At 45.0% G+C, this 57,671-nt stretch carries 49 protein-coding genes and 1 pseudogene (2 of these 50 cut by a window edge); 27 read left to right on the top strand and 23 right to left on the bottom strand.

Features of this window, described 5'->3' with window-relative positions; all coding sequences use genetic code 11:
• Positions 1-1,382, top strand: partial view of a complex I subunit 4 family protein gene (locus tag G6047_RS11700; protein WP_169527797.1) — the 3' portion only. Its footprint begins 70 nt before the window's first position; 1,382 of the gene's 1,452 nt are visible here — the last part of the coding sequence; the start codon falls outside the window, past its left edge; its stop codon occupies positions 1,380-1,382.
• Positions 1,383-2,750, top strand: a complete 1,368-nt coding sequence (locus tag G6047_RS11695; RefSeq protein WP_169527796.1) for an NADH-quinone oxidoreductase subunit N — start codon at positions 1,383-1,385, stop codon at positions 2,748-2,750.
• Between the two features lie 222 nt (positions 2,751-2,972).
• On the opposite strand, the gene G6047_RS11690 is transcribed toward G6047_RS11695, so the two are convergent.
• Positions 2,973-3,725 carry an SDR family NAD(P)-dependent oxidoreductase gene (locus G6047_RS11690; protein WP_169527795.1) on the bottom strand — a complete coding sequence of 251 codons (753 nt, stop codon included), beginning with the start codon at positions 3,723-3,725 and terminating at the stop codon, positions 2,973-2,975.
• Between the two features lie 159 nt (positions 3,726-3,884).
• On the opposite strand from G6047_RS11690, the gene G6047_RS11685 reads away from it, so the two are divergent.
• Complete coding sequence (locus tag G6047_RS11685) at positions 3,885-4,862, top strand: TlpA family protein disulfide reductase (RefSeq protein WP_169527794.1); 978 nt, start codon at positions 3,885-3,887, stop codon at positions 4,860-4,862.
• A 176-nt stretch (positions 4,863-5,038) separates the two neighbouring features.
• The gene (locus tag G6047_RS11680) at positions 5,039-5,383 is read left to right on the top strand and encodes a toxin-antitoxin system YwqK family antitoxin (RefSeq protein WP_211165434.1); all 345 of its coding nucleotides are present in this window, start codon (positions 5,039-5,041) and stop codon (positions 5,381-5,383) included.
• Between the two features lie 60 nt (positions 5,384-5,443).
• On the opposite strand, the gene G6047_RS11675 is transcribed toward G6047_RS11680, so the two are convergent.
• The 8 genes from G6047_RS11675 to G6047_RS11640 form a co-directional block, all read right to left on the bottom strand.
• Entirely contained in the window at positions 5,444-7,006 is a 1,563-nt protein-coding gene (locus G6047_RS11675) for a PepSY-associated TM helix domain-containing protein (protein WP_169527793.1), read from the bottom strand.
• 2 nt (positions 7,007-7,008) lie between these two features.
• Entirely contained in the window at positions 7,009-7,302 is a 294-nt protein-coding gene (locus tag G6047_RS11670) for a hypothetical protein (RefSeq protein ID WP_169527792.1), read from the bottom strand.
• Position 7,303: 1 nt separating this feature from the next.
• Positions 7,304-7,636: a hypothetical protein gene (locus G6047_RS11665; RefSeq protein ID WP_169527791.1), complete on the bottom strand. Its 333-nt coding sequence runs from the start codon at positions 7,634-7,636 to the stop codon at positions 7,304-7,306.
• Positions 7,637-7,720: 84 nt separating this feature from the next.
• On the bottom strand, positions 7,721-10,207 hold the full coding sequence (locus tag G6047_RS11660; RefSeq protein WP_169527790.1) for a TonB-dependent receptor: 2,487 nt from the start codon (positions 10,205-10,207) through the stop codon (positions 7,721-7,723).
• A 209-nt stretch (positions 10,208-10,416) separates the two neighbouring features.
• A complete protein-coding gene (locus G6047_RS11655) occupies positions 10,417-13,602 on the bottom strand; it encodes an efflux RND transporter permease subunit (RefSeq protein ID WP_169527789.1) in 3,186 nt (1,061 codons plus the stop codon).
• Between the two features lie 15 nt (positions 13,603-13,617).
• The gene (locus tag G6047_RS11650) at positions 13,618-14,679 is read right to left on the bottom strand and encodes an efflux RND transporter periplasmic adaptor subunit (protein WP_169527788.1); all 1,062 of its coding nucleotides are present in this window, start codon (positions 14,677-14,679) and stop codon (positions 13,618-13,620) included.
• 3 nt (positions 14,680-14,682) lie between these two features.
• The gene (locus G6047_RS11645) at positions 14,683-16,020 is read right to left on the bottom strand and encodes a TolC family protein (protein ID WP_169527787.1); all 1,338 of its coding nucleotides are present in this window, start codon (positions 16,018-16,020) and stop codon (positions 14,683-14,685) included.
• 11 nt (positions 16,021-16,031) lie between these two features.
• Positions 16,032-16,688: a TetR/AcrR family transcriptional regulator gene (locus G6047_RS11640; protein WP_317168286.1), complete on the bottom strand. Its 657-nt coding sequence runs from the start codon at positions 16,686-16,688 to the stop codon at positions 16,032-16,034.
• Between the two features lie 77 nt (positions 16,689-16,765).
• Between G6047_RS11640 and G6047_RS11635 the strand changes: the two genes are divergently transcribed.
• Positions 16,766-17,740, top strand: a complete 975-nt coding sequence (locus tag G6047_RS11635; protein WP_169527786.1) for a polyprenyl synthetase family protein — start codon at positions 16,766-16,768, stop codon at positions 17,738-17,740.
• Positions 17,740-18,090 (top strand): hypothetical protein, encoded by a 351-nt coding sequence (locus G6047_RS11630; RefSeq protein WP_169527823.1) that lies wholly within the window; start codon positions 17,740-17,742, stop codon positions 18,088-18,090. Before G6047_RS11635 ends, G6047_RS11630 begins: the two co-directional genes overlap by 1 nt.
• Before the next feature lie 13 nt (positions 18,091-18,103).
• On the opposite strand, the gene G6047_RS11625 is transcribed toward G6047_RS11630, so the two are convergent.
• The 4 genes from G6047_RS11625 to G6047_RS11610 form a co-directional block, all read right to left on the bottom strand.
• A complete protein-coding gene (locus tag G6047_RS11625; RefSeq protein ID WP_169527785.1) occupies positions 18,104-18,607 on the bottom strand; it encodes a hypothetical protein in 504 nt (167 codons plus the stop codon).
• Positions 18,608-18,670: 63 nt separating this feature from the next.
• The gene (locus G6047_RS11620) at positions 18,671-19,066 is read right to left on the bottom strand and encodes a hypothetical protein (protein ID WP_169527784.1); all 396 of its coding nucleotides are present in this window, start codon (positions 19,064-19,066) and stop codon (positions 18,671-18,673) included.
• 182 nt (positions 19,067-19,248) lie between these two features.
• Positions 19,249-20,040 carry a glucose 1-dehydrogenase gene (locus G6047_RS11615; RefSeq protein WP_169527783.1) on the bottom strand — a complete coding sequence of 264 codons (792 nt, stop codon included), beginning with the start codon at positions 20,038-20,040 and terminating at the stop codon, positions 19,249-19,251.
• A 160-nt stretch (positions 20,041-20,200) separates the two neighbouring features.
• Positions 20,201-20,767: a hypothetical protein gene (locus tag G6047_RS11610; RefSeq protein ID WP_169527782.1), complete on the bottom strand. Its 567-nt coding sequence runs from the start codon at positions 20,765-20,767 to the stop codon at positions 20,201-20,203.
• A gap of 116 nt (positions 20,768-20,883) precedes the next feature.
• On the opposite strand from G6047_RS11610, the gene G6047_RS11605 reads away from it, so the two are divergent.
• The gene (locus G6047_RS11605; protein ID WP_169527781.1) at positions 20,884-23,661 is read left to right on the top strand and encodes a 2-oxoglutarate dehydrogenase E1 component; all 2,778 of its coding nucleotides are present in this window, start codon (positions 20,884-20,886) and stop codon (positions 23,659-23,661) included.
• Between the two features lie 190 nt (positions 23,662-23,851).
• Positions 23,852-25,093 carry a 2-oxoglutarate dehydrogenase complex dihydrolipoyllysine-residue succinyltransferase gene (odhB, locus tag G6047_RS11600; RefSeq protein ID WP_169527780.1) on the top strand — a complete coding sequence of 414 codons (1,242 nt, stop codon included), beginning with the start codon at positions 23,852-23,854 and terminating at the stop codon, positions 25,091-25,093.
• A gap of 89 nt (positions 25,094-25,182) precedes the next feature.
• Here odhB and G6047_RS11595 read toward each other — a convergent pair whose 3' ends face one another.
• The 6 genes from G6047_RS11595 to G6047_RS11570 all read right to left on the bottom strand — a co-directional run bounded on the left by G6047_RS11595 (position 25,183) and on the right by G6047_RS11570 (position 31,224).
• Complete coding sequence (locus tag G6047_RS11595; RefSeq protein WP_169527779.1) at positions 25,183-26,193, bottom strand: hypothetical protein; 1,011 nt, start codon at positions 26,191-26,193, stop codon at positions 25,183-25,185.
• Between the two features lie 76 nt (positions 26,194-26,269).
• Positions 26,270-27,160, bottom strand: coding sequence for a DUF4476 domain-containing protein (locus tag G6047_RS11590; protein WP_169527778.1), 891 nt, complete (start codon positions 27,158-27,160; stop codon positions 26,270-26,272).
• Positions 27,161-27,292: 132 nt separating this feature from the next.
• Entirely contained in the window at positions 27,293-29,587 is a 2,295-nt protein-coding gene (locus G6047_RS11585) for a T9SS type A sorting domain-containing protein (protein WP_169527777.1), read from the bottom strand.
• Between the two features lie 104 nt (positions 29,588-29,691).
• Positions 29,692-30,150: a hypothetical protein gene (locus tag G6047_RS11580; protein WP_169527776.1), complete on the bottom strand. Its 459-nt coding sequence runs from the start codon at positions 30,148-30,150 to the stop codon at positions 29,692-29,694.
• A gap of 121 nt (positions 30,151-30,271) precedes the next feature.
• Positions 30,272-30,733 (bottom strand): hypothetical protein, encoded by a 462-nt coding sequence (locus G6047_RS11575; protein ID WP_169527775.1) that lies wholly within the window; start codon positions 30,731-30,733, stop codon positions 30,272-30,274.
• Positions 30,734-30,774: 41 nt separating this feature from the next.
• The gene (locus tag G6047_RS11570; RefSeq protein WP_169527774.1) at positions 30,775-31,224 is read right to left on the bottom strand and encodes a retropepsin-like aspartic protease; all 450 of its coding nucleotides are present in this window, start codon (positions 31,222-31,224) and stop codon (positions 30,775-30,777) included.
• A gap of 70 nt (positions 31,225-31,294) precedes the next feature.
• Between G6047_RS11570 and G6047_RS11565 the strand changes: the two genes are divergently transcribed.
• From G6047_RS11565 to G6047_RS11525, 9 genes are all read left to right on the top strand, one after another.
• Positions 31,295-32,065, top strand: coding sequence for a TatD family hydrolase (locus G6047_RS11565; RefSeq protein ID WP_169527773.1), 771 nt, complete (start codon positions 31,295-31,297; stop codon positions 32,063-32,065).
• Between the two features lie 59 nt (positions 32,066-32,124).
• The gene (locus tag G6047_RS11560; protein ID WP_169527772.1) at positions 32,125-33,261 is read left to right on the top strand and encodes a 1-acyl-sn-glycerol-3-phosphate acyltransferase; all 1,137 of its coding nucleotides are present in this window, start codon (positions 32,125-32,127) and stop codon (positions 33,259-33,261) included.
• Positions 33,245-34,279, top strand: a complete 1,035-nt coding sequence (locus G6047_RS11555; RefSeq protein WP_169527771.1) for an asparaginase — start codon at positions 33,245-33,247, stop codon at positions 34,277-34,279. Before G6047_RS11560 ends, G6047_RS11555 begins: the two co-directional genes overlap by 17 nt.
• A gap of 293 nt (positions 34,280-34,572) precedes the next feature.
• On the top strand, positions 34,573-35,250 hold the full coding sequence (locus G6047_RS11550) for a response regulator transcription factor (protein ID WP_169527770.1): 678 nt from the start codon (positions 34,573-34,575) through the stop codon (positions 35,248-35,250).
• Positions 35,243-36,508 (top strand): sensor histidine kinase, encoded by a 1,266-nt coding sequence (locus tag G6047_RS11545; protein WP_169527769.1) that lies wholly within the window; start codon positions 35,243-35,245, stop codon positions 36,506-36,508. The genes G6047_RS11550 and G6047_RS11545 overlap by 8 nt, the downstream gene beginning before the upstream one ends.
• A gap of 63 nt (positions 36,509-36,571) precedes the next feature.
• A complete protein-coding gene (locus tag G6047_RS11540) occupies positions 36,572-37,000 on the top strand; it encodes a PepSY-like domain-containing protein (RefSeq protein WP_169527768.1) in 429 nt (142 codons plus the stop codon).
• A gap of 5 nt (positions 37,001-37,005) precedes the next feature.
• Positions 37,006-39,411 (top strand): TonB-dependent receptor domain-containing protein, encoded by a 2,406-nt coding sequence (locus G6047_RS11535; protein ID WP_169527767.1) that lies wholly within the window; start codon positions 37,006-37,008, stop codon positions 39,409-39,411.
• An 81-nt stretch (positions 39,412-39,492) separates the two neighbouring features.
• Complete coding sequence (locus G6047_RS11530; protein ID WP_169527766.1) at positions 39,493-41,451, top strand: LTA synthase family protein; 1,959 nt, start codon at positions 39,493-39,495, stop codon at positions 41,449-41,451.
• Positions 41,451-42,329 carry a diacylglycerol/lipid kinase family protein gene (locus G6047_RS11525; protein ID WP_169527765.1) on the top strand — a complete coding sequence of 293 codons (879 nt, stop codon included), beginning with the start codon at positions 41,451-41,453 and terminating at the stop codon, positions 42,327-42,329. The genes G6047_RS11530 and G6047_RS11525 overlap by 1 nt, the downstream gene beginning before the upstream one ends.
• On the opposite strand, the gene G6047_RS11520 is transcribed toward G6047_RS11525, so the two are convergent.
• On the bottom strand, positions 42,326-42,784 hold the full coding sequence (locus G6047_RS11520) for a hypothetical protein (protein WP_169527764.1): 459 nt from the start codon (positions 42,782-42,784) through the stop codon (positions 42,326-42,328). The genes G6047_RS11525 and G6047_RS11520 overlap by 4 nt on opposite strands.
• Before the next feature lie 10 nt (positions 42,785-42,794).
• Positions 42,795-43,565 (bottom strand): phosphatase PAP2 family protein, encoded by a 771-nt coding sequence (locus G6047_RS11515; protein ID WP_169527763.1) that lies wholly within the window; start codon positions 43,563-43,565, stop codon positions 42,795-42,797.
• Positions 43,566-43,933: 368 nt separating this feature from the next.
• Here G6047_RS11515 and G6047_RS11510 point away from each other — a divergent pair, with 368 nt between their 5' ends.
• Genes G6047_RS11510 through G6047_RS11500 form a run of 3 tightly spaced genes read left to right on the top strand, consistent with a single transcriptional unit; the run spans position 43,934 to position 48,162 of the window.
• Positions 43,934-45,130: a glycoside hydrolase family 88 protein gene (locus G6047_RS11510; protein ID WP_169527762.1), complete on the top strand. Its 1,197-nt coding sequence runs from the start codon at positions 43,934-43,936 to the stop codon at positions 45,128-45,130.
• 1 nt (position 45,131) lies between these two features.
• Positions 45,132-46,991, top strand: a complete 1,860-nt coding sequence (locus G6047_RS11505; RefSeq protein WP_169527761.1) for a glycoside hydrolase family 2 protein — start codon at positions 45,132-45,134, stop codon at positions 46,989-46,991.
• Between the two features lie 31 nt (positions 46,992-47,022).
• Complete coding sequence (locus G6047_RS11500; protein ID WP_169527760.1) at positions 47,023-48,162, top strand: DUF4861 family protein; 1,140 nt, start codon at positions 47,023-47,025, stop codon at positions 48,160-48,162.
• Between the two features lie 3 nt (positions 48,163-48,165).
• Here G6047_RS11500 and G6047_RS11495 read toward each other — a convergent pair whose 3' ends face one another.
• On the bottom strand, positions 48,166-49,062 hold the full coding sequence (locus G6047_RS11495) for a helix-turn-helix domain-containing protein (RefSeq protein ID WP_169527759.1): 897 nt from the start codon (positions 49,060-49,062) through the stop codon (positions 48,166-48,168).
• A 158-nt stretch (positions 49,063-49,220) separates the two neighbouring features.
• On the opposite strand from G6047_RS11495, the gene G6047_RS11490 reads away from it, so the two are divergent.
• From G6047_RS11490 to G6047_RS11460, 7 genes and pseudogenes are all read left to right on the top strand, one after another.
• On the top strand, positions 49,221-50,204 hold the full coding sequence (locus G6047_RS11490; RefSeq protein WP_169527758.1) for an aldo/keto reductase: 984 nt from the start codon (positions 49,221-49,223) through the stop codon (positions 50,202-50,204).
• Positions 50,205-50,372: 168 nt separating this feature from the next.
• Entirely contained in the window at positions 50,373-50,945 is a 573-nt protein-coding gene (locus G6047_RS11485; RefSeq protein WP_169527757.1) for an NAD(P)H-binding protein, read from the top strand.
• A gap of 18 nt (positions 50,946-50,963) precedes the next feature.
• Positions 50,964-51,731, top strand: a complete 768-nt coding sequence (locus tag G6047_RS11480; RefSeq protein WP_211165433.1) for an NADPH-dependent F420 reductase — start codon at positions 50,964-50,966, stop codon at positions 51,729-51,731.
• 5 nt (positions 51,732-51,736) lie between these two features.
• Positions 51,737-53,062, top strand: coding sequence for an NTP/NDP exchange transporter (locus G6047_RS11475; RefSeq protein ID WP_169527756.1), 1,326 nt, complete (start codon positions 51,737-51,739; stop codon positions 53,060-53,062).
• Positions 53,059-54,189, top strand: coding sequence for an NAD(P)-dependent alcohol dehydrogenase (locus G6047_RS11470; RefSeq protein WP_169527755.1), 1,131 nt, complete (start codon positions 53,059-53,061; stop codon positions 54,187-54,189). Before G6047_RS11475 ends, G6047_RS11470 begins: the two co-directional genes overlap by 4 nt.
• 114 nt (positions 54,190-54,303) lie before the next feature.
• Positions 54,304-55,467 (top strand): cupin domain-containing carboxymuconolactone decarboxylase family protein, encoded by a 1,164-nt coding sequence (locus G6047_RS11465; protein ID WP_169527754.1) that lies wholly within the window; start codon positions 54,304-54,306, stop codon positions 55,465-55,467.
• Positions 55,468-55,469: 2 nt separating this feature from the next.
• Positions 55,470-56,524, top strand: a pseudogene (locus G6047_RS11460) (NAD(P)-dependent alcohol dehydrogenase).
• 60 nt (positions 56,525-56,584) lie between these two features.
• Here the strand turns inward: G6047_RS11460 and G6047_RS11455 are convergent.
• On the bottom strand, positions 56,585-57,671 hold the 3' portion of the coding sequence (locus tag G6047_RS11455) for a T9SS type B sorting domain-containing protein (protein WP_169527753.1). Its footprint extends 1,937 nt past the window's final position; the window shows 1,087 of its 3,024 coding nt (coding positions 1,938-3,024); its start codon lies beyond the right edge, outside the window; it ends in the stop codon at positions 56,585-56,587.

Below are 57,671 nucleotides of genomic sequence, written 5' to 3'. Positions count from 1 at the left end.
GGGCTTCCAAAACCGCGTTGCTGACTTCGGTTGTCGCTTTGGGCGCTTCGTGGTTGGTTTTGTGCAAACACAACGCAAAAGAAGTTGTCGGCGTAAGTTATCTGTGGAGCCAAAAACCGAATATACATGTTGCTTTGAGCGGTGACGGATTGTCTCTTGCCATGCTGATGCTGACTACCGCATTACTGCCACTTATCATATTGTCTACGTTCGGAAGGAATATCCAGAATGCCAAATCGTTCTATTCGCTCATTATGTTCATGGGATTTGCGATGGCCGGAACTTTTCTCGCCCTTGACGGATTCGTGTATTACATTTTCTGGGAATTGGCACTTATACCAATTTATTTCATTGCATTACTTTGGGGAAGCGGGGAACACAAAGACCGTCAGCGGGCCGTTGTCAAATTCTTTATTTACACGTTTGCCGGTTCTCTTTTCATGCTGGCTGCTTTTGCGTATTTGTATACCAAGGCCGGTTCTTTTATGTGGACCGATCTTGCAAAATTAGACTTATCCAAAACGGAACAAATCTGGATTTTCCTGGCTTTCTTTGCGGCGTACGCCATTAAGATTCCATTGATTCCTTTCCATACGTGGCAGGCTGCCGTTTATGAAAAAGCACCGACTGCGGGAACCATGTTGCTGTCAGGCATCATGCTTAAAATGGGGCTTTACAGTATTCTGCGTTGGCAATTGCCGATTGCTCCTTTGGCGGCAAAATCATTCATGGTTATCTTTATCTGGTTCGGATTGGCTGGCGTTCTTTACGGATCTGTCGTGGCTTTGCGTCAGAAGAACCTCAAAAAATTACTTGCCTATTCCTCATTGGCCCACGTCGGATTGATTGCGGCCGGTGCTTACACCTTGAATAAAGACGGTCTTAGTGGTGCCGTATTGCAAATGATTTCGCACGGATTCGCCATCGTCGGATTGTTCCTTGCTGCAGATATCATAATCGACAGGCTCCAAACCCGTGAAATATCAGAAATGGGAGGCATACGTTCACAGGCGCCAAAATTCACCTCGATGTTTATGATTATGGTATTGGCATCCGTAGCCTTGCCTACCACATTCAACTTTGTCGGGGAATTTACCGTGTTGTATTCGTTGTTCTTCAAGAAAGTATGGTTTGCCATAATTGGAGGACTGACCATCATACTCGGGGCTTACTATATGCTTAAGATGTTCCAGAATGTGATGCTGGGGGAAACGAATAAAAAGCCATTCCGCGATGTTTCCTGGTCAGAAGGATTGACTTTTTCAATCATAATCGCAGTTACATTTTTCTTCGGTTTATATCCGAAACCCATAAACGACCTGATTGCACCGAGCATTCACCAAATCATGTTTTTAATACACTCTGGACCTAGACTTCTATAAATGAATACATTACTTATCATAACGGGATTAGGTGTATTGTGCCTGTTGCTTGAAATTCTCAACTTCCGCAAAGGCATCGTGCCATTTACGGTTGTCGGACTGCTGGTTGCCCTGGGCGTGACCATGAATGATTACGGATTGCAGAAAGGTTTTTACGGCAACATGATTGTCGTCAATAATTTCTCTGTGGCTTTTTCGTCCATTTTCATTGTCCTGGCCATTCTGCTTATTTCAATGTCCGATGATTTCTATCGACGCGAACACGCCAAGATTTCAGATTTTGTCGCCATAAAAGTCTTTATGCTCGCCGGAGCTGTCGCCATGGTGTCTTTCGGAAACCTGTCGATGTTTTTCCTCGGGATCGAAGTGCTTTCCATTTCGCTGTATATCCTGGCTGCCAGTAACCGCATGAACGTCCGCAGCAATGAAGCCGGGATGAAATATTTCCTGTTGGGTTCATTTGCTTCAGGTATTATCCTCTTTGGGATCTGCCTGATTTACGGAGCCATGGGAACTTTCGATATCGCTGAGATTTCAGAACTTTCGAGTTCCGCGGAATTACCGGATTGGTTCTTTATCGGAATCGTATTATTGACTATCGGAATGCTGTTCAAGATCGCTGCCGTTCCGTTCCATTTCTGGGCGCCCGATGTCTATGAAGGTTCACCTGCACTGACGACTTCCATCATGAGTACGTTGGCTAAGATTGTCGCTATCGCAACTTTTTACAAACTTCTGACTGGAATGAACGCCCAACTTTCCGTGGCCTATGAATGGGTTTTGCTTTCTGTTTCCATAGCATCCATGACACTCGGGAATATCATGGCTTTGCGTCAGGAAAATGTAAAACGTATGCTCGCTTTTTCCGGAATCGCACATGCGGGTTATATGCTTATGGCGTTCCTTAACCTTGCGAATTCTGCCAGTGTACTTTGGTATTATGCAGCAGCGTATGCCTTGGCCGGTGTTGCAGCGTTTGCCGTTGTATTGAACGTTTGCCGCGACAAACAAGATGAAAATATCTATAACTTCAACGGCTTCGGAAAAAAACATCCGGTAATGGCGGCGTTGCTTACAGGAGCTTTGCTTTCTATGGCCGGAATTCCTGTTTTTGCAGGTTTCTTTGCCAAGTTTGGTTTGTTCATGCACGCCATCAATGCCGGTTATCTGGTTGTTGTAATCGCAGCTGTCATCAACTCGATAATCAGCGTCGGTTATTATTTCAAGCTGATTCTCGCTATGTACACCAAAGATGCGCTTGATCCTGTCGAAAATCCAAAACCGATCTATGTTGTGGTTGCTGCCATTGCTTTATTGCTCAATCTCGCTATGGGCTTGTTCCCGTCGTTGGTAAACAATCTTATTTAAGAAACATCTTTCTGAATATAAACACTCTGGTTCCAGGGTGTTTTTTTTTTGGAGCTGATCCATCGTCCGCTTCAAGTTGCCTTCCGCGCTTTTGCTTTTACAGCCGTTTCACAGGAGCTTCTAAAGTCGCTCTGTGAAACGGGTAAAAACAAAAAGCCCGGTTCGGCAAGGTTTACACTTCCTCCGGGCTAGATGCATATCTGTTGAAACAATAGGGCTGAATTACACCGCAGTGTATCCTCCATCTGAAATAAAATAACTTCCGGTGGTAAACGACGATTTATCGGAACTCAAGAAAACCACTAAATCTGCAATTTCTTCCGGCGTTCCCAATCGGTTCATAGAAGCTTTCGCGGCAATTCCATCCATCGCGGCTTTGTCAAGGTTGGCATCGAGCAATGGCGTTTTGATATATCCCGGGCCAACGGCGTTACATCTAATATTCTTCTGGCCGTATTCCGCAGCGATATTCTTGGTAAGACCTACGACACCGTGTTTGGTCGCCGTGTAAGCCGAAGACATTGGAGCAGCAACCGTTCCGTGGATCGAAGCCATATTCACGATCACGCCTCCGCCTTGCTTGTCCATTTGTTCGAGTTGGTAGCGACAGGCATAAAACACGCCGCTTAGGTTCAATGCGACCACTTTGTCCCAATCTGCCGGCTCTACTTCTCCTGTAAGTGCAGGCTTTCCGCCAATTCCGGCATTGTTGAAAGCCACATCGAGGCGTCCGTATTTTTCAACGATAGCAGCTACAAGGTTTTTGTTATCTTCTGCTTTTGAAGCATCGGCCTTGATGAAAAGAGCCTCGCCTCCTGAATTTTTGATTTCAGAAGCAACTTGTTCTCCGTGTTCTGCGTTGACATCAGATACCACAACTTTGGCACCTTCGCGGGCATAAGCGACTGCAGTGGCTTTACCAATTCCAGATCCACCGCCTGAAACAAAAGCCACCTTATCTTTTAATAATGACATAATTTGAAAATTTTTAATGTTGCCTGAAGTTACTTTGATTATGGATCAAAAAATAGCACAAATCGGGCTTTAGCTTAGTATTAACAAGACCTTGGCAGATTTTTTTAGGCGACTTCACAGAATTATTTCTTTATCTTTATGCTCCTTAAAAAACACAACATGAAAAAATTAGCTTATGCTCTTTTGTTCGCAACGGCAGGACTTTTTGCCCAGGACAAAGTGAAGTTCACGGCAAAAATCGAAAACCGCAATAGTGACACAATCCGGATTGTAGGCCAGAACTTCAATAAAATAATCGTCGGTAAGAACGGTTCCTTTACAGATACGTTTGATGCACCAAAAGGATTTTATCAACTGGGAGATGGTACCGAGGTCACAAGCCTCTTCCTGGCACCTGGGTTTGATGTCAACCTGAAGATGGATGCAAAAATGTTCGATGAATCAATCGCTTACACGGGAAAAGGCTCCAAAGAAAACAATATCCTTGCCTGGCTCGGACTCCAACGTGAAGGATTGGACAATGCTATGGAAAAAGGTGATGAAGCAGCTTTGAATTCTTTGGTAGATAATATGATCAAAGGAGCCAATGAGAAAGTTGCCGATAAGGAAGTAGATGAATTGTTTCGTCAGCAAATCTCCGGCGGAATGCAGCAATTAAAGGGGCAATTGGCCCAAATGGCGGCAAGCAAATCTGCCATCTCTAAATTAAACGGTGCGGATTCCCCGACTTTCGATTATGAAAACCACAAAGGCGGTAAAACAAAACTGTCCGATTTCAAAGGAAAATATGTTTATATTGACAATTGGGCTACATGGTGCGGGCCTTGCCGAGGTGAAATTCCGCATCTTCAAAAAATAGAAGAGGCCTATCATGGAAAGAACATCGAATTTGTGAGTATTTCAATCGATGCCCAAAAGGATCATGACAAATGGAAGAAATTCGTGGACGACAAAAAACTCGGTGGCGTGCAGTTAATGGCCGATAACGATTGGAATTCCGAATTCATCAAAGCATATGGAATCACAGGAATTCCGCGTTTCATCCTGATCGGACCAGATGGAAAAGTCATCAATGCCGATGCACCTCGTCCATCTGACCCGGCTTTGAAAGCTGTTCTTGACAAATTGGTCAAGTAAAAAAGCACCTATTTTTTATGAAAACCCGGCTAATTGCTGGGTTTTTTCATGGCTTAAATTTTCCCAATGTTAAGTTTTATTCAATGTTACGTAATTGTTAAGCGAAAGTTTTGTTAGTGTAAATAAATTGATTAGGTTTGTTATGTAATTATTATTAACCGTAAAAACCTACTATAATGAAAAAGTACATTTTAGCAGCCGTGATGATGAGTGTTATTGCGGTATCTGCCCACAACGGACCAAAACTCGAAGCTGTCGGCGGACTTGTAAAAGCAACATATTACCACGATAATGGGTCTATCGCCCAACAAGGTTTCTTCAAAGATGGAAAAGCGGACGGAAAATGGGTTGCTTTCGATGCAAACGGAAACAAGAAATCAATAGGAGAATACAGCAAAGGACAAAAAACCGGGAAATGGTTCTTCTGGAACGAGCAAACGCTTAGTGAAGTGGACTATGCCGACAGCCGTGTAGCTGCCGTCAAAAACTGGAAACAGGAAGCTGTGGCCAACCGCAACTAACTATTAATTCTGAAAACGAAAAGGCTGTCACTACTGACGGCCTTTTTTATTATATGATAATTAGAATTTGGATGAAGTGCCTTGATTCGGGAGTTTTTTAGTCATTTTGAGTCCGGCAGTCAACGCAATCACAGAAATGCCAATCCAGAAAACATCCACAAAAGCAGGATGGAATTCAGAAAACAGAACCTTCCAGAACCAATTCCCTGTAACCAATCCGTTCGCCAACGGGATGCATAGTCCTATCAGACTTCCAAGGATCAGTGAATAAAATGTAGTAAATTCATTGTTCTTTCTCCAGATGAAAAACAGCGAAAGTAGCAGCCAACCCACAAAATAAAAGCTGTAAAGGAATTCCATCCCGGCATCCGGATACAATTTTACCGCTATGAAAGTAGCAGCGATGACAGGAAACATACTCAGAGAAATAGCCAGGTAAATGTGGACGACTCTGTTGTTGAACTTTCTTTTCTTTTCGTCCAGATTCTTCTTGTCTCGGGCCACGAGCCACAACATCACACCCGAAAGAATCACGAAACACGTAATGATTCCGAACAAAAACGAAATGGATTTGATCGCATAGCCGGCATAATCACCATAATGGATGCGGTACAATAAGTCTTTCGTCATTTCAAGATAACCGGCGCTGACATATGGATCTTTTTTATGGACGACATTTCCGCCTGCGTCAAAAACCACTTCTCCCAAACCATTGAATCTGGAGCTTTTTGGCACGGAACCTTCGGCGAGTATATGCTGGCTCGAATCTCCGTAGTTTTCAATATGGATGCTTCCAATCCGGAAAGAAGCAAATTGGCGTTCTGCTTTTTGGATAAGGTCATCAAAGTGCAATTGTGTGCCGATTGGCTTACCGGTAAATTCATATTTCTGATGCAGGTAACCGAGTTCGTCGTACAACTTTACCTGATCTCCGCCATAAAACGTAAATACACTCGGGGCTACCAGAAAAATATTGAGCATAAAAAAAGCTCCAGTCACGGCATAGACAAACTGGAACGGAAGCCCGATCATTCCCAAAGCCGTATGCGCGTCCGTCCAAAGCGTTTTGAGTTTTTCTTTGGGACGGAAAACATAGAAGTTGGAAACGATTTTTTTCCAATGAACCAAAACGCCGGTTATAATCGCAAACAAAAAGAACAAGGCCGTAAACCCGGACAGATAATACCCGTACGGATATGGGATTTGTGCAAAAAAGTGCAATCGATACAAAAACTCGCCAATCTTGTATGATTCCTCGTAAGTCTCAGCTTTAAATGTTTTGGGATCGATGTACAGATAATGTGCAGTCCGGGCTTTTTTAGGAGCAAGCGAATCCTTTGTCGGTTCGAGGTTGACGACAAATTGATTTTCGGCATGCGGACGCGATATTTCAATGCTTCGTCCCTGGAGCGAATAAGCAGAATCAAGCGAAGCCAGAGTATCGTCAAAATCAACATGCAGGTATTTATCTGCCGGACTGTATCGGTTGGCTTGCCAGTCGTTGAAATCGGCACGGAAAAAAGAAAAAGAGCCCGCAAAAAAGATCACAAAAAGCACCACCGAAACCACGATTCCGCTTACCGTATGCAAATGAAAAAATATGTTGTATTTGCGATTGTCCATGTCTAGTTGTCAAGCATCAGCCCAAAATAGGTGAGTAAAAGGAATGCTATCGATAGTCCGGCATAAGTGGTCCAGGCTTTCCATCCGCTTTTGAATAAAAACGCGACAATCATTAGTGCCGCCCACACTATAAATCCGGTGTAAGCTGAGGTTATCAGCACGATTCCTTTGTCAAAATAAGCTGTCAGCATCAGGTGGAAACTCGCCGAAACCAAGTAGCCTCCAACAATGGCCGCGCTTATCTTGAGGAAACGCTGAAGCGTGGAAGTTGTCAGGTATTTTGGATTTGCAGGCATATCAGACTAAAATAAATTCTGCTAAAAACAGCAATGCAAAAACAACGAATACAACTGCCGGAGAGAACAACCGCAACGGGGTCAAAATCACGATCAGGCTTCCGAAAACCATCAGCGTTATCGTAAATAAGAATATTCCGGAAAGCAATCCTTTAACGCAGATGAATAGCGCAAGTGACAGGATAAAGAATACCAACGAAATCATTTTAGAACGTTTCGGATCATGTGAAAACCATTTTCCGGGTTGTGAATGACTCACAGGAATTGCTTTTCGCGACGTTGCATAAGCCGAGAAAAATCCGCAGAAAACCAAAAAGGCGCCTAAAGTGATCATGTGTGCAAATATACAAGGACAAGAACAAAGACCCCGAATCACTCCGGGGCCATTGCTTTCAAAAACTAAACTAACTCAACACAATTAAAAATTGTAAGTGACGCTGGCCGAAAATGTCCTCGGATCCTGCGGGCTGATCGTAGACCATCCTTTGTAATATTCTTTATTGCCGATGTTATCCAGTTTCAGGTTCACCTGGAAAGCGGCGATGTTGTAGAATACCGATGCATTGAAAACCGTATATTCGGGTAAAGTGAACGTTCCGGCATTGCTGCGGTTGAACACTTTGTTTTCGCTGGCGTAATTTCCGCCGAACCCAAGCCCGAATCCTTTGAGGCTTCCGTTCCCGAATTTATAACTCGCCCAAAGGTTGGCCAGGTTACGCGGGCCGGCACTTTCCGGACGCATTCCTGCAAAACCGGAGTTGATGTCGGCTTGTTCCAAAACGCTGTCGTTGTAGCTGTAGCCAGCCACAAGGTTAAGTCCTTCGAACGGATTGGCCGTGATGCTCGCTTCGAATCCTTTGTTGACCTGTTCGCCGCCTTGTGTATACACTTCCGGGGCGACATTGAGGACTTTATTGGAAACTTTAGTGTGATAGTAACTTGCCGAACCGACCAGTTTGTCGCCAAGCAGGTTTATTTTAGTACCGAATTCAAACTGGTTCGCCTGTTCCGGATCAAAAATCAACACGGCACTTCCGGTATTGATCGGGGCGACATTGCTGAATCCGTTCATGTAATTGGCAAAAACGGCCACTTTATCTTTGATTGGCTGATAGACCAAACCGAATTTTGGCGACCAGGCCGATTGGTTGTAATCGTCATCGGAAGTCGTCACATCTCCATCGCTCATAAAACGATCAAAACGGAGGCTCACCATAGCAGAAAGGTTTGGCAGGAAATACGTCACGTTCGAAACGTAAGCGCTATAAATATCCTGGCGTGTCTTGTAATAATCTGTTCCCGGATTGGCTAAAGCTGCAATTCCCGCATCGGCACCGTCCTGTGTCAAAACGCCCGTGTCATCGGCACGCGTTCCCATTGGTGTTCCGTAAAAGGCGTGGAGAGAGGGGGCGACCGCAGCGAAATACGCCTCGTCGACACCAATATTGATAAAGCCCTGGTTTCCGTAACCCGTGCTGTTGCTCAGCGTATTCATATTATAATAATCGAGTCCGCCGATGAATTTGTTTTTGATGGAACCAAGCGAATATTCACCTATGAAATTTTGTTGTATATCCGTTCCGATGGCTTCGAAATCCTGCTTGCTCGTGAATCGGGCCAGGATGATTCCATCGTTTATAGGAGTGCCGGACATAGATGCTACCGTGCTCGTCACTTCATACAAATAGGAGTAATAACCCCGCGATTTTGCCGATGAACGCGAAACGGCAGTCTGGGACGTCCAGTTCTTTGAAATCTTATAGATCATTTGTCCCTGCAGATTATACGTAGGTGTTTCAAGGAACAAATCGTTGCTGGTGTAAGATCGTTTGTAGTCATAACCCAGTTCGTCCGGATTGTGCACACGAAGCTCGGAGCCGCGGTCTACGAACAGCATGGTTTGGTTCGTGCTTTTTCCGTTGTAGAATTCGGTGTTTACAAAAAATGAAAGCCTGTCATTCACTTCATAGGTCAATGAAGGTGCGACGAATACCGATTTGCGGAAACCGGCATCCTGGAAGCTGTTTTCATTGTGGTAAGCGGCATTGAGTCGAACTGCTGCTTTGTTGTCTGTTCCTATTGGGGTATTGATGTCGGCTGTGACGCGGTTCAGGCCGTACGTTCCGCCAATGTAACTGATAGATCCGCCAAAACTGTTATAAGGCCTTTTCGTGGTGACGTTGATGAGGCCGCCGTAAGAAATCAGGCTGCTCCCGAACAAGGTTCCGGAAGGTCCTTTGATCACTTCGATACGTTCGATGTTGGCAGGATCGGGACTTCCGTTGCTCAGTCCGGGCAGGCCGTTCACCATGGTCGGTTGGACGGCAAACCCGCGAAGGCTGAAATATCCGGCACCGTCTCCGCCACGGCCTGTAGATTCCCACAAGCGGTCAATTCCGGGTGCATTCTTTAAGGCATCATCGAATGTCGTAATGTTTTGTTCTTTGAGCAATTCAGCCGAAATGGTGTTGTAAACCTGAGGATTTTCGATGTCTTTAAGCGGCATTTTTGAAACTACAGCACTTTCCTTCCGGGCATATTTGTTGACTTTTGCCGATTCTACTATGACTTCGGAAAGTCGTTGTTCGCCGGCAGTCAGTGTAAAATCCTGTGATACCGTTTGGTTTGCAGTGACTGTAATGGTCGTCTCTTTTGAAGAATAACCCACAAGAGAGACACGCAGCACATATGTTCCTGGTTTGATATTTTTGATTTCATAAACACCCTGGGCATTGGTCACGGTTCCAATCTGGGTATTTTTGAGTACGACGGAAATGTTTTCCGGGGCGTCAGTTGTGCTTAGGGTAACTGTTCCGGTAATTGTTCCCGTTTGTGCGTCAGTCGCAAAACTGAATAGGAGTACAACCAGCAACTGAAAGAGATGTTTGATCGATTTAGATGTCATAAGGTAGTTTTTTAACGAGGCGAAATTACTGCCTAAATCCAAGTAAAACAACACTATTTTTATTAATTCTAAATAAAAATAAATAAACCGTGATTTCTGTCAACACCTGATTTTTTTAACAGATAAAAAAACAATTGTGGAATCCTGACTTAAATCCATAAAAAAACCTGCCGTGTTCTGGCAGGTTTTGTAGTGGTATTTGGATTGGATTAGACCGAATGTTTTGTCGTAAATCCGTCTTCGCTTACTTCCGTCGGGGTGTATTCTTCAGTGATCAATCCAGCGTAATCGGTAGCTTTTTTACCTTTTCTGGTTCGTCTGATCAATCCGTCGAAAATCGAATAGACAACCGGAACGATGATCAGGGTCAGGAACAGGGAAGATATCAATCCGCCGATGATTACCCAGGCCAATCCATTGTTCATCTCGGCTGCTGCACCTGAAGCGACCGCAATCGGCACCATACCGAAAACCATCGCGATCGTCGTCATCAAAATCGGACGAAGACGGGCATGGTTCGCCTGGATCAATGCATTATAGGTAGATTCTCCAGCTTCTTTCCGGTGGTTGGTAAAGTCGACCAGAAGGATAGCGTTCTTACAAACCAATCCGATAAGCATGATTACACCGAGGATCGTAAAGATGTTCAATGTATTATTCGTCAGCGCGAGTGCGTACAGCGCCCCGATAAACGAAAGCGGCACAGAGAACAAGACCACGAACGGATACACGAAGCTGTCGTACAACGCGACCATTACAAGATAGACAAGCAAGATGGCCGCAAGCAAAGCGATTCCGAGTGTTCCGAAACCTTCCTGGCTGTTCTCGATCTCACCTCCCCAAACATATCCGACACCTGCCGGTCTTGGGAGTTTCGAGAATTTTTCTTCCCATTCGGTAGCTACGGTCTGTACCGATTTACCGACAGTCTGTGCCTGGATGCTGACAGCTGCCGATTTGTCGCGTCTTTCGAGCAAACTCGGGCCGGAACCTTCAGTCACATTGGCGAACTGAGATAGTTTTATCTGTTGTCCGGCGGTATTGGTGAAAACGAGGTTCCGCACATTATCAATGTTCGAACGGTCGAATTCGTTGAAGCGGATGTTGATGTCGTATTCGTATTGGCCTGCACGGAATTTACCATCGGTGTTTCCGTTGAATGCCGTCTGCATTGTCATTCCGACCGTTTGGAGGTCAAGTCCCAAAGCCGCCATCTTATCGCGATCTACCTGGACGTTGATTTCCGGCGATCCGTTTTCCGAGGTCAATTTGATTTCTGTCGCACCCGAAATTTTTGCGAGTTCTGCAGCTGCTGATTCGGCGAATTTCATCGCGCTTTCATTATCGTTTCCGGTAATGGTCAGCATCAGTGGTGCGTCGTCGGCACCACCCATGATACTTACGGGAACAGTTTTGACCTGTGTTCCAACGAGGATTTTCTGCAATTCGCGTTTGGTGTTCGCGGCATAGATAAAAGTATTGTCCTTGCGGTCTTTTCTGTCGACCAAAGTCACGGTGATTTCAGATTTATATGGAGTAGTTTGTACACCTGAGAATCCACCGGAAATTTGTCCGACCGTCGTGATCAGTTTCGTCACTTCTTTTTGTTCCGACAGAAATTTCTCTGCTTTTTGGGTTGCCCAGTTACTTTGTTCGACTGAGGCATCTTTTGGTAATTCCAATTGGACGATGAACTGTCCGCGGTCCATTTTAGGGAAGAATTCACCTCCGATGAAACCACCACCAACAAGCATGATGGAAGATATGAATAGTCCGACGATGATCAGCAGTGAAATGACTTTTTTCCATCTTGAAGCCAGTGACCATTTGAGGATTCCCGAAACCCAATCGGTGAATCGGTCCAAGCCTCTTTCAAAACCTAAGATGATCCTGCCAAACAGATTCTTTCCAGTAATATGCTCCAATTTTCCGAATCGGGACGAAAGCCATGGAATCAGCGTAAACGATGACAGCAACGATAATGAAGTCGCAATGACAACGGTGACACAGAACTGGGTGATGATGTTGGCCACGAATCCGGTACTCATGGCAATCGGTAAGAAAACCACGATGATGACAAGTGTGATCGCCGTTACCGTAAACCCAATCTCGGCCGTTCCGTCAAAAGCAGCGCGTGCGCGGTTCTTGCCCATTTCCATGTGTCGGTAAATGTTCTCGAGTACCACGATGGCATCATCCACAAGAATACCTACCACGAGTGAAAGTCCAAGCAACGACATCAGGTTCAGGGTATAACCCATAAGGTAAATACCTATGAACGTCGCGATCAAAGATGCCGGGATAGACACCATTACAATAAACGCGTTCCGGATACTGTGAAGGAAGAACAACATCACGAATGCCACGAGGAAAACCGCGTAGAACAAATCGTGTATGACACCGTCGGCGGCAACCAGCGTAAAGTCACTGGTATCGTTTGCCACTTCCAGTTTGACACCTTCTTTGGCGTAATCTTTCTCGATTTTTGCGATGGCGGCCTTCACATCTTCACTTAATGTTACCGCGTTGGCATCGGTCTGTTTGATGATCTGGATCGCAATAGCACTCTTTTGGTCGACGCGTGAAATCTTCTCGACCTGCTTTTGTGCATCTTGGACATCGGCAATATCGCCAAGACGAATCTGGATGCCATTTTTACTCGACACCACAAGGTTTCGCATTTCCTGGACGTTCTTGTATTTTCCGGACAGACGGATAAGCATTTTGCTCTCACGCGTTTGAAGGTTTCCGGTAGGGAAGTCGAGGTTCGAAGACAAAATCACTTGCTGCACAGCCGGAATAGACAAGCCGTAACCTTTAAGCTTTTCCTGGTCGAGGCTCACCTGGATCTCGCGTTCCTGTCCGCCGACAAGTGTCACCTGGGCCACACCGTTTACACGGGCAAGTATCGGTTCGATTTTTTTGTCGAGCAAATCATAGAACTTCACTTCGTCCATATTGGCTGTAGCACCTAAAGTCATTACAGGCAAATCGGAGATCGAGAACTTCGTCAACGATGGCGGATCCACATCTTCCGGTAAATCTTTTTCTATGGCGTTGATTTTTCGCTGGGCATCGTTGAGGGAATAATCGGCATCTGCCTCCGCTTCAAGCGTAACCATGACGAGCGACAGGCTTTCATAGGATTTCGATTCGACTTTCTTCACTAATTCCAAAGATCCTACCGCATCTTCGATTTTACGTGTCACGGTATTCTCGACCTCAGCCGGCGATGCTCCCGGATAAACTGTCGCGATGGTCACCACGTTGATCTCGAATTTCGGGATGAGTTCGTAGCTGAGGTTACTAAAGCTGAACAATCCGCCCAGCGTCAGTATGATAAACAGCACGATGATAAGCGTCGGCCGCTTTATGGATATTTCTGCTATTTTCATAATGTTTCGTTTGGCTTATTTCAGGATGCTGACTTTGGCGCCGTTCGTTAAATTGATCTGTCCGCTGATGACGACGATTTCGCCGTCCTGCAAACCGTCAAGGACTTCCACTTTATCACCGAAGACACGTCCCGGAGTGATTTTCTTCAGTGTTGCGACACTGTCTTTGACAATGAATACCTGTCCTGCGTTCACACCGCCTACAAACGCGTTGCGTGATATGGTGCGAATCGGTTTTTGTTGTTCGGAGCCACCAAAATCAGCGGTTCCATACATTCCGGCTTTAAGTTCGTTGTTCGGATTGTTTGCGATTTCGATTTCGACCGGAAAGTTCAAAGATTCGTCTGCTTTTGGAGCTATGAACGAAATTTTACCCGAGAATTCCTTGTCCGGATATACGCTTGCTTTTACTTTGACCGTATTTCCTTTTTTAAGAGCCGGAACCTGGGCTTCCGGAACAGTCACGGTCAGTTTAAGTTTGGAAACGTTTACCAGTTCGAACAGTTCGGTTCCGGGAGAAACGACAGATCCGGGTTCGATCATTTTCTTGTTCACGATTCCGTTGATGGTCGCTTTGATACTCGCATCGCCAAAAGAAATATTGGCCTGATCTAATTTGGCTTTGGCATTTGAAAGCGTCAACTGCGCCTGGTCAAGTTGCTGTTTCGTGACACCTCCGGTCTTGAAAGCGTTTTCATATCGTTTGGCATCGGCTACGGCATTATCGTAAGCAGCACGTGCGCTGACCACATCGACCGAAAGCTTATCGCCTTTTATGATGGCAAGTGTCTGCCCGATCCTTACCACATCGCCTTCATCGACCAAAACTTTTTGGACACGGCCTGAATTTTCGGCTGAGAATTTAAGTTCCTGGGATGGCATGAACGTTCCGTTGGAAACGGATTGTGCCTCGATAGGCTTGGTTTCCACCGTATCCACGCGAATGGAAATGGAACTGTTCTTAAGTGAAACTATTTTTTGTTCGTTTTCGTTCTTTTCCTTGTTCTTCGTCAGCACGAAAGCAATGAGCGCAACTGCGGCCACTAATGCGATGATATAAATGAATTTCTTTTTCATGGTTTATTGAGCTAGTGTTTTGAGTTCTCCTTTTGATTTGATGTATTGTATTTCGGCGAGTTTGTATCGCAATAATGCCGTGTTGTAATTGGATTGTGCCTGGATGAGTTCATTTTCGGAATCAAGTAAGTCCGTAAGTGTCGCCAATCCGTTTATGTAATTGTTCTTGTTGTTCGAAGTCACTTCCTGGGCCAGACGCACGTTTTCCGTCTGGTCGGTCAATGTGGCCAGGTTGTTTTTGAGGTTGGCCATGGCATCTGAATATTCCTTCTGCAGGCTCAATTTCGTATCCGCCATATCTTCCTGATGCTTTCTCAGGGCTACATCGGCTTTCGCCACTTTTGCCTTTGTGCCGAATCCGGTGAAAATCGGTATGTGCAGATTCAATCCGATAGATGAATAATCTGTCCAATACGTACCGTTCTGAGGCTTGGAAAACCACACGAATTCATTGCCCAATCCCTGATAATTGTAATTGGCGCTGAGTGAAAGACTCGGATAGAAGCCCGCTTTTTCCGCTTTCTTCTGATACTGAAGCAGCTGTTCTTCTTTCTTCATGACCTGGAATTGCACGCGTTGCTCTACGTCGGCTTGTTCTTCCAGCGGCAATGGTTTTACCACGACTTCTTCTTTGGCCAAAGTGATTGGTGTTGCGCTCGGCATTCCCATATAGAACTTCAGGGCATTCTCCTGAAGTTCGACAGTATTGAGGCTTTGGGTGCGTTGCGTGCCTATGTTAGACAAACGTACCGTAGTCCTGTCAAGGTCGATTTTCTTTGCCAGACCGTTGTTGAATTGACCTTTGATTACATCGAGCACACGTGAAGTCTTTACGTAATTGCTGTCATTAACGGTGTATTGTTCCCTTGCGACGAGTACCTGGTAATAAGCATCGGCGACACGTTCGATGATCATTTCATCGGTCAGGTTGGCATTGATCTGATAGAATTCGCGTGTTGTTTTTGCCGCTTTCAACCCCGTAAAAACTGTAAGGTCGAAAATCTTTTGGGACAAGGCGAAACCGGCTGTCGAATTCCATTTCTGTCCAAACGGAACCAAAACGATAGTTCCGGCAGGCGCGCCAAAGAATTCACCGGGCAACGCACTTGACTGCAAAATAGGGTTGTAGGTAAGGCTTCCGTTTGCCGAAATGGTCGGCAAGGCCTGGGATCTGGCTTCCTGGATTTGATAACCGGCATTTTCCACGTCTAGTTTTGCTTTTTTCGCATCGGCCTTGTTTTGAAGCGCGAATTGGATGGCATCTTTTAAAGACAGCGGTTTTTCCTGAGCCGATACCACTATTGCCGAGGAAAGCAAAAGGATGCTGAGGAGTTTTTTCATAGGAGTTTTATTTAGGAATTGATTGCTAATTGTTTTTCTAATTCTTCAAGGCCTTTTGGTGTCGAAATAGCTCTTGTATGATACACAAGCGCCGCCAGTTCCTTAGCCTGTGCGTCTTTTTCCAAAGCGGTATTGCTGCTGATGTGGAAGGTGATGGTGTAATAGAAGTCGATGGAATTCTCAACATCTGTATCGGTCCTGTAATATCCTTCGGCGATTCCTCTTTCGAGATTGTGCTGCATGAACCGGAAGCATTCGTTCTTTTCTTTGGAAATCACCGTTTCATAGATTTCCGGATAATGTTTCCTAAGCTGATAAAGCGGTGAAGTTTCTGCCGATTGGAAAATGCCTTTGAAGTATTTCCGGATTTCGAAATTCTCTTCCACCGGATTATATCCTTTTTCCTGCATGCATTCGAAAACGTCGTTTACGGTTTGATGGACCGTTTCTGTCGCTTCCTCTATCAGTACTTCTTTGTTGCAGAAAAACTTGTAGATGGTTTTCTTCGAGATGCACATTTCTCCTGCAATATCATCCATGGTCACGCTCTTGAAACCGAGTTTCAGGAACATTTCAGTCGCTTTGGCAATGATTTTCTCCTTCATGTAGTCGTTGAAATTGTGGCGCAAAAGTATATCGGAAACTTTGAACACAAAAAAAGTTTCCAAAGTATTTACATTTTTTTAACATTGCCCGAATAATTGGGAAAAGAGCGTAATATGTTACCTTCGTATCAAATTCCAACATGCATTCCCTTAGCCAGTACCAGGATTTTTTTTCAGATTACCTACTCGGGCAGCAACTGCTCAAGGAGCCGAATCAATTGTATGAGCCCATCGACTATATCATAGGTTTGGGCGGAAAACGCATGCGGCCGATACTGACGCTCATGTCTGCGGAAATTTTCGGAACCGACTACAAACAGGCACTTCCGGCGGCACTCGCCATAGAAATGTTCCATAATTTTTCGTTGGTCCACGACGACATCATGGACGATGCTCCTTTGCGTCGCGGGAACGAAACCGTGCATGAAAAGTGGGATCTGAACACTGGAATCCTTTCAGGCGATGCGATGCTGATATTGGCCTATCAGTATTTCGAACAGTACGAACCGGCCGTATTCCGCGACCTGGCGAAACTGTTCAGCAAAACGGCTATCGAAGTGTGTGAAGGCCAGCAATGGGATGTGGATTTTGAAACCAGGGACGATGTGACCCTGCCGGAATATCTGCATATGATAAAATGCAAAACCGCAGTCCTTGTTGGTGCAGCCTTGAAAATGGGCGCCATCATAGCCGGTGCTTCAGATGAAGATTCGGATGCGATCTATCAATTCGGATGTAACCTTGGAATCGCGTTTCAGTTGCAGGATGATTACCTCGATGCGTTCGGCGACCCCAAAAGCTTTGGTAAACAGACAGGCGGCGACATCATCGAAAACAAAAAAACCTATCTGTATTTAAAGACGCTTGAGTTTGCAAAGGATGGACAACGCGAACAACTGCTCCATTTGTATTCGGTGCATCCGAATGATAATACGGATAAAGTTATTTCCGTAAAAGAAATCTATAATGCCACCGGAGCTTCAGATGCGACACGTGACGCCATTCGGGAATATACCGAAAAGGCTTTCGCAAACCTTGATTCGCTGAACCTGACACGTGAAAAACGCGAATTGCTTGAGTCGTTCGGGCAAAGTCTAATGCAACGCCAGGTATGATGTTCATTGCCCCGGTTTCCGCTGACGATTTGCTCGATCAGGCCCAAAAAGACGATTTGTACCAAAAACTCATCGATCAGCTCAACAAAGATTTCAATCTGGCCAATGAAGCAATCGATTTTCCTAAAAGCACCACGCCGGTCGAATTGAAGATACAGCTTCATGAAAAAATCTACAGGCTCATCCAATACCGTTTCGCCGAATATCTGAACTTACTTTATATTATAGATGTTTCGGAAGCCGATGTCAAAAGCCTTGACGGATCTGATATTTCAGCACTGTCAGAACAGGTCGCTTTTTTGGTATTGAAACGCGAATGGCAAAAGGTTTGGTTCCGGAACCGGTTTTGATTTTAGCATCATTTTATTCCTGCTTCGCTGCGTAAAGCAATTTTTGTCCCATGGTTTGCATTGATCCTTTTCCTCTTTGGAAGCAGTCGGAAAGAACCTCTAAATCATTTGTGAATTCCATCGCGTTGCCCAAAAGTTCCTTTTCTTTAACCGACCAGGCTTCATAGGCGCGTGGATAAAGAATGCGTGCTTTCACGATACTTTCCGGCAGATTTTCTATCCTGACGATTCCCAATTGTCCGATTTGTTTTTTTAATTGGTCTATTTCCGGCTGATTCAACGTATTGAATTTTGGCTGTTGGAAATAATCGATTTCCTTATGCCCTTCATCTTTTGGCTTCTTTTCTTTTACGAAACTTTGCTTCGTATCCTTTTTTAGTTCGTCAATGGCGATCTGCAAAGCACGAATAATAGTGCGATCGTTCAATATGGTTTCCCCAACGAGCATTTCTCCGGTCAATGGCGAGCGTCCAGCTGCAAGCGCCTCAACTATTTCAATGGTTTCAGTTATGTCCATAGTATAAACAATTGGTTAGATATGTGCATTTTGTTTACGATTCAGGAAGATTTCATTGAATCCTTATCGTGAAGCTGTTCGTTTGTTTTCGGCAGCAATCACTTCAAGCTCACACTCGTTCCCGCCTTCAGCTGAATAACAAACCCATTTTCCATCGACACGTCTCGGGGAATAGTCTTCGCAATCACAAATCACGATTTCCGGTTCTTTCGCATCGATATATAAATCACGTTTTTCGCGGTAGAGCAATTGAGCCATTTTGAGGCGTGAATCTTCAGATTGGGCAAACAGGAAATAATACGGACGGTTGGTTTCGTCATCGATGGATTTGCGGATGATGACAGGATTGACAGATATGCTGTCGTTGCGGTTTTTCAAAAGCGCATTCCACTTTTCGCGTAAACCGACGCTGTTCAAAACGTCGGGCCGACTGGAAAAGACAATGCCTACCTTTTCCATTCTCAAGCCCGAGCAACAAATAACTAACATACAAATCGTGGCAACATACAATAGTTTCATGGCGTATAGATGAATCCCGAAATTACGTTGCCGGACTCAATCCGTATTACATTTTTTCTGTATCAATTGTTAAAAAAAAGCCCGACGCGAAGGTCGGGCACTAGTTGATATGTTGCTGAAAGCTAGGAATTCCCATACAGGTTCGATTCGCCTCCATCAATGGCAATCGTCTGCCCATTCACATACTGGCATTCATCGCTCAGTAAGAAAGCTACAAGATGACCCACTTCTTCCGGTTTTCCCAAACGGCGTGTCGGGTTTCGCTGTGCATATTCTTTTTCAGCGGCTGCAGGATCAGATGGATTTACCTGTTTGAAAGCTCCGGCGACCATTGGTGTCAGGATGGCTCCGGGAGCAATGGCATTGGTGAAAATATTGTCTTTTCCGTATTCGATGGCGGCATTTTTGGTCATTCCGGAAACGGCGTGCTTACTCGCGACATACGGCATTTGGTTCACGACACCGCGAATTCCCCCGACAGATGCTACGTTGACGATTTTACCACCACCGTTTTTCTGCATCACCGGAATGATGTACCGAAGTCCGTAATAAACACCAAGCAAATTGATATCGATGACTTTTTTGAAAACGTCAATGTCGTATTCCACAAGCGGAGCCTGCTTCCCTTCAATTCCGGCGTTGTTGTAAAAACCGTCAATCGTCCCGAATTCGGCTACCGTTTTATCCACGTAATTTTTAACGGCTTCTTCGTTGGATGTATCGGCTACGATAGTCAGTACTTTTGAATCGGGAGCGATGGCTTTCAATTCGGCTTTGGCATCTTCGAGCGCCTTCTCGTTATAATCTACAAGTGAGAGATTTCCGCCTTTTTGGGCTATTACTTTTGCGGTTGCCAATCCCAGACCCATCCCGGCTCCGGTAATTACGACAGTCTTTCCTTTAAATGAACTCATGATAATTATTTTTAATTTTCATAAAGTTCCGAAGCAGGAAATGCCGGCTCTGTTAACCATCGGTTAATTAACGGGAATTGGTTTCAGGTGAAAAAAACAAATGCGAATTTTTACAGATTTGTTTTAAAAAAGTTATTTTCAGTGAGAATGTGCGCCGGTTTTAGAAATAGACGCGGATAAAAGGCATCCATGGTTCGGCATACACGGCTTTGTCGGAATCGTGTAGCACGTTGTATCGTAGTCCGATCGTTACGTTTTGTGTGCGGAAACCGGCTCCAAAAAACAATCCGGTACTCCAGAAATCGTCATGTATCTTTCCATCTGAATACGTATCAAAAGTAGTGTTGACACGAAGCTGTTCGAGTTCGACCGATAACTGGATTTGAGGAATCGGCTGGGCAAGACCAATTATACTTCCGCCATAGATCCATGATTCATATTCTCTTACAAGAGCGCTGTATCTTTTATACTGAACGAAACTTCCGTTCAATCCGACACCTGCCGAAAAATATTGGTTGAAGTTGTAGATGGCACCTGGCGCGAGGGTTATATCTGTATATCCGGATCCGAAACTCGCACCTATTCCGCCACCAATCTGAACATGATTCCAAAAGTCAGAACGCGCTTTGGGCAGATCATTTCCCTGAGCGTGGATTTTAAAAGAAGTGCTAATAGACAACACCATAAAAAATAAGGCACAAACGATTTTTTGGAACTCAGTTTTCATAGCATTCGACATGTATTTCTAATTGGCATAAAAGTATCCAAAAACGTATAGTTATTCCACTAAGAGTCGTACTTTTGCAAAACATTTTCAACAATTAAGTTGTTTTTACGAAAATTATGGATAGGTTTTCATTCCTGAACGCGGCCCACACCGAATTTTTTGCTGATCTCTACGACCAATACCTAGAAAATCCCGATAGCGTTGAACCCAGCTGGAGAAGTTTTTTCCAGGGCTATGATTTTGGCGCCAGTGCTTACGGCGGAACAAGTCCGGTAGAGCAAATGGCTTCTGCCGCGATCAGCGACCAGGATTTCAGCAAGATTTCAGATAAGCTCCAAAAGGAATTCAATGTTTTAAAGCTGATCGACGGATACCGTACACGTGGGCACTTGTTCACCAAAACGAATCCGGTACGCGAAAGAAGGGTCTTTACACCTTCGCTTGATCTTTCGAATTTCGGTCTGTCAGATTCAGATTTGCAGACTACTTTCGATGCGGCAAAGGTCATGTACCTCGAGCCATCGACGCTTGAAGAAATCCTCAAGCACCTCAATAGAATTTACTGCGCGTCAATAGGCGTGGAATACATGTACATCCGTGATCCGGAAGTGCGTGGCTGGATCCAGGAAAAGATCGGGGTCAATGACAACCGCCCGAAGTTTTCACCGGAACAGAAAAAACACATTCTTTCAAAACTCAACGAGGCCGTTTCTTTCGAGAACTTCCTCCATACCAAATACGTCGGCCAGAAGCGTTTCTCGCTTGAAGGTGGCGAATCATTGATTCCCGCTCTTGATGCCTTGATAGAATCGGCTGCCGAAAAAGGCGTCGAGCAGTTCGTCATGGGAATGGCACACCGCGGGCGTTTGAACGTGCTGGCCAATATCTTCGGCAAAAACACCCAGGATATTTTCTCTGAATTCGACGGAAAAGATTACGATGATGATGCGTTGTTCGACGGCGATGTGAAATACCACCTCGGATTGACGTCTGACAGAAGAACCGAATCCGGCAAGAGCATAAATCTCAATCTCGCCCCGAATCCATCGCATTTGGAAACGGTCGGAGGCGTGATCGAAGGCATCACACGTGCCAAACAGGATCGTTACTTTCCGAACGATGCTTCCAAAGTATTGCCAATCGCAGTCCATGGTGACGCGGCGGTTGCCGGACAAGGCATCGTTTACGAAATTGTCCAGATGGCCAAACTCGACGGATATAAAACCGCGGGAACCATTCATATCGTTATCAACAACCAGGTAGGATTTACCACAAATTACCTTGATGCGCGTTCGTCTACTTATTGTACCGATATCGCAAAAGTGACGTTGTCGCCTGTGCTTCACGTGAATGCTGACGATGCGGAAGCTGTCGTCCACGCTATGTTGTTCGCTCTCGATTACAGAATGAAATTCGGTGGAGACGTTTTCATCGATTTGCTCGGATACAGAAAATACGGCCACAACGAAGGTGACGAACCTCGTTTTACCCAACCAAAACTGTATAAAATTCTAGCGAAGCATCAAAACCCACGTGATATTTACGCGGCTCAATTGCTGGCTGACGGCATCATCGACAACACATTCGTCAAAGGCCTCGAAGACACATACAAAGCATTGCTTGAGGAAAACCTCGAAGCATCGCGTAAAAAAGACCTGACCATCATTACGCCTTTCATGCAAAACGAATGGCAGGATTACAAAGTCCAGGCAGGGCAAAAGCAAATGCTTGAACCCGTAGAAACGACTTTCGCTGCGGATAAATTGGCTGAAATTGCCAAGCATATCACGGAATTGCCTGCGGACAAAAAATTCATCAGCAAAATCACCAAGCTCATCAACGACCGCAAAAGCATGTGGGAAAGCGACAAGCTCGATTGGGCCATGGGTGAATTGCTCGCTTACGGAACGCTGCTCACAGAAGGTTATGATGTACGTATCTCAGGACAAGACGTTGAACGCGGAACATTTTCGCACCGTCACGCCGTGGTGAAAGTAGAAGATTCAGAAGAAGAAGTCATCCTGCTTCAAACCCTCAAAGAACAAAAAGGCAAGTTCAATATCTTCAACTCGCTTTTGTCTGAATACGGAGTTGTCGCTTTCGATTACGGCTACGCTTTGGCAAGTCCAAAAACGCTTACAATCTGGGAAGCGCAATTCGGGGATTTCTCGAACGGTGCCCAAATCATGATCGACCAGTATATTTCTGCGGCCGAAGACAAATGGAACAACCAGAACGGACTCGTCATGCTGCTTCCTCACGGATATGAAGGCCAGGGTGCCGAACACTCGTCTGCGCGTATGGAACGTTACCTGCAAATGTGCGCGAACGAGAATATGTTCGTCGCCGATTGTACCACGCCGGCCAATATCTATCACTTGTTGCGCCGCCAGATGAAGACAAATTTCCGCAAGCCGCTTATCGTGTTTACGCCAAAAAGCTTATTGCGTCATCCGCTTGTGGTTTCTACAAAAGATGAACTCGCCAACGGCAAATTCCAGGAAACCATAGACGATGCTTTCGTGAACAAAGCCGATGTCAAGACACTGGTTTTCTGTACCGGAAAATTTTATTACGATTTACTTGCCGAAAGGGAAAACAACGGTCGCAAAGATGTCGCATTCGTCCGCATCGAGCAATTGTTCCCGCTTCCGGTGGATCAACTCAAGGATATTATCGCTTCTTACCCGAATGCCACCGATTACGTGTGGGCCCAGGAAGAACCGAGAAACATGGGTGCTTACAGCTATATGCTGATGAATTTCGACCTGGTCAAATTGCGTGTGGCTTCATTGAAAGCTTACAGTGCACCGGCCGCCGGAAGTTACGCGCGCTCGAAAAAACGCCATGCTGCAGCGATTGCAATGGTGTTTGACAAAGATTTGTTTAATTAAGGTTAGGAGCCGCGAGCCTGCTGCCCGTTTCACCCGAGCGCAGCGAACGGACCGAACACAAATAAAAAAGTGTTAGCTTGTGAGGTAATCTTTTCCCGCGAAAGAACGCGGCAAAAGGATTTACACTCGCATCAGGGCTAGGCCTCAGACAAAACAGAACCAATAGTATTACCATATAAATTCTATATCGATGATTTTAGAAATGAAAGTGCCTTCGCCGGGCGAATCGATCACCGAAGTTGAGATCGCGACCTGGTTAGTAAAAGACGGAGATTACGTTGAAAAAGATCAGGCTATCGCTGAGGTCGATTCTGATAAAGCCACACTTGAGCTTCCAGCAGAAGCCGCCGGTGTCATTACTCTCAAAGCCGAAGAAGGCGACGCGGTAAAAGTCGGTCAGGTAGTTTGCCTTATCGATACTGATGCTGCCAAGCCAGACGGTTCTGCAGCACCAGCAGCAGAAAAGAAGGAAGAAGCCCCAAAGGCTGAAGCGCCTAAAAAAGAAGAACCAAAGAAGGAAGAACCAAAGGCTGCTCCAGCTGCGACTTCTTACGCTTCAGGAACGCCATCGCCTGCGGCCAAGAAAATCCTCGACGAGAAAAATATCGATGCATCTACCGTTTCCGGAACCGGAAAAGACGGGCGCATCACTAAAGACGACGCTGTAAACGCAGTTCCGTCAATGGGAACGCCAACAGGTGGAAACCGTTCGTCCCAACGTACCAAACTTTCCATGTTGCGTCGTAAAGTCGCTGAAAGATTGGTTGCTGCGAAAAACGAAACGGCCATGCTTACGACTTTCAACGAAGTCAACATGACACCAATCAACAACGTCCGCAACGAGTTCAAAGATGCGTTCAAAGCAAAACACGGAGGTGTAAGTCTGGGCTATATGTCGTTCTTCACCAAAGCCGTGACGCGTGCGCTGCAATTGTTCCCCGATGTCAATTCAATGATAGACGGCGACCAGAAAGTAACCTATGATTTCGCCGATATATCTATCGCTGTTTCAGGCCCAAAAGGACTTATGGTTCCGGTTGTCAGAAATGCCGAAGCTTTGTCTTTCCGTGGTGTAGAAGCTGAAATCAAACGTCTGGCTTTACGTGCGCGCGACGGTCAAATCACCGTAGACGATATGACCGGAGGAACGTTCACCATTACAAACGGTGGTGTGTTTGGGTCTATGTTATCGACTCCAATCATCAATCCGCCACAATCGGGAATCCTTGGAATGCACAACATTATCGAGCGTCCGATTGCCGTGAACGGCCAGGTTGAAATCCACCCTATGATGTATGTGGCTTTGTCTTACGATCACCGCATCATAGACGGACGCGAATCTGTAGGTTTCCTTGTAGCCGTAAAAGAAGGCCTGGAAAATCCGGTTGAGTTGCTTATGAACGGAGACGCTAAAAAAGCACTCGAGCTCTAATCACGTATTTCCATTTTTAGTTTTATAGAAAGAAAAATCCCGCTGACTTCTGAAGCGGGATTTTTTGATTTTAGGAAATTGCTGAGGTTTTATTCCTGAGCCGCATTAATTGCCGATACAAGTTGGGCTTCGGTTCCTGTTACGGTTTCAGATAATGATATGGTAACAATATCGCCTTCCGAAATAGTTACTGGCTTAATCGCGTATCTGTAATTGCCATTGTCTTCTGAAATAAAAATGACATGGCATGCCAGTCCAACAGGAACCTGGCCGTAATGCTCAGAAAAATATCCATCTGTTGTGTAATGATCCAGATTTGCCAATGCGCTGCCTTCTCCATCATAAGATAAATAGACAGAACAGTTCTGGTTGTTATAAATTTCAGGCACATCTACAAGGATTGTAGTTTTAGGGCCAGTAAAAGAATAGAATCGGTCGCAGTTTACCCATCCGAAATCCTGAAGGAAGGCAAAATAGAAGCTTCCTTCATTGTTCAGGAAATTCCCCTGCGGAGTTGGAACGATAGGATTCCAGATGACATCGGGCGTTGCTAAAGTATCGGATTCGACAGCATTCCACAGCGTCATATCTTGATCAACACCGCCCGATAGATTTGCGGGAACCACTATATTGATGCCGCAGGAAACGTCAACTTTCTGCCCATCTTTATACACTCCTATAAAAAATTCCCCGCCCGATACCAACATGGCCAAATCACCGTCTGCATTTACTCCGCGTGTCGTTTTATTGGTGACTGCCATATCGCCTCCATCGAAAATCTCGACAAAGTCCAGATCGAGGTTTCCTGTAACAGATGCTCCATTCAGGGTCAGGCAACTTGTGTTAATGGTTATAGTGACGCCTTTCTCCGAAGTCACCGTTACAGAAGTGCCGTTTGCCACAAAATCAAAATGTTGTGTCCTTGATTCAAGAGCAGTTTGCCTTAAGGCGTTGAAACTGGCAACTGTTGGAATATTTGGAGAAACTGCTGTGGCATCATCGTCACCACAACCAACAAAAATGGCCGACAAACCAAAAAGAGCGGTCGCGGCCATTAAACGGATTGAATTCGCAAAAGCGTATACATCGTACTTTTTCATAGCAATTATTTTATTGATTCCTTTTGAGGACGCTTTGGCTTTATAAAGGTTGCGCCGAAAAAAGAAATCAATAAAATTAATGGCCGGAAACGAAGTCGGTCAGTTCGTCCGTACTGGAACTGTACGTGAAAATATCGTTGATCTTGTAGTAAGATTGTGGATCGATGCAACGGCTGTACGCGAATTTGGCAAAGTCGAGTTTTGATTCCTCAAACGTAAAAGTCTTGCAGACTTGTTTTATTTGTTCAGATGACAGGCAGTTCGATCCTGCAATCTGTTTGGCCATTTTCAACTTTGAATCTTCGAATTTCTGTTGGTTCAAAGATGAAATCGCACCATTGAAATCTGTTGGTTTCATGCCTCTGTTCCTGGAACAATCTGCGGTGGACTCAACAGTTTCGTATCCGCCGGATGTTGTAGTTGTCGTAGTTGTGGTATGTGTTTCGACCATTGCCGGTTCCGAAATATTTACGTTGATCCCAACGCCCATTCCCTGGACATTCATATTCGTGTTGATCGTAGGAGCGTTGTTGTTGATTATCGTGGTGCTTTGTGTGACCACTTGCGGCTGACCGTAATGAATGACTTTTACATTAGACGGTGGAATGAAATCCGGACGGACGGCCGTCTCTGAAAAATAAGACAACTTCATTTTTTTAGAGTTGTTCTTGTCGCGTTTGATTTTGTAAGTGACATCTTTATAAATATCGTCTACGTCTGTAATCTGGATGGTTTTGGAAAGTTCCGTCTTGTTGGCATCGGCAAAAACGATACGGGCATTGTAGTACGGCTGATTCAGTTCTTCTACCCTAAGATTGGTTTGAGGGGCATCATTTATGGTTTCCCCGTTGAGGATAAGGGTAAACTTGTCGCCGTCTTCACTAAAAATAGTCAGGTGACCATAATTCTGGGCCGAAGCCGATAGTGCCATTATAAAGGTACAGGCAAAAAAGAAAAGTTTGTTCATAAAGTTTGGTTTTGGTTATCGGTCAAAAAATCGACCGCGCGAAGTTAGCAAAGTTCGAACCACTTGTAAAAATAGAGCAAAAAAAATCCCGCTACTTTTCAGCAACGGGACCTGAGGTAAAAAAAGTGCAGTTTATTGTTTCACGAAGCGGACGGTTTTGACTGTGTCGTTCGTTGTGATTTTAGCAAAATAGACACCGTTTGAAAGTTGCGAAATGCCAATTTCGGTTTCAGTGGCTCCAACATTTTTGGACAAAATAACTTTTCCGGTAATATCTATTATATCTATAGATTTGATGTTCGATCCGGCAACGTTAAGATTGTGTTTCGCAGGATTCGGATAAATGCGGAGCGACTGTGAATCGTGATCTGCAACACCTAATTCCGTCACGAATTCGGTTGCTACAGTATTGGTAACGATTGCCGGATTCGTGTCGAAATAAATGGAAGCAGTATTGTTCACGATATCTCCAATGGCGTAACCCGGTTTGAGTTTGACCGTAAATTGTACGCTTCCTTTTCCAATTTGTGTGTTTTCTTCAGACGGCGGCAACATGATGTTGTTGAAAGCGAATTCGAGAGCATTTCCTTCGCGGTACATCTGCACATTATGTGTAGCACCGATTAATCGGACTGATGTTTCGTCGAGTTTGTTGTCCAGTTCATCCGTAAGACGAATGTTCATGGCGTTGCCGTTTCCGGTGTTTTCAAAGTTGAGTGTATAATTGAGCGTGTCATCTGCGGCAAATCCATCGAATACGATTTGAGGCCCGTGTGTTTCAGACTTTGAATTCGGATCGAAAGAACCCGAAACGATCTTTGTCAGAAAAGCTTCGTTGTTATCTGTAATCGTTTCATTTGACATAACCGTTACCGATGCAGAAAAATGTAACGGTTGGCCCAAATCTACAGTCGGGATTCCCGGCGTGTCATAGTAAAAATACACGACTTCTGTTTCCATAGGCTGAAGCAGCATTGAAACGACTGCCGTATTTCCTGTAATCGTGGTTCCTGTTCCTCCGTCAACATTGGCGATTGATACAAGTGGATCTGCTGTATATGTCAGATAAACAGGCTGTACCATTAGACTTTCGTTTCTGACAATGGCATAGGAATAAGATTGGAAACCAGGCACGGCATTGTTTCCGTAAAGCCATACACTCAAATCGACACAATCAGACGGATCCAGAGGGAATCCGAGATTGACGATTCCATTCGGATCAATCGACAGATTGCTGTAAACGGTATCTGATGTAAACCCGCTACCACATGTGATTCCCGGCTCAAAATGCACGGAATAAACATTTGAAGGAGTAGTGTCATAAAGTGTGAATTCACCTGTATACGCCTGGACGGTCACAGGCTCTTCGTTGTTTTGCTGATACACGAAAGATCCGTATGGAACCAACGGTTCACCGCTGTCGAGTTGGTTGTTTGCGTTGGTATCTGCGTAGGCATAAAAATGGAAGCCTGTAGGAATTGGCAATGTTACGTTGAAAAAGGCTTTGCTATATACTTGCCCCAACGGAGATATCCCTGTTATAGGTTCCCAGTCATTGGCCGAACCATCAAGAATATCCTGTTCCGTAATCATATAAAAACCAGGTACAACAACTGTGGAGTTTGCTGGAATCACATCTATAGGGGAGAATTGGATGATTCCGCTGCCGCCCATAACATTCGTGATATCACATTCAGAAAAATTGGTCAGTGAGATTTGGCATACCACCATATCGCCCAAGTCTACGATTCCATTCGAGTTGGCATCTAAATATTCTGCCTGTGTGTCAGATCCGATGATTTGCATCCACGGAATATCAACCTGTACAAAAGGGGATACACAACCGGAAGCACTTACCACACGAATCCGGTATTGATAACCTTCTGAATCCAGCGGAACCGAAGTGGTTGATCCGCTGCCGGTAAACGTGTAAGCACCATCATTTGCAGCGTAAAACGGATACGGATCTACAATAATGGTCCAGTTTCCTGCAGGAAGATCGGATACTGTAGCCATGCCAGGCGAGTTGCACGTTGCCGGAGCAAAGTTCAATGTTGGTGCCGCCTGGTTACAGGTTGTGATTGTAACGGCAGCCATAGAAGTATTCGCGCCCTGGCTTATTTGATAATAAACCGTGTAAGTTCCCGGTAATACGAAAGTTTGTACGTAAACCGCTCCGTTATTAGGGCTGATGTTGATGCCGGGTATCGTGTTCAGATCTATAATGGAAACGTTCTGGATCGTGGCCGGTTGTCCGTTGAAGGTATCGTTGGCCAGGACAGAGAAGTAGCTGCCATCACTATTAATGATTGCCGAATACTGCAGGATGTTGGCCGGTGGAGGTGTGTCGGCATTAGCCACCACTTGCGCCCATGAGGAAGCAGCAGCGCAAAATGCAAGTAACAAAAAGAAGTAATTTTTTTTCATTGGTTAAAAGTTTGAAAAGACTCTATTGAAACAGAGATATACCCCAATACCCTAAGTGCAAAAAAAAATCCCGCTGTTGGCGGGATTTTAAACTGGATTTTTTTTTAATAACGAATATCGAAAACACCGTTAGTGACCGAAATTTCAGTCTCGCCATTCTGGGAAATCATATTTCCGTTAAAGGAGCCTACCAAATGGTTTCCTGAGTTCGACGAAACTGTAATAGTAAAGCCGCCGCCATTGTATCCATAGTATGTTGTTCCGTTTAAAGTGTAGCTGACGTTGTATATCGCGTCGGCTCCAAGATCACCTTCATCTGTGTAGAAAGAAAGAACTTCGGTACCGTTTGAATTGCTCGCGGCAACTTGTAGTTCGGTGTAAGCCGGGTAACTTCCTTCAGCCGGATAATCCTCTTGGGTCACTGCTACCGTAGTGTACGTTTTGGCAACCCCATCGACAGACAGGTTAACTGAACTGCTTCCGACTCCGGATCCGCTGTCGTCGCTCGAACAAGACGTAAGGGAAAGTCCTGCAACAGTCAGGAACAAAAATAATTTTTTCATTTTGTTTAAGTTTTGAATTAGTGAGCGGCAAAAATAGAGGTATTTTTAAAGTATGCAAGGTATAAAGACTATTTTCATAATAGATTCTCTCATTCCTGTTGGGTTATCATACTGCGGTTTTTTAATGATGGATGTCAAACGTCCCGTCGGTGATTGTAATTTCGGTATCTCCGTTTCCGCTTACCATGGTTCCGTTGAAAGTTCCCTTGAGGTAATTTGGCGAATTTTCGGTGATATTCAGTACAAAACCACCGCCGGAATTGTCGCCGTAATATATGGTTCCGTCGTAGGTGTAACTGATATCATAAGCGGCTTCCAAACCTGTTTCGCCTTGTGGGGTACTAAAGAAAAAGACTTCGGTGGCCGTGACATTTTGTACCGTGGCAGAAAGTTCAATATATGCAGGTTCGCCTCCTTCGGCCGGGATGTTTTGTGAATCTACATCGGCACTCGTGTAGGTTTTGGCCACGCCGTCTACGGTAAGCTCGATAATCGTATTCCGGTGCTCCGAATCGCTGCTGTCATTCGAACATGACGAAAGTACAAGGCCCGAAAAAGCTATCGACAAAAATAGTTGTCTCATTGTGGTTTTATTTTGGGTTAGTGAGAAGACAAAAATGCTATTTATTTCAGATAATTCAAATACAGCGTTTTAGTGGCGTAATCGATTATGGCGTTTCCATTTATAAGTACGTCGGCACCTATTATTCCGCGCACTTTCTTGACCTTGTGCTGTTCGAGTGCGGCGTTCACATGCGACAGGTCGAATACCACAAGATTGAAATCAGGATTTTTCCACCGACCTATTTTAAGGACATTTTTACCAGATACCATCGTAAGCATATCGATTGCTCCGGCACCGGCGGCTTTGGTCTTCGAATCTTTTGTCTTTAGTCCGAAATATTCAGCCTGGTCAAAACCAACACAACTGTTCGAAGCGCCCGTATCCAATATAAAATCACCCTTGCTGCCGTTAATGGTGGCCGATATTAACAAATGACTTGTTTTTGTAATCCGGAATCTTGTTTTTTGATACGACTTTGTATTGAGAATTAATTGGGGTTCGTTTTTCATAACCCAAATTAAGGCATTTTGGGCCGAATCTGTCGTTTCGGAGTTCGTAACTTTGCGTAAAATCCAGAAAATGATCTTTACCGATACACATACGCATTTGTACAGCGAGGAATTTGCAAACGACAGGAATGATATGATACAACGCGCCATCGCAGCCGGCGTGACCCGTTTTTTTGTCCCGTCGATTGATTCCGGGTGTACTAACGCTATGTACCAACTTGAAGCTGCGTATCCGGACAATGTGTTCCTCATGATGGGGCTTCATCCGGTTTACGTCAAGCCTGAAAGCTGGGAAAAGGAGCTTGATTTTGTCGAATCGGAACTCAAACGAAGGAAATTCTGTGCGGTGGGTGAAATCGGCATCGATCTGTATTGGGATAAATCGACTTTAGGAATACAACAGCAGGCTTTCCGCAGACAGATACAACTCGCAAAGCACTATCATCTGCCCATTAACATTCATTGCCGTGAAGCCTTCGATGAGATTTTCGAAGTGCTTGAAAGTGAAAAATCAGATGATCTTTTTGGTATCTTCCATTGTTTCACCGGAAATTTCGAACAGGCACAACAAGCCATTTCATATAACATGAAACTCGGAATTGGCGGTGTCACGACATTCAAAAACGGAAAAATCGATACTTTTTTGAAAGACATCCCATTGGAACATATTGTACTTGAAACAGATGCGCCTTATCTGGCTCCGGTTCCCTATCGCGGTAAGCGCAATGAAAGCGCTTATGTGGTTTTGGTGGCCGAAAAACTGGCATCGATTTACGGTTGTCCGGTTGCAGAAATCGCTGAAAAAACAACGCTCAATTCACGTAAAGTTTACGGTATTTGACAATTGATGTTCGGCGAAATCCAATAAATTTTCGTTCTTTTGTCAATAAACAAGGCAGTATGTCAAAGTTCGATGCGATCAGGCCGTATTATGATGCTGAGGTCAATGAGGCACTAAAATCGGTAGTAAATCACCCCATGATGAAGGCCTTGATGAACTTTACCTTTCCCGCGTTGAAAGATGAAGAATGGCAGGCCCAATTACTCCGGACACATTCCATCCGGGATTTCCAGTGCAATTTTATTTATCAGGCCATACAACAGGTTCTCAAACGCAGTTCGGACGGTATCACGACTTCTGGTTTTGAAACCCTGGAACAGAACACCGCTTATCTGTTCATTTCGAACCACCGCGATATCATCCTTGATACTTCGCTGCTCAACTGTGCGCTTTTCGATCACGGGTTGGTCATGACCACATCTGCCATTGGAGATAATTTAGTCCAGAAATCATTTTTGCAGGTCTTGTCCCGAATGAATCGGAATTTCCTGGTCCAGCGTTCATTGCCGCCCCGTGAAATGCTCGAAAGTTCAAAGCTGATGTCCGAATTCATTGCCAGATCCCTGCGCCGTGAAAACCGGTCAGTGTGGATTGCGCAGCGCGAAGGCCGGACCAAAGACGGAAACGACCAGACGCAACAAGGTGTTTTGAAGATGCTCGCAAAAGGATCTACTGAAGACAACCTGATGGATTTTTTCCGAAAGATTAAAATAGTTCCCGTAAGTATTTCGTACGAATATGATCCGACTGACGTATTGAAAATGCCGCGATTGCTGGCCGAAGCCAACGACGAAATCTACATCAAAGAAAAAAACGAAGATTTCCAGACACTGATTTCCGGTGTCATAGGTCAGAAAAAGCATATCCATTTACATATCGGCAAACAACTGACAACTGAAATCGACGAGATAGAAGCCAATTACGACAACGACAACAAACGCATACAGGCATTGGCCCAGGTACTTGACGAGGCCATCATTTCCGGATATAAATTATGGCCGACGAATTTCATCGCTTATGATTTGCTGCACAACACCGACACATTCAGCAACAGGTATTCAGAAGACGAAAAGCAATTGTTCGAACGCCGTCTCGAGATGCGCATAGACGAGGATAATCCGGTTGCGTTCCAGGGCTTTTTAGCCATGTATGCCAATCCGGTCATCAACAAAATGAAATATGCAGCAGTCGTCTAAACCCAAAATCCTGCTGATTTACACAGGCGGTACTATTGGGATGGTTAAAGATTTCAAGACCGGCGTACTAAAAGCGTTCAACTTTACCAAACTGCTCGAGAGCATTCCCGAGCTCAATTTGCTGGATTGCCAAATCGAAACCATTTCATTCGACAAGCCGATAGATTCTTCGAACATGAATCCGTCGCGTTGGATCGAGCTCGCCGATATCATCGAAAAGCAATACGATTCCTGCGATGGTTTTGTGATTTTGCATGGATCGGATACCATGAGCTATTCGGCATCGGCACTCAGTTTCATGCTGGAGAACCTCAACAAGCCGGTGGTGTTTACGGGTTCGCAGCTTCCGATTGGCGACTTGCGTACGGATGCCAAAGAAAACCTGATCACGGCCATCCAGATCGCTTCCTTAAAACAAAAAGGCAAACCGATTTTTACCGAAGTCTGCCTGTATTTCGAATATAAACTCTACCGCGGCAACCGCACGTCAAAAATCAATGCGGAACATTTCAATGCATTCGCGTCACCCAATTTTCCGCCATTGGCAGAATCTGGCGTGCATCTCAAAGTCAATAAAGAATTGATCCAGGCCAAACGCAATTCAAAGCCGCTTATCGTGCATCGCAAACTCGAAACGAATGTAATGGTGCTCAAACTTTTTCCGGGAATGAACCAGTCTGTCTTATCGGCCGTTTTGCAAATCCCGAATCTGCGCGGACTTATCATCGAAACTTACGGATCCGGAAATGCACCAACTGAAGCCTGGTTCATAGATGCGCTCGAATCGGCCATAAAAAAAGGCTTGCCCATCGTGAATGTGACCCAGTGTTCGGGCGGAAGCGTGCAGATGGGGAATTATGAAACGAGCACACATTTAAAGGAAATCGGTGTGATTTCAGGTAAAGATTTGACTACTGAAGCGGCCGTCACAAAACTCATGTACCTACTTGGTGAAGGCGTTTCGATTCCTGTTTTCCGGACCATTTATGAAACAGGTTTACGAGGCGAATTGTCTTAGGTTGGACTATTGGATTGTTGGATTTTTAGATTGTTGGAAAATCAAACTCATTTCGGCTCTCATTCATCATTCTGTCATTCATCATTCGACTTACTTAAAAACAACACCGGCCGCACCTAAATGCAGCCGTTGTCAGATTTTGGAAATATAAGGAGCGGGCAAGCCGACGAATGTTTTTTGTTGAGGTAAAATTAGCCATCACGTGTCTCCATATTTTATATTTAAAACCGATTTTTTTGCAGCGTTTCATTTCGATTCCAATTTCATTCAGAATTGATGCCTAACTTGCATATATGAAAATCCTCATCGTAGAAGACGAAACCGAAATCGCCAATGGAATAAAGAACTATTTCCAGCCAAACGGCGTGCAATGTGAAATGGCTTCCAATTCGCGCCAGGCCATCGAAAAAATCGAGATGTATGATTACGATTGCATACTGCTTGACCTGATGCTTCCTGATGGTGACGGATTCGAAGTCTTGAAGACCTTGCGGAATCTGGGGAAAACAGATGGTGTCATCATTATATCTGCCAAAGAAAATCTCGACACACGCATCGAAGGTTTCCAGCTTGGCGCCGACGATTATCTGACGAAACCATTCCATTTATCGGAACTTCTGGTGCGTATGCAGGCGTTGATCCGTCGTAAGAATTTCAAAGGGCACAACGTTGTGAAATTCAATGAAATTTCGGTCGATGTGTTTTCTAAAAGCGTCACGGTTAATGGCCAATTGCTCGACGTGACCAAAAAGGAAATCGATTTGTTGCTGTTCCTCATCGGAAACGAAAATAAAGTATTGTCGAAAGCCGCAATCGCCGAGCATCTTTCAGGTGATATGGCAGATATGCTCGACAACCACGACTTTGTCTACGCACACATAAAAAACCTCAAAAAGAAACTCAGCAAAGCCGGAAGCGGGGAATACATTTCCACAGTCTACGGATTGGGTTACAAATGGCAGAATGGCTAAGCTTTTAAATAAATCCACCAATAGTTTCCTGGCTTATGCGGTTGTCATATTGCTTATATCGGCACCTGTGTTTTACTACATCAGCACCTGGCTTTACATTTATGAGACAGACGAGGTACTGCATTTCCACAAAGGTGCATTCGTAAAAGAAAGCCATAAAGATTACACGGAAAAAGACATTACCGCCTGGAATAAATACAATCCGAATGTAACCATCGTGCCCGATATGGGCGTGTCGAAAGATTTCATTGTTGGCAAAGAATTATTCGATTCCATCGCAGGCGAACCGGAACCTTTCCGGTTGCTTTATTCGCCAATCGACATCAACGGAAAAAAATATACCTATATCGAAAAGAGCAATCTGGTCGAAATGGAAGGCATGGTGATAAGCATCGCGGTTATGTTCCTGTTAATCATCATAATACTTTTGGTTGGAATCATTTGGATTTCAAAGACTTCTTCGGCCAAAATCTGGAAACCGTTCTATGATACGCTGGGCCAGATACAGAATTTTGAGCTCGATAAAAACAACCAGCCGCATTTCAGCCCGACGAACATAGATGAATTCGACCGGCTCAACAAAAGCATCGATAACCTGATTCAAAAGAACCAGGCCGTGTACAATACGCAACGCGAATTCGTCGAAAATGCCGCACATGAGCTGCAGACACCTTTGGCTTTGTTCCAGGGAAAAATCGATATGTTGTTCCAGACGCAGGGTTTATCTGAGGAGCAATCCGAAATCCTGGGTTCGCTCAACAACGACGTAAGCCGGTTGAACCGACTCAATAAAAATCTGCTGTTGCTTTCTAAAATCGACAACGAGAATTATTTTGATAAACAGCAGGTTTCGATCCAGAATATTTTAGGCCGGAACCTCGATTTTTTTACGGAACAAGCCCATGCTAAAAATTTGGAATTGACTACAGATTTCAAAGATGACATCCAGATTTCCGCAAATTCCACATTGACGGAAGTGCTCATAAATAATTTGTTCCTGAATGCGATCCGCCACAATGTCCAAGACGGAATGATCAAGGTAACAATCAAGGGCAACACGTTGGGAATTGTCAATTCCGGACCACTGCAAGCGCTGAATTCAGGTAAATTATTCAACCGTTTTTCCAAGATAGATTCGTCTACGCAAGGCAACGGGCTCGGTCTGGCCATAGTCAAAAAAATCGCCGAGATAAATAACTGGGACATCGAATACGGTTTCAGCGAAAATTTGCACAGATTTAACGTTACCTTCGGCTAAATTCAAACTTCATTCTAAATCGTACCGCAGCTTTGCATCTGTAATTTCTAAATAAAATTTCAGATGAAAACCATTGCAACACTTCTGTTGGCTGCCACTTTTGCAGCAGGCGCTTCGGCCCAAAAGACGCAAGAGAAAAAACAAAAAACGAATGTCCCGGATAAGGTGACGGCTGCTTTTAAATCGGACTTCCCAAAAGCGCAAAAGGCAGAATGGGAAGCGGAAAAAAATGATTTTGAAGTAGGATTCAAACTCGATTCAAAAGAGTATTCCGCCGTTTATGACGCTTCGGGAAAACGCAAGGAAACCGAAGTCGAAATTCCAGCATCGGAATTGCCTAAAGCCGCCATCGCTTATTTGAAAGATAAGAAAGTAAAAGAAGCGGCACGAATCACCGATGCTTCCGGAAAAACGACTTACGAAGCGGAAGTTTCAGGCAAAGATTTCCTGTTTGACGAAAAAGGCAATTTCATTAAATCGGTCAGCGAATAATTTCCATGTTTCGAAAGTGCTTTTTACTGCTGATGCTTATTGGCCTTACTGCCGCATTCGCCCAGAATAAAACCGCAACGGTGTCTGGGCAAGTGCGGGAGAAAGCTACCAATATAGCCTTGGCTTATGCAAATGTGGCCCTCAAACATACCGACGGTAAAATTGTTTCGGGAACCATCACGAACGAACAGGGAAGATTTTCATTCGAACATGTGGCATCCGGGAATTATCTGGTTGAATACAGCATGATGGGTTTGAAGACGAATACAGTAGCTGTTTTTGTCGGAAACCTCAATGACTTTATCGAATTGCCGGTGGTCAACCTCGAAGCCGATTCGCAATTGCTTCAGGAAGTGACCGTCACCGCAAATAAGACCGAAGAAGTTTCAGCCAAAATGGACAAGAAAACCTTCAATCTTTCCGACAATGTTTCGCAAACCGGCGGTTCGTTATTACAAGCGATGCAGAATATGCCCGGCGTAAGTACGCAGGACGGAAAAGTACTGCTCAGGGGAAACGATCACGTCATGATTTTAGTCGATGGGAAACAAACGGCATTGACGGGAATCGCGAACCAGTCGGGACTTGACAATATTCCGGCATCAGCCATTGAAAAGATAGAAATCATCAACAATCCGTCGGCGAAATACGATGCGAACGGGAATGCGGGAATCATTAATATCATCTACAAAAAGAATAAACAAGAAGGTTTGAACGGAAAGGTCGGGATCGGTTCCGGATATGGCTCTTTGTGGGAACGGAAATCGAATCTGCCCACGATAAATCCGCAGTATTCACTGACACCGAAAATCAATCCGTCACTGTCCCTGAATTATCGGAAGGAAAAGATAAACGTGTATTTCCAGAGCGATTATCTGTACACGGAAACCCTGAACAAAAATGAATTCGTCAATCGTTTTTATGACGATGGAACCATTATCCACCAACAGACAAAACGCAATCGCGACACGCATTTCACCACATTGAAAACAGGTGTCGACTGGAATTACGACGATCATAATACCGTAGCATTTTCGGGAATGTTCGGCAGTGAAAAAATCGTCGATCACGGGGAAGAACCGTTTTTCAATTCCGATTTTTCGCAGCGGTTGCGATTGTGGCAATTCGTAGAGAACGAGCTCAAAACCACGGTCATGGCTTCAGCTTCGTGGAACCATAAATTCACCGAGCCGGGACACTTTTTCAACACCGGGATCAATTACACCTTCCATCGTGAAGATGAACGTTATGCGTTCAAAAATATACTGCCGGATTTCTCGGGAACCGATGCGTTTAAATTATTGTCCGATGAAAAAGTCATAGACGTAAATTTCGATTATACCAAACCGTTGAAATACGGGCGTATCGAAGGCGGTGTCAAATTCCGCAACCGTGAAATCCCGACCAATATGCAATTTTATCCGGGACAGAATTCACCCATCGATTCCACTGCCGGCGGACGTGCGACGTATCGCGAAATGATTCCGGCGCTTTATGGAAACTATGTTTTTGAAAATGCAAAATTCGAGGCCGAAGCCGGTCTGCGTATGGAATATGCGCATTTGAGATACGATGTCGACCCGAACCATCCGACATACAAAAGCGATGGATACGATTACATCAAGCCGTTCCCGAATCTGCGTTTGGCATATAAACTGGCCGAAAAAGACAAGGTTTCGTTATTCTACAACAGACGTGTCGATCGCCCGGCCGAAATCGATATCCGCATCTTTCCGAAGTACGACGATGCGGAAATCATCAAGGTTGGAAATCCGGCGCTTCAACCACAATTTACAGATAATGTCGAGTTGGGTTATAAGCGCACTTTTTCGAAAGGCTATTTATTCGCATCGGCTTATCACAAATATGTACGTGGAACCATTTCGCGAATCGCCAGTTCGATGGACGGAAGCAATTTGATTTATAATGTTTTCCAGAATGCCGGAAAAAGCTATGCTACCGGAATCGAGTTTTCAGGATCGTTACAGATAGCTCCTTGGTTCACCTCAAACCTGAACCTGAACGGATACAAGAATCGCTTTGATGCATTTACCGTGACCGTTCTATATCCGCAGCCGAATACGATTTACACTCCGGCATCTGGCATTTATTCCGGAAGCGTCAAATCGAACAACACGTTCAAGCTCGGAAAGACTGCTGTTTTACAGGTTTCTGCAGCTTGGCTCGCGCCAGATATTATTCCACAGGGAAAAACAAACGAGCGTTTTTCAGTCGATGCCGGAATTAAGAAAACCATACAGAAAGGCAAAGGCGAAATCTTTTTGAATGCGACCGATCTCTTCAACACGCTTGTGATCAAAAAGGAAGTTTACGCCGACGGTTTCCGTTATCAAAGCAGCGATTATTATGAAACCCAGGTGGTTCGTTTCGGGTATAGCTACAAGTTTTGATTTGTCCTGAAAGTTAATCCAATGTTAATTCAAAATTAATTCAAATTCACGTTGGAATCTTGCGTGAAAAAATAGCCCTTCATGCTTAAAAGGTTTTATTTCGCAGGCAGGTTTTCGCTGCTTTTTATTTTCTGTTCCTGGTTTCTCATCACCTCATTTTTAATACGGCTTTCGCTTTTTACCTGGCAATCGCAAGATGTGTCCTGGCATGTTTTTGATGTGACGCGGACGTTCCTCGTGGGATTGTTTTTTGATGTGGGAACAGTCAGTTACGCAGCGATTCCGGCACTATTGTATTATACTTTTTTCCCGAATAAATGGATTGGTTCTTGGGCCGATAAAATCCTGGTCTGGTTCTTCACGACGCTTACGATCTTTATATTGATTTTTGCCTTTTTCGCCGAATTCACATTCTGGGAAGAATTCCGCAGCCGTTTCAATTTCATCGCAGTCGATTACCTGATTTACACGCATGAAGTGGTGTCGAATATCCAGGAATCGTATCCGCTGCCCTTGCTGATTGGCGGAGTCGGTATTTTGACGGCTGCGGTATTGTTCCTGTTTTACAAACGCGGGGCTTTTTCCGAAACATTCAGCTTTACGGCGAAATGGCATCAGCGGTTAATTATTTTCGGCGGATTTTTATTTGTCGCTTTTTTATACACCGCCTTTATCAAAAATACAGTTGCCGAATGGTCATCTAACCGATACAATTCAGAGATTTCAAAATCCGGCATCTATTCGTTTTTTGCCGCGTTCCGGAACAACCAGATGAAGTACGATGAGTTCTACACTTCTGTTGAAAACGACAAGGCATTTAAGATGGTTCGCCAAAAGCTGCAACAACCGAACAGCAAATTCACCAGCACTGATTTTTCCGTCCACAGGACCATAACCGATTCCGCAGCTACGGCCGAAAAGAAAAATGTGGTTTTTATTCTCGTTGAAAGCCTCAGCGGAAGTTTCCTCAAGGAATTCGGGAACCAAAATAACATTACCCCCTTTTTAGACAGCCTCGCACAAAAAAGCGTGTTCTTCAGCAACCTGTATGCAACCGGGACACGCACGGTGCGCGGTATGGAAGCCGTCACGTTGTGCATTCCGCCGACGCCTGGACAAAGCATCGTGAAGCGTCCGGAAAATGCAAATCTGTACACAGTAAACAGTGTGTTCCAAAACAAAGGATATGTGTCTAATTTCTTTTACGGAGGCGACGGCTATTTCGATAACATGAATGCTTATTTTGGCGGAAACGGTTTCAATATTTACGATCGCGGTCGTGGAAGTGTGCTCAGCGATGCCATAAAAACAACGCGAAACAACATTGCCGATAACGAAGTGACGTTTGAAAATGCATGGGGAATTTGTGATGAGGATATCTTCAACAAAATGCTCAAAGTTGCCGATACCTATCATTCGCAAAACAAGCCGTTTTTCAATTTCGTCATGACTACTTCGAACCATAGGCCGTATACGTATCCATCGGGTAAAATAGATATTCCGTCGGGAACCGGTCGCGACGGAGCCGTCAAATACACCGATTTTGCATTGCGTGAACTATTCCGGAAAGCCAAACAAAAACCGTGGTTTAAGAATACGGTTTTCGTCATCATAGCTGATCATTGCGCGAGCAGTGCCGGAAAGGATGAAATCGATGTGGCCAATTATCACATCCCGGCCATGATCGTGAATTTGCCTGAAAACCTCAATCAGAAAATCGATAAGCAATGTTCGCAGATCGATTTGTTCCCGACGTTTTTCTCGCTTATGCATTGGAGTTACGATTCGGATTTTTTCGGCAAGGATGTTTTTGACCCCACATTCGAACAACGCGCTTTGGTGGGAACGTACCGGAAACTGACGTTGATGAAGCAAAATAAAGTGATGATTCTGTCCGACCAGAAAAAGCAGAATTTCTATTCGTACGACGTAAAGGACAACAGCCTCAAACCGCTTCCGATGGATCGGTCGTTCCTTGACGAAACCATCAGTTGGTATCAAACCGCAGATTATCTGTTTACGAACAAACTGCTCAAGTAATGTTGTACCTGCATTTCATCGTCAACCCGATTTCGGGAAAAGCCAAACACAATTTATCGGCTACCACAATCCGGAATTATTTCCCAAGGAGCGAATTCAGGATCGAGGTCGATTACACCAGGCACAAAGGGCATGCGATGACTTTGGTGCGTGATATCGTGACCAAAAATCCGGATTACGTCATTGCCTGCGGAGGCGACGGAACCATAAACGAAGTCGCATCTGCGTTGGTGGGAACGGGAATCATTTTAGGAATCGTGCCCGTAGGTTCCGGAAACGGCCTGGCTTCGAACCTCAATATCCCGAGAAGCATAGAAGGTTCGTTTGAAATTATCCGCCAACTTGAAGCCACGACCATCGATGTGGGGAAAGTCAACGACTGTTTCTTTTTCAGCAATATGGGAATCGGCATAGATGCCCAAATCATCAAAAAATACGAGCGTTCCGGAAACAGGACATTGAAGGCTTATGTGACTGCGGCTTTGTCGGCGAGTCTATCGTATAAACCAAAAAAAGCAATCGTCAAAGTCAACGGAGATTCAGTTGAAATAGATCCGTATCTGCTGTTCATTTCCAACTCAAATGAAATGGGTTACCACATGAGCCTGACGCCTGCCGCAAGCCTTTCCGACGGTTTGCTGGATGTGCTCATCGTAAAGAAAATCCCACTCATGCAGCAACTTTTACTCGGGTATCGCGTACTCACGAACCGGGTGGAAAAATTTGGGAAAGCACAGCACCAATTGGTGAAACAGATAGAAATAAAAATGCCTGAAACGCTTTTGATCGATGCCCAGATAGACGGTGAATTCAAGAGTTTCAAAACGAACAGACTAGATGTTTCGGTTATTCCGTCCGCATTGAAAGTATTGGTTTAATTTCCGTTGGTTGTCACCTTTTCAAAAGTCAGGTATTCCCAGTCGTCTGAAGTGTAGGACAACAAGCTCAACCGGCCCGCTTCACGGGTTACGATAGCCCATTTTCCATTGATATACTTAAAAGGTTCTTTGCGCGGGAATTGAATTTTGAACCCGAAATCGACATCGGGCGAATCGTCTGTTGCCGGATCGCTTTCTACGTGCCATTTGCCTTTGATGGTGTCTGATTTGCTGCTTCCTACAAGTTCGTTCGCGGATGAAAAAGTAAATATGTAATCCTGGAATTCAGCCTTCATGGATTTTCCGTTGACCTTGTAATTTGAAATACGCCATTGGTCTTGGGTGAACGCTTTGGTGAAATCCGGATTTGTGATAAAAGTGGTGCCCAATTGTTCTTTTTCGGAACAGGAAACCATCACTATCAAAATTAAAACCGATAAAAAAATACGCTTCATAATTGTTGTGTCAAAATGTTTTTACAAAACCGATTCCCATATTGCGGCCGTCATAAGTAGGCATGACCATGGTAGATGAGGTTCCGTTCTTTTCATGGTGTCCGTTGAATACTTTCTTGTTGATCCACGGATTGAGCCAGTAGGCGACTTTGGTGCTCAGAATCCCGATTCCGGCTCCGGCTGCAACGTCGGTGAGCCAATGGCGGTTGTTATAAATGCGGAACAAACCGGTTCCCGTAGCAACAGCATAACCCGCGACACCATACCAGATAGACTTGTCTTTGTATTCCTGCCATAAAAATTCGGCGCCCATAAATGCATTTGCGGTGTGTCCCGATGGAAATGAATTTCGTGCGCTTCCGTCCGGACGTTCAATACGGGTAATCGATTTCAGGCTGAAAACGGTCGCATTGCAAATCAGGAAAGATGTAAGGTAAATGGTAGCTCGCGTCTTCAGATTGTTTTTTGCTTTCACTCCGGCGGCATCGAGCGCAAAAACAGATACGGCTGGCGCCCATTGCGAAAAATCATCGATGGTTATTTTCCTGTCGATATCTTCTGTGACCTCTTCACGTATGCCGAGGTTCCAGCTTTGGATCTGGTCGCTTTCAATCCCTATCAGTCCATAGCCAATCAAAGCTGTCGGAATGATTAGTGCTTCATAATGAAAGCGGTTTTTTTTGATTGAATCTGTCGAAATGCTGTCGACAACTGCATTTTGTGCTTCGGAACGATGTTGTGCCACAAGGGCTACGAACAATAAAACTGCGGTCTTTCTCATGTTTGTGGAGTTTAGGAACGTAGTTTTATGTCATAAGTGGAAAAGAAATTTTTAAGCCCGAAACCGAATCAGGTGATTGATATTTTTAGCGAAGTACATATGTAATTCTGAATTTATTCTGAATTCTAAAATGGTTTTGGTGCATGAAAGCATCATTGTGTTTTGATTCTGTTTAAGCAGAGCCAAGCCCATAAGATGTGGAGAAATATCTTGTGGATTTTTAAATCTCCACATCTCCGATTGCCACAAAAAAATAGGTTGAACATGACGGATTAGTGTATGCTGTCGGAGTGATTGATTTTGGTCGGATTAGGTATGAAAAACCGATTTTTTTTGAATTGCCTATCTTTATTCAAACTACGTATCCAATGTTCAAATTTGCCTATTGCTGTGCCGTATGTCTTTCGCTCCTTATTTGCCGGGCACAAAAAATACCGGCCGATAAAATAGACGCGGCGTTCATCCAAAGCCAGAAGCAATATTCACTATTGGCAAACAGCGCCACGGCCGGCCATTATCCCAAAACATACCATGCCGATAAAAATGCCGTCGAAACCAGTGACTCGGGTTGGTGGTGCAGCGGATTTTTCCCTGGCACATTAGTATTGCTCGACGAGGTAAAACCAGCTGCAGGATTAAAGAAGAAAGCAATCGGAATTCTATCGGATTTAAAAAAAGAACAATTCAACACCTCTACGCACGACCTCGGTTTCATGATGTTCTGCAGCTTCGGGAATGCCCAGCGTCTCGATCCGAAAAAGGAATACGAAGAAATCCTGATGAACAGCGCCAGATCGTTGGCGACACGTTTCAATCCGGTTGTGGGTTGTATCCAATCTTGGGATCCGGCTCCGTGGAATGGCGCAGGGAAAGATGAAATGCCAGTAATCATTGATAATATGATGAACCTCGAATTGTTGTTCTGGGCGACGAAATACAGCGGCGACAGTACGTATTATAAGATTGCTGTGCGTCATGCGGATACGACACTGAAAAATCATTTCCGCCCCGATTACAGTTCGTATCATGTGGTGATTTACGGAAAGGAAGATGGAAAGATGCACCGGCAGATAACGAATCAGGGAGCGGCCGATTCTTCTGCCTGGGCGCGTGGTCAGTCTTGGGGTTTGTACGGATATACGGTGATGTATCGTGAGACGAAAGACAAAAAATATTTGCAGCAGGCACAGCATATCGCCGATTTTTTACTGCATCATCCGAACCTGCCTGAAGACAAAATTCCATATTGGGACTACAATGCGCCAAACCTTCCGGATGCGCTGCGTGATTCATCTGCGGCATCGATCATGGCATCTGCTTTATTGGAACTGAGCCAGTATTCCGACACTAAAAAAGCTGCTGAATACAAACAGGCATCGGAACAAATTCTGACCACATTACTTTCGTCCGAATATTTTGCAAAGCAAGGAACGAACGGCGGATTTTTACTAAAGCATGGCGTTGGAAATATGCCGAACAAAACCGAAATCGACACCCCGTTGAGTTACGGCGATTATTATTTTATCGAAGCCTTGATACGCTACAAAAAACTTGAGAACCTGTAACATGAAAAGATATTTTTTACGCTTGATTTTGCTTTTGCAGCTTGCAAATTCCAATGCACAGGAAACGTTGATTACGAATGTTGAAGGGCGACGGAATATTTCACTAAACGGCACCTGGCATTACATCATCGACACCTACGAAACGGGCTTTTACGATTACCGTTTCAAGGAGCGGAAAGAGACCGATAACGGCGCGTATTGGAACCGGAACACGCCAAAAAGCAAGTCGGATTTGATCGAACATCAGTATTCGGATAAAAGCAGCATCAACGTTCCCGGCGACTGGAATTCCCAGGATCGTCAGTTTTTGCATTATGAGGGAACGGTTTGGTATCAGCGGGATTTCGATAAGCCGCAGATGCAAAATAACGATGAGGTTTATCTCTATTTCGGTGCCGTGAATTATGAAGCACATGTGTATCTGAACGGCAAAAAACTCGGTACGCACAAAGGCGGATTCACGCCATTTAATTTTAAAATCCCGAAAGAGTTATTACTTGAAAAAGATAATTTCCTTGTCGTAAAAGTTGACAACAAACGACACGCCGATGAGATTCCGACATTGAATACGGATTGGTGGAATTACGGCGGAATAACGCGTGATGTAAAATTGGTTATCGTTCCGGAAACATTTATTTCACAGTACACTATTCAGTTGGACCAGCATCAGGATATTTCAGAATCGATTCGGAAAAAAACATTTCAGGTTTCGGGTTGGATCAAATTAAATCAAGCCACAAATTCAAAAGCGGTTGTTGAAATTCCAGAGCTTAAATTCCGCAAAGAAATCGATGCAAAATCAGACAGTATTTTCTTTTCATCGGCACTAAAAAATATCCAATTATGGTCGCCCGAAAACCCGAAATTATACAATGTAAAATTCACCTTCGGAAATGAAATTATTTCGGAAAAGATCGGCTTTAGAAAAATCGAAGTTTCAGGTAAAAAAATACTACTCAACGGACAGGAAATTTTCCTTCGCGGCATATCGATACACGAAGAAATCCCGCAACAGATACGCCGTGCCCACAGCCTTGACGATGCCAAACAGTTACTGGGCTGGGCAAAGGAATTGGGTTGTAATATGGTTCGCCTGGCGCATTATCCGCACAACGAAAACATGACGCGGCTCGCCGATGAAATGGGCCTGTTGGTTTGGTCTGAAATCCCGGTGTATTGGACCATAGATTTCACGAATCCCGAAGTGCTGAAAAAAGCAAAAAAACAGCTCGATGAAATGATAGAACGTGACCGCAACAAAGCATCGATAATCATCTGGTCGGTTGGTAACGAAACACCTGTGAGCGAGGCAAGGACGACGTTTATGAGTACGCTTGTAAAAAGGGCAAAATCGAGGGATGATTCGCGGTTAATTTCTGCGGCACTTGAAGTCAGCGGAGAAGGTAATCTGAATAAAATAGATGATCCGCTTGGCGCATTCGCAGACATTGTTTCGTGCAACGAATACCTGGGTTGGTACAGAGGTTTGCCAAATGATTGCGAAACGGCGAAATGGGAAACCATTTATGATAAACCGTTGTTTTTCAGCGAAACCGGAGCCGATGCCAAAGCAGGTTTCCATGCCGATAAGCTCACGCGTTTCAGTGAAGAATACCAGCAATGGTATTTTGAAGAGCAGATTGCCATGATGAAACGAATGCCCGATAATTATGTGGGAATTTCTCCGTGGATCCTGGCCGATTTCCGAAGCCCCAAACGCAACAATCCGGAGTATCAGGAATTGTGGAACCGCAAAGGATTGATTTCTGATGAAGGTGTGAAAAAGAAAGCTTTTTTCGTGCTTCAGGACTATTATAAATCCATCATTTCAGACGACAATGCAAAGCGGCTTAAAAAGTAAATCACTGGCTTTTATTTTTTTGTTTTTTGGCTTGAACTGCATCGGACAGAATCAGCAGAAATCCATTGTTTTACGAGTCGAAAATGCCCTGGATTTCAGTCGGAAAGAAATCGTCGAAATTCCAAAATCGAAGTTGTTGTCGCTACCCAAGAATTACATTGAAAAAGAGGTACGTGTATGCAAATCCGGAACTTCCGATTGTCTTGTTTTGCAATGGGTCGATACGGATTCGGACGGAAAGAATGACGCGTTGCTTTTCGTGGCAGAAGTCGCTGCAAAATCAATGGCGAAATTTGAAATATCTGTCAATCCGGATATCAAAATCCCTGAACCTGAAGCCATAACTTTTTCGCGTTTCGTGCCGGAACGTACCGATGATTATGCCTGGGAAAATGACAAAGTCGCATTTCGTGTTTACGGGCCCGATGCACAACAACGCTTTGAACAGAAAAGAGAAAACGGAACACTTTCAAGCGGCATAGATCTGTGGTTCAAACGCACGGAAAAGGCAGTCATAAATAAGTGGTATAACGGATATACATCAGACCCGATGTTTTACCATAAAGATCACGGAGAAGGTTATGATCCGTACCATGTGGGTGCAAGCCGTGGAACCGGAGGAACGGGAATCTGGTATCAGGACAGTTTGTATGTTTCCAAAAATTTCGTGTCGTATAAAACAATCGCCGTCGGGCCGTTGCGGACGATTTTCGAAGTGACGTATGCGCCTTTCAGCCCGTTCCATGTTTCTGAAACCAAACGTATTTCGCTTGATCTCGGAAGCAATTTTTCACGTATCGAAGTGACTTACAAAAATGACACAAAACTTCCGGATTACGCAGTTGGAATTACGTTGCATGACAAGATGGGGAAAACGAATATCGATTTGGCAGACGGCATTTTCCAACACACGGAATCCATAGATGGCAATTGGGTTTCCGAAGCCATAATCATGAATCCGGACGCTATCGAAACGGCATTTGCACACGTGTCGAAAACACCGGACCAAAGCCATTTATTGATTATTGCAAAACCAACCGGAAAACTGGTTTATTTTGCAGGATTTGCATGGGAAAAAAAACGTGATTTCCAGAGCGTATCCGACTGGGAAAAAGCACTTAAAAAGCAAGCTCAAATACAGTCGGATCCGCTGCAGCTTTTTTTCGAATAACGATCAATTCAACTTTCGGTATTCGTTCGGCGTAAACCCGATCATGCTCTTGAACGACCGCGTAAAATGCTGTGGATATTTATACCCTAATTCGTAAGCGATTTCACTCACCGATTTATCCGTATCGAAAATTTTCTCCTTGGCCACATCCATCACTTTGAGCTGGATGTATTCCTGGGCCGTTTTCCCCGTTTCCTTTTTGATGAGATCGCCAAAATAATTCGCTGACAGATTCAGTTCCGCGGCACAATGGCTTACCGATGGAAGACCGATTGTCTGTGGTTTATCAGAAACATAATAGTCTTCAAGCAACGTTTCAAAACGTTCAAGCAAACCCTTATGAGCAGATTCTCGGGTGATAAACTGACGTTCGTAAAAACGCACGCAGTAATTAAGGAACACTTCCAAATGGCTTATGATAAGCGTCTTGCTGTGTTTGTCAATGCCGCGTTCCAGTTCGTACCGGATCATGGAAAAACAATCGGTGATGATTTTTCGTTCACTGTCAGATAAATGCAGCGCTTCGAAAACTTCATACGAAAAGAAATTGTAATCGCGGATGTTCCGGCCCAATGACGTTCCGCGTATAAAATCAGGATGGAACAACAAAGCAGTACCGTGCGGCTGATACCACTCGCCATTGTTTTCCACACCAAGTACTTGTCCCGGTGCTACAAAAACCAATGTTCCTTCTTCATAATCGTAGTAATTGCAGCCATATTTGAGGTCGCCGCATTTGATGTCCTTTAAAAAGATGGTATAAAATCCGTAGACTGTTCTTGAATTCTGTCTTTTGGGGGCTTTGGATAAATCAACCAGGCTCACCAACGGATGATAGGTCTCGTTATTTGAAGCCGCGCAATACTGTCCAACCGTGTCAATTCGCGTTATCTCTTCCATGTCATTCTTCTTTTGGATATACAAATTTACGGCATTACACCGGTGATTTTTATTACAGATTATCGAATCGGTAATAATGGTAGTCAATTCCGTAATTCATATAAGCCGGCCGCTTTTTTACGCTCGAACTTTGTATCACAAGTTTTAAAATACAAAAAATGCAAACGAGAAAACTAGGAAAACAAGGATTGGAAGTATCGGCCATCGGTTTTGGCTGTATGGGATTGAACTTCGGTTACGGTCATTCCGCCACCAAAGACGAAGCCATCAACCTGATACGATCTGCCGTTGAGCAAGGTGTCACCTTATTCGATACAGCCGAAGTCTACGGGCCGTACACCAATGAAGAAATCGTAGGCGAAGCATTGGCTCCATACCGTCATAATGTAGTCATAGCTACCAAATTCGGGTTCAACATACAGGATGGCAAAATGGCAGGCGTAAACAGTCGCCCGGAACAAATCCGCAAAGCGGTCGAGGGTTCTTTGAAACGACTCAATATCGAAACCATAGATTTGCTCTACCAACACCGCGTAGATCCAAACGTACCTATAGAAGATGTCGCAGGAACCGTAAAAGATTTAATTTCAGAAGGAAAAGCCATGTATTTCGGTCTGTCCGAGGCAGGTGCACAAACCATCCGTAAAGCCCACGCCGTGCAGCCGCTGAGTGCGCTTCAAAGTGAATATTCACTATGGACACGAAAACCGGAAGAAGAAATAATCCCGACACTCGAAGAACTCGTAATCGGCCTCATTCCATACAGCCCGCTCGGCAAAGGATTTCTTACCGGAAAACTGGAAAATGCAGACCTAAAAGACAACGACTTCCGCAAAATATTGCCACGCTTTACACCGGAAGCCATGAAAGCCAACCAGGATCTCGTCGATTTGCTCAATGTGGTCGCATCTGAAAAAAACGCAACGCCGGCCCAAATCGCATTAGTCTGGTTGCTCGCACAAAAACCGTGGATCGCACCCATTCCGGGAACGACAAAACTGCACCGGCTCACCGAAAATAACGCAGCGGCAAACATAACGCTCACGCAAAACGACCTGTCCGAACTCGAATCGGTCTTGTCAAAAATCAACGTCGAAGGCGAGCGCTATCCGGAACACCTGCAAAAAATGGTCGGGCTCTAAGGTTGGATTTTCAGGGTTTGGGCAGCTGTTTCCGCCCTCTGTTCCCGCTTTTTTATTCAGAAGGGTGAATAAAAAGAGCTCCACTCGGGTCAGGCTGCACATTGCGAACCATTGAACCTGCCGAATCAAAAGCCTCAACCGGCAATTGACTTACATCAAATTTCAACAATGAAAAAAGTACTCATCATAGGGGCAAGTGGCAGTCTTTCCAAGTATGTGATCGCCGAACTGAAAAACTGGCCGGAAGTACAACTGACCTTGCTCGCCCGCAATAAAAACCGCATTTCGGGGGATATTTCCGGTTGCAAGATCATCGAAACCGATGTCATGGATTATCCGAATTTAAAAACGGCCATCGACGGACAAGACATCGTGTACATCAACCTGGCCGGAAACCTCGAAGCCATGGCTAAAAACATCGTGAAAGCTATGAAAGAAACCGGCGTGACACGGGTTATTGCCATCAGTTCCATCGGAATCTACAAAATGCCGTTGTCGTCAATCCTTGTCCCATACAGGAAACTCGCCGATGTCATTGAATCGTCCGGCCTCGATTACACCATTCTTCGTCCCGACTGGTTCACCAATGGCGACGAAATAGCTTATGCACTGACCCAAAAAGGCCAACCGGAAACAGGTGGCGCGATTTCCAGAAAAAGCATTGCGGCTTTCATAGGCACCCTAATCGAAAACCCGCAATTGCACCAAAACGAAAACCTCGGGATCAGCAAACCCGATTAACTCCTAAACCACGACACAATGACACAACTTCTCTCTATCAGGCACAAATCTTTGGCAATCATCTGTTCCCTATTGATACTGCCCATTTCTGCCTGCGCGAATAAATCGGAAGAGGCCAAAAAACCTAAAGCGAGTGAAAAACCGGCTTTACAAACCACTGCAAGCCCCATGAAAATTGGCGTCATAGGTGCAGGTTGGCTTGGCGGAACAGTCGGTAAACTTTTAGTAAAAGCGGGTCATGAAGTCATGTTCTCCTCGCGTCACCCTGAAGAATTACAGGCTATGGCCAAAGAACTCGGTTCGCGCGCATCGGTCGGTACGCCAAAAGAAGCCGCCGCTTTTGGAGACGTATTGCTGTTCGCGGTTCCGTATGATGCCATTCCGCAATTGGGAATTGATCTCAAAAACGAAATCAACGGTAAAATCGTGCTCGATGCCTGCAACGGCGGAAGCGGCGATTTGGGGAAAGAAGTCGATGCGAACGGAAACGGGCCGACATCTGCCAAATATTTAGCGGGAACAAAACTGGTGCGTGTTTTCAGTTCGGAAGATGCAACTGCCATAGAGGCTTCGTTCGACAGAAAAGAAAACAAACTCGCCATTCCAATTGCCACAGATTTTCCCGACGCGCGTGATGTTGCCGCCCAATTGGTACGCGATGCCGGATGCGAACCAGTAATTGCAGGTAATTTATCAACCGGTGTAAAATTCCAGAGACGAACGCCGGCTTTCCGTGCCAATACCAATGCGACGGAATTGAAGCGTTTGCTCGACCAGACCAAATAAGTTATATGCCCCAACAAAACAACAAAACGACACTTTTGGGAAAGCTTCGGATTCTCCTTAACGTCAATCCATCAGAAACAAAAGCGTTGGTCTGGGCATGGCTGTATGTTTTCGCCATTTTCCTTGCCTACTACGTGTTGCGTCCCATACGTGACGAACTGGGTGTTTCCGGAGGTGTAGAAAATTTACCGTGGCTTTTTACAGGAACGTTGGTTGCCATGATTGCCGTCAATCCGCTTTTTGCATTTGCCGTAAAACGATGGACGCGGGAAAAATTCATAGCCATCACGTATCGGTTTTTTATGCTGAACCTGCTGGTTTTCCTGATATTGATCCAATTCGGTTCATCGACGCATCAGGTTTGGATCGGGCGTGCTTTTTTCATCTGGGTTTCGGTGTTCAACCTGTTCGTCATTTCAGTTTTCTGGTCGTTCATAGTCGATATTTTCAATTCGGAACAAGGCAAACGGCTATTCGGGATTCTGGCTTCGGGCGCAACCATCGGCGGCATTGCAGGGTCGGCATTGACTTCCGGACTTGTAGAAATAATAGGGCAAAGTGGTCTTTTGATGCTGTCGGCTCTTTTGCTTGAAGCAGGTGTTTTTGCAGTGAAACGATTGTCAAAAGTGAACCTCGGTTTCCAGAAGTCAGGTCACGATAATGAATCGGAAAGAGCGTTGGGTGGAGGTGTTTTCTCCGGAATGGGGCATACGTTACGCTCGCCTTATCTGTTCGCCATCGCCTTTTGCATTTTACTGAGTTCCATCGCCTCTACGTTCCTGTATTTCCAGCAAGCCGAAATCGTGTCGGTCAACTTCACCGATAAAGTATCGCGGACGGCATTTTTCGCCAACATCGATTTTTGGGTAAATACCTGCACGCTGTTTCTCCAACTCTTTTTTACCGGTTATCTGGTCAGGTCGCTTGGAGTTGCCCTTATGCTCTGTGTCTTGCCGTTTATCAATATCATAGGGTTTTCGGCTTTGGCAACTTATCCGGTATTGGCCGTTTTTGTTGCGGTTCAGATAGCGACACGGGTGGGGAATTTTGGGTTATCGCGTCCGGTTCGGGAAGTGTTGTTCACAACGGTTTCCCGCGAGGACAGATACAAGGCGAAGAACTTTATAGATACAGTCATTTACCGCACAGGCGATCAGGTTGGGAGTTGGGCATATGCCGGGCTTATCGGCATCGGGCTGACCATGACCGGCGTTTCCATAGTTGCGGTTCCGCTATCGCTGATTTGGCTCGGGTTGAGTTTTTGGCTCGGTCGTCAGCAACATCAAAAACCACATAATCTTTCAACAACAATTTTAAATAACTCCTTATGAAAAAGATACTTCTTCTTTTTATGCTGTCGGTTTGTACAGCCACACTTTTTGCCCAAAACAAAGCTGTTCCGGCAAAAGGATTCGCCAAAATGTCGGCCACCGGAAATTTCCAGGCTTATGACTTCCAGCGCCATGCCGTGGGTGATGATGAGATCCTTATCGACATCCAATATGCCGGAATATGTCACAGTGACCTACACACAGCCAAAGGCGAGTGGGGCGCGATAGATTACCCTATTGTTCCCGGTCACGAAATTGCCGGTCGCGTGTCACAGGTCGGAAAGAATGTCACCAAATTCAAAGTAGGTGATTTTGCAGGTGTAGGCTGTATGGTCAATTCCTGCGGAACCTGCGAATACTGCAAGAAAGGCGAGGAGCAATACTGCCTTAAAGGAAATGTAGGCACATACGCGTCCAAGGATTATTTCCACAACGATGAACTGACCCAAGGCGGTTATTCGAACAAAATAGTACTCGCCGAAAACTTCGCCATCAAAATCCCAAAGAACGCCGATATGAAAAAAGTCGCGCCTTTGCTTTGTGCCGGAGTTACCACGTATTCACCAATTGTCCATAAAAATGTAAAAGCCGGAGATACGATTGCCGTAGCAGGTTTTGGCGGATTGGGCCACATGGCGGTTCAGTATGCGGTAAAACTGGGTGCAAAAGTAACCGTGTTCGACATTACCGAAGACAAACGCGCCGATGCCCTCAAAATGGGAGCCGTGAAATATGTCAACGTTAAAGATCCGGCCCAGCTCAAGGGTTTGGACAATACCTATCGCGTTATCATAAGTACCATTCCGGCAAAATATGATTTGACCATGTACCAGAAAATGCTCAAGCTTGACGGTGATTTGGTCATCCTGGGTTTTCCGGCACAAAAGGATTTACCGAGCATGACATCGGGCGATATTCTGTTTGGCGGAAGACGCAAAATATCGGGGTCGCTCATAGGCGGAATTAAAGAAACACAGGAAATGCTCGATTATTCCGTGGCCAATAATATTTATCCGCAGGTTGAAGTCATTCCGGCAACGGCAAGCGCGATAGATCAGGCCTATACCAATGTGCTTGACGGAAAAGTGCGCTATCGGTACGTGATCGATATGCAGACAATCAAGTAACAAAACGTGCTGAAAATGAAACATCAAAGGAATTTTTGGAATCTAATTTTGGCAATTACTCTATTGTCTGTTTCAGCAATCGCACAAAAAATCGGCAACACAAAACAATACAAAATGACTTCAATCAAAGAGCAAGGGCCGGAAGCTCCAACAGCCTATTTCACCGGAACAGTCCACGTGAACCTGGCGGTAACTCCAGAGGACAAACTCAACGTTGGCCTGGGGAAAGTGACCTTTGATGCAAAGGCCCGAACCAACTGGCACACGCATCCGTACGGCCAGATTTTAATCGTGACGGATGGTATCGGCTATTATCAGGGAAAAGGAAAATCAGTCCAGATCATCAAAAAAGATGATGTGGTCAAAATCCCGAAAAATGTCGAACATTGGCATGGTGCGTCGCATCAGAACAGTATGACGCACATTGCGATAGTTCCTTCAGATACGAATGCGACGGTCTGGATGCAGGCTGTTTCAGATGAAGCGTACGATAAGGCCCTGACAGATGAAAAATCGGCAGTCACTATTTCTGAAAAGGCACACCAAAACCACAACCAGTTATGGCCGGAATATCAATCCAATTTTGCCCAGACCGATCCGGAACTGATACAGGTTTTTGACAATTTCGCTTTTGATGAAATCGTCGGCCATGACAATCTCGACGTCAAAACACGGACGCTTATGATCCTGGCATCGACCATTGCAAGCCAGTCCGTCACTGAATATAAAATGTTTGCCAATGCTGCATTGAATGTAGGTGCGACGCCGGTTGAGGTCAAGGAAATTTTGTATCAGTCGGTTCCTTATGTCGGGATTTCAAAGGTTATTGATTTTGTAAAGGCGACGAATGATATTTTTAGGGAGCGCGATATCAATCTGCCAGTCGAACCCCAATCGACAACAAATCCTCAGACACGCCACGAAAAAGGATTGGCGAAACAGAAGGAAATCTTTGGTGACCGGATTGATGATATGTATAAAAATGCGCCTGACGATTTACTGCATTTCCAGCATTACTTATCGGCAAATTGTTTCGGCGATTATGTGACCCGGAACGGCCTCGATGTCCAAATCCGCGAACTCGCCACGCTTTCATTCCTGATTGCTTTGGGCGGAACCGAAAACCAGATCAAAGGCCACATTCAGGGCAACGCGAATGTTGGGAACGGCAGACAAAAATTGATCGACCTCATGACACAGCTGCTGCCATACGTGGGTTACCCGCGAACGCTCAACGCCGTCAATTGTTTAAACGAAATACTACCACCAAAGAAATAATCATGGGAACAAAACAAGTACAAGCTTACGGAACCGAATCTGTTGCGAATCCGTTGCATCAAATGACCATCAACAGGAGAGCGGTCAAGCCACATGATGTGGAAATGGAAATCCTGTATTGCGGCATCTGCCATTCTGATTTGCATCAAATCAAGAATGACTTTGGGGGAACGAATTTCCCTATCGTTCCCGGACATGAAATCGTCGGGCGCGTGACTGCTGTGGGAAATCATGTGACTAAATTCAAGGTTGGCGATTTGTCGGCAGTCGGTTGCATTATAGACAGCTGCGGCCATTGCGAATATTGCAACGATGGAATCGAACAATTCTGCGATGAAGGTGTTACGTTTTCGTTCAACAGTCCGGATAAGGATTTGGGCGGATCAACTTTTGGCGGCTTCTCGAAAAGCTATGTCTGCCATGAAGATTATGTACTCAAGATGCCTGCTTTTGAAGACCTTGCCGCTGCCGCACCTTTGCTTTGTGCCGGAATCACCGTGTATTCACCTTTGAAACACTGGCAGGCCGGTCCGGGTAAGAAAGTCGGTATTTTAGGAATTGGCGGACTCGGGCATCTGGCCATCAAGATTGCAAAAGCGATGGGCGCGGAAGTCACCGTTTTCACCACGTCTCCGGATAAGGTTGCCGATGCCAAAAGACTTGGGGCTGATAATGCCGTATTGTCTTCAAACCCCAAAGAAATGGCTGAGTACAACCGCAAGCTTCATTTTATAATCGATACGGTTTCGGCTAAACACGATGTCAATACGTATCTGAATTTATTGCGTCACGACGGAAGTGTCGTTCTTGTCGGATTGCCGCCTGAACCTTTGGAAATCGGGGCATTCAATGTTGTCATGGGCCGACGCAGTTTTGCCGGATCGAACATTGGTGGTATTGCCGAAACTCAGGAAATGCTTGATTTCTGCTTTAAGCACAACATTACGTCTGAAAGTGAATCATCGCTATCGACTATGTGAATACGGCGTTTGAACGACTCGAAAAAGGTGATGTCAAATATCGGTTCGTAATCGATATGGCTTCGCTGGAGCATTAACTACCGAATCAACAACACGACTGAAACGCTGCCTAATGGTGGCGTTTTTTTGTTGAAGAATCATCGTTTCATGGCAAAATGGGCACGGAACGTTTTGCTTGCGCCGTTTTCAAAATAGTCTATCGTGAACCAATAATCGCTCGAAGGCATTTGGTGACCATTGTAGGTTCCGTCCCAACCTAAACCTTCCGGGCTTATTTGCTTTAGCAACTTTCCGTATCTATCAAAAATATGGATCGAAGCATTGGTGATTCCGTCGATGTTCCAGGTATCGTGGATTCCATCTCCGTTCGGGGTGAAATATTTTGGATAATCCAGGATCGTGACCGTTGCCGTAAGAAGCGTGCAATAATCGTCAACCACGGTTATGGTATGTGTTCCGGCCAAAACGGAATGGAATACGTTTGAGGACTGCGGATAGAAATCGTCCAATTGATATGAAAACGGACCGCCTCCGCCAACAACAGTGACCGTAATCGTTGGATTATCACTGAATGCGGCAGATTGCTCGATGACCAGGCTTTCTCCTTGAGGTCTTTCACCAACGACAGCATCTACCGGAAGTGAAATACAGCCCGCACTATTCGTCGCGATGACCGTGTATGTCCCAATTTGATACGCATCATATGTGTTTGAGGAAGCACCCGGAATCAAGTCGCTGTCAAGATACCATTGAAACGTATGGTCGGCCGCACTCAGGTTTGTATCCAACGTATAAAATTGAGTCGATGGAAGTCCCGAACCAGGCCGGCAAATCACACCATCGGTGATTCCCGGAATAGGCAACGGAAGTATATTGACCGTTATTGTGATTGGATTTCCTGAACAGCCGTTGTATAGAGGCGTGACGGTATAGGTTACGGTTCCGGCGGAATTTCCGGTCAGTGTTACGTTTTGATTGATTTGGTTTCCGCTTCCGGCAGTGGCTCCATTTGTTCCGCTTTGGGAAACGGTCCAGTCGAAAGTTGTCCCCGCAACGGTCGATGATAAATTGAGTAAGATCGATTCTCCTTCGCAATAATTCAAATCTCCTGTATAAGCTGCCGTTGGTGTCGGGTTGATTGAAATGGCTACCGAATTTGTAAGCGACTGTGTACAGCCGGTTGCGGGCAGTATTATGTTTGTGAGCTGATATGTGGTAGCGACA

This window comes from Flavobacterium silvaticum, from assembly GCF_012911565.1.
Classification (GTDB): Bacteria; Bacteroidota; Bacteroidia; order Flavobacteriales; family Flavobacteriaceae; genus Flavobacterium; species Flavobacterium silvaticum.
Note: the sequence above shows the minus strand (reverse complement) of the source record. Positions and strands in the feature narration are given on the sequence as shown.

Bases quoted from the DNA above. Each gene is read 5' to 3' on its own strand.
- G6047_RS11695 (WP_169527796.1), top strand. From the start codon at position 1,383: ATGAATACATTACTTATCATAACGGGATTAGGTGTATTGTGCCTGTTG.
- G6047_RS11690 (WP_169527795.1), bottom strand. From the start codon at position 3,725: ATGTCATTATTAAAAGATAAGGTGGCTTTTGTTTCAGGCGGTGGATCT.
- G6047_RS11685 (WP_169527794.1), top strand. From the start codon at position 3,885: ATGAAAAAATTAGCTTATGCTCTTTTGTTCGCAACGGCAGGACTTTTT.
- G6047_RS11680 (WP_211165434.1), top strand. From the start codon at position 5,039: ATGAAAAAGTACATTTTAGCAGCCGTGATGATGAGTGTTATTGCGGTA.
- G6047_RS11675 (WP_169527793.1), bottom strand. From the start codon at position 7,006: ATGGACAATCGCAAATACAACATATTTTTTCATTTGCATACGGTAAGC.
- G6047_RS11670 (WP_169527792.1), bottom strand. From the start codon at position 7,302: ATGCCTGCAAATCCAAAATACCTGACAACTTCCACGCTTCAGCGTTTC.
- G6047_RS11665 (WP_169527791.1), bottom strand. From the start codon at position 7,636: ATGATCACTTTAGGCGCCTTTTTGGTTTTCTGCGGATTTTTCTCGGCT.
- G6047_RS11660 (WP_169527790.1), bottom strand. From the start codon at position 10,207: ATGACATCTAAATCGATCAAACATCTCTTTCAGTTGCTGGTTGTACTC.
- G6047_RS11655 (WP_169527789.1), bottom strand. From the start codon at position 13,602: ATGAAAATAGCAGAAATATCCATAAAGCGGCCGACGCTTATCATCGTG.
- G6047_RS11650 (WP_169527788.1), bottom strand. From the start codon at position 14,679: ATGAAAAAGAAATTCATTTATATCATCGCATTAGTGGCCGCAGTTGCG.
- G6047_RS11645 (WP_169527787.1), bottom strand. From the start codon at position 16,020: ATGAAAAAACTCCTCAGCATCCTTTTGCTTTCCTCGGCAATAGTGGTA.
- G6047_RS11635 (WP_169527786.1), top strand. From the start codon at position 16,766: ATGCATTCCCTTAGCCAGTACCAGGATTTTTTTTCAGATTACCTACTC.
- G6047_RS11630 (WP_169527823.1), top strand. From the start codon at position 17,740: ATGTTCATTGCCCCGGTTTCCGCTGACGATTTGCTCGATCAGGCCCAA.
- G6047_RS11625 (WP_169527785.1), bottom strand. From the start codon at position 18,607: ATGGACATAACTGAAACCATTGAAATAGTTGAGGCGCTTGCAGCTGGA.
- G6047_RS11620 (WP_169527784.1), bottom strand. From the start codon at position 19,066: ATGGAAAAGGTAGGCATTGTCTTTTCCAGTCGGCCCGACGTTTTGAAC.
- G6047_RS11615 (WP_169527783.1), bottom strand. From the start codon at position 20,040: ATGAGTTCATTTAAAGGAAAGACTGTCGTAATTACCGGAGCCGGGATG.
- G6047_RS11610 (WP_169527782.1), bottom strand. From the start codon at position 20,767: ATGAAAACTGAGTTCCAAAAAATCGTTTGTGCCTTATTTTTTATGGTG.
- G6047_RS11605 (WP_169527781.1), top strand. From the start codon at position 20,884: ATGGATAGGTTTTCATTCCTGAACGCGGCCCACACCGAATTTTTTGCT.
- odhB (WP_169527780.1), top strand. From the start codon at position 23,852: ATGATTTTAGAAATGAAAGTGCCTTCGCCGGGCGAATCGATCACCGAA.
- G6047_RS11595 (WP_169527779.1), bottom strand. From the start codon at position 26,193: ATGAAAAAGTACGATGTATACGCTTTTGCGAATTCAATCCGTTTAATG.
- G6047_RS11590 (WP_169527778.1), bottom strand. From the start codon at position 27,160: ATGAACAAACTTTTCTTTTTTGCCTGTACCTTTATAATGGCACTATCG.
- G6047_RS11585 (WP_169527777.1), bottom strand. From the start codon at position 29,587: ATGAAAAAAAATTACTTCTTTTTGTTACTTGCATTTTGCGCTGCTGCT.
- G6047_RS11580 (WP_169527776.1), bottom strand. From the start codon at position 30,150: ATGAAAAAATTATTTTTGTTCCTGACTGTTGCAGGACTTTCCCTTACG.
- G6047_RS11575 (WP_169527775.1), bottom strand. From the start codon at position 30,733: ATGAGACAACTATTTTTGTCGATAGCTTTTTCGGGCCTTGTACTTTCG.
- G6047_RS11570 (WP_169527774.1), bottom strand. From the start codon at position 31,224: ATGAAAAACGAACCCCAATTAATTCTCAATACAAAGTCGTATCAAAAA.
- G6047_RS11565 (WP_169527773.1), top strand. From the start codon at position 31,295: ATGATCTTTACCGATACACATACGCATTTGTACAGCGAGGAATTTGCA.
- G6047_RS11560 (WP_169527772.1), top strand. From the start codon at position 32,125: ATGTCAAAGTTCGATGCGATCAGGCCGTATTATGATGCTGAGGTCAAT.
- G6047_RS11555 (WP_169527771.1), top strand. From the start codon at position 33,245: ATGCAGCAGTCGTCTAAACCCAAAATCCTGCTGATTTACACAGGCGGT.
- G6047_RS11550 (WP_169527770.1), top strand. From the start codon at position 34,573: ATGAAAATCCTCATCGTAGAAGACGAAACCGAAATCGCCAATGGAATA.
- G6047_RS11545 (WP_169527769.1), top strand. From the start codon at position 35,243: ATGGCTAAGCTTTTAAATAAATCCACCAATAGTTTCCTGGCTTATGCG.
- G6047_RS11540 (WP_169527768.1), top strand. From the start codon at position 36,572: ATGAAAACCATTGCAACACTTCTGTTGGCTGCCACTTTTGCAGCAGGC.
- G6047_RS11535 (WP_169527767.1), top strand. From the start codon at position 37,006: ATGTTTCGAAAGTGCTTTTTACTGCTGATGCTTATTGGCCTTACTGCC.
- G6047_RS11530 (WP_169527766.1), top strand. From the start codon at position 39,493: ATGCTTAAAAGGTTTTATTTCGCAGGCAGGTTTTCGCTGCTTTTTATT.
- G6047_RS11525 (WP_169527765.1), top strand. From the start codon at position 41,451: ATGTTGTACCTGCATTTCATCGTCAACCCGATTTCGGGAAAAGCCAAA.
- G6047_RS11520 (WP_169527764.1), bottom strand. From the start codon at position 42,784: ATGAAGCGTATTTTTTTATCGGTTTTAATTTTGATAGTGATGGTTTCC.
- G6047_RS11515 (WP_169527763.1), bottom strand. From the start codon at position 43,565: ATGAGAAAGACCGCAGTTTTATTGTTCGTAGCCCTTGTGGCACAACAT.
- G6047_RS11510 (WP_169527762.1), top strand. From the start codon at position 43,934: ATGTTCAAATTTGCCTATTGCTGTGCCGTATGTCTTTCGCTCCTTATT.
- G6047_RS11505 (WP_169527761.1), top strand. From the start codon at position 45,132: ATGAAAAGATATTTTTTACGCTTGATTTTGCTTTTGCAGCTTGCAAAT.
- G6047_RS11495 (WP_169527759.1), bottom strand. From the start codon at position 49,062: ATGGAAGAGATAACGCGAATTGACACGGTTGGACAGTATTGCGCGGCT.
- G6047_RS11490 (WP_169527758.1), top strand. From the start codon at position 49,221: ATGCAAACGAGAAAACTAGGAAAACAAGGATTGGAAGTATCGGCCATC.
- G6047_RS11485 (WP_169527757.1), top strand. From the start codon at position 50,373: ATGAAAAAAGTACTCATCATAGGGGCAAGTGGCAGTCTTTCCAAGTAT.
- G6047_RS11480 (WP_211165433.1), top strand. From the start codon at position 50,964: ATGACACAACTTCTCTCTATCAGGCACAAATCTTTGGCAATCATCTGT.
- G6047_RS11475 (WP_169527756.1), top strand. From the start codon at position 51,737: ATGCCCCAACAAAACAACAAAACGACACTTTTGGGAAAGCTTCGGATT.
- G6047_RS11470 (WP_169527755.1), top strand. From the start codon at position 53,059: ATGAAAAAGATACTTCTTCTTTTTATGCTGTCGGTTTGTACAGCCACA.
- G6047_RS11465 (WP_169527754.1), top strand. From the start codon at position 54,304: ATGACTTCAATCAAAGAGCAAGGGCCGGAAGCTCCAACAGCCTATTTC.